This is a genomic window from Streptomyces sp. NPDC005955 (assembly GCF_042871255.1).
In the GTDB taxonomy this organism is placed as follows: domain Bacteria; phylum Actinomycetota; class Actinomycetes; order Streptomycetales; family Streptomycetaceae; genus Streptomyces.
The window spans coordinates 226478-283173 of the sequence record NZ_JBIAIF010000003.1; the positions used below are offsets into that span (position 1 = coordinate 226478).

The 56696-nt window shown below is 72.9% G+C and carries 50 protein-coding genes (1 of these 50 cut by a window edge); 14 read left to right on the forward strand and 36 right to left on the reverse strand.

Going from position 1 to position 56696, the window contains the following annotated elements; translation table 11 throughout:
- Positions 1-482: the 5' portion of a site-2 protease family protein gene (locus ACFYOU_RS09455; RefSeq protein WP_391304436.1), read on the reverse strand. Its footprint begins 316 nt before the window's first position; only the first 482 of its 798 coding nucleotides appear in the window; the start codon lies at positions 480-482; the stop codon falls past the left edge of the window.
- A gap of 181 nt (positions 483-663) precedes the next feature.
- Between ACFYOU_RS09455 and ACFYOU_RS09460 the strand changes: the two genes are divergently transcribed.
- Positions 664-4008: a BTAD domain-containing putative transcriptional regulator gene (locus ACFYOU_RS09460; RefSeq protein ID WP_391304438.1), complete on the forward strand. Its 3345-nt coding sequence runs from the start codon at positions 664-666 to the stop codon at positions 4006-4008.
- Positions 4009-4025: 17 nt separating this feature from the next.
- Here the strand turns inward: ACFYOU_RS09460 and ACFYOU_RS09465 are convergent, their stop codons facing one another.
- The 4 genes from ACFYOU_RS09465 to panB form a co-directional block, all read right to left on the reverse strand.
- Positions 4026-4874: an ABC transporter permease gene (locus ACFYOU_RS09465; RefSeq protein ID WP_391304440.1), complete on the reverse strand. Its 849-nt coding sequence runs from the start codon at positions 4872-4874 to the stop codon at positions 4026-4028.
- A complete protein-coding gene (locus ACFYOU_RS09470; protein ID WP_391304441.1) occupies positions 4871-5893 on the reverse strand; it encodes an ATP-binding cassette domain-containing protein in 1023 nt (340 codons plus the stop codon). Before ACFYOU_RS09470 ends, ACFYOU_RS09465 begins: the two co-directional genes overlap by 4 nt.
- Positions 5894-6001: 108 nt before the next feature.
- Positions 6002-6565: a hypothetical protein gene (locus ACFYOU_RS09475; RefSeq protein WP_391304443.1), complete on the reverse strand. Its 564-nt coding sequence runs from the start codon at positions 6563-6565 to the stop codon at positions 6002-6004.
- A gap of 251 nt (positions 6566-6816) precedes the next feature.
- A complete protein-coding gene (panB, locus tag ACFYOU_RS09480; RefSeq protein WP_391304445.1) occupies positions 6817-7704 on the reverse strand; it encodes a 3-methyl-2-oxobutanoate hydroxymethyltransferase in 888 nt (295 codons plus the stop codon).
- Positions 7705-8220: 516 nt separating this feature from the next.
- Between panB and ACFYOU_RS09485 the strand changes: the two genes are divergently transcribed.
- On the forward strand, positions 8221-9252 hold the full coding sequence (locus tag ACFYOU_RS09485) for an endonuclease/exonuclease/phosphatase family protein (RefSeq protein ID WP_389769514.1): 1032 nt from the start codon (positions 8221-8223) through the stop codon (positions 9250-9252).
- 105 nt (positions 9253-9357) lie between these two features.
- On the opposite strand, the gene ACFYOU_RS09490 is transcribed toward ACFYOU_RS09485, so the two are convergent.
- The 3 genes from ACFYOU_RS09490 to ACFYOU_RS09500 all read right to left on the reverse strand — a co-directional run bounded on the left by ACFYOU_RS09490 (position 9358) and on the right by ACFYOU_RS09500 (position 13343).
- Entirely contained in the window at positions 9358-11124 is a 1767-nt protein-coding gene (locus tag ACFYOU_RS09490; RefSeq protein ID WP_391304447.1) for an NAD+ synthase, read from the reverse strand.
- A 110-nt stretch (positions 11125-11234) separates the two neighbouring features.
- Positions 11235-12596 (reverse strand): type I glutamate--ammonia ligase, encoded by a 1362-nt coding sequence (glnA, locus tag ACFYOU_RS09495; protein WP_385485864.1) that lies wholly within the window; start codon positions 12594-12596, stop codon positions 11235-11237.
- A gap of 234 nt (positions 12597-12830) precedes the next feature.
- Entirely contained in the window at positions 12831-13343 is a 513-nt protein-coding gene (locus tag ACFYOU_RS09500) for a pyridoxamine 5'-phosphate oxidase family protein (protein ID WP_391304449.1), read from the reverse strand.
- 258 nt (positions 13344-13601) lie between these two features.
- Between ACFYOU_RS09500 and ACFYOU_RS09505 the strand changes: the two genes are divergently transcribed.
- Complete coding sequence (locus ACFYOU_RS09505) at positions 13602-16646, forward strand: bifunctional [glutamine synthetase] adenylyltransferase/[glutamine synthetase]-adenylyl-L-tyrosine phosphorylase (RefSeq protein ID WP_391304451.1); 3045 nt, start codon at positions 13602-13604, stop codon at positions 16644-16646.
- 141 nt (positions 16647-16787) lie between these two features.
- Here the strand turns inward: ACFYOU_RS09505 and ACFYOU_RS09510 are convergent, their stop codons facing one another.
- A complete protein-coding gene (locus tag ACFYOU_RS09510; RefSeq protein WP_391304453.1) occupies positions 16788-16949 on the reverse strand; it encodes a hypothetical protein in 162 nt (53 codons plus the stop codon).
- 144 nt (positions 16950-17093) lie between these two features.
- Positions 17094-17714 carry a TetR/AcrR family transcriptional regulator gene (locus tag ACFYOU_RS09515; protein ID WP_389769495.1) on the reverse strand — a complete coding sequence of 207 codons (621 nt, stop codon included), beginning with the start codon at positions 17712-17714 and terminating at the stop codon, positions 17094-17096.
- Between the two features lie 174 nt (positions 17715-17888).
- On the opposite strand from ACFYOU_RS09515, the gene ACFYOU_RS09520 reads away from it, so the two are divergent.
- The gene (locus ACFYOU_RS09520; protein ID WP_391304455.1) at positions 17889-19460 is read left to right on the forward strand and encodes an amidohydrolase family protein; all 1572 of its coding nucleotides are present in this window, start codon (positions 17889-17891) and stop codon (positions 19458-19460) included.
- Between the two features lie 28 nt (positions 19461-19488).
- Here ACFYOU_RS09520 and ACFYOU_RS09525 read toward each other — a convergent pair whose 3' ends face one another.
- Positions 19489-20382, reverse strand: a complete 894-nt coding sequence (locus ACFYOU_RS09525) for a phosphatase PAP2 family protein (RefSeq protein ID WP_391304456.1) — start codon at positions 20380-20382, stop codon at positions 19489-19491.
- Between the two features lie 185 nt (positions 20383-20567).
- Positions 20568-21692 (reverse strand): substrate-binding domain-containing protein, encoded by a 1125-nt coding sequence (locus ACFYOU_RS09530; RefSeq protein WP_391304458.1) that lies wholly within the window; start codon positions 21690-21692, stop codon positions 20568-20570.
- 473 nt (positions 21693-22165) lie between these two features.
- On the opposite strand from ACFYOU_RS09530, the gene ACFYOU_RS09535 reads away from it, so the two are divergent.
- Positions 22166-23845 (forward strand): alpha-amylase family glycosyl hydrolase, encoded by a 1680-nt coding sequence (locus ACFYOU_RS09535; RefSeq protein WP_391304459.1) that lies wholly within the window; start codon positions 22166-22168, stop codon positions 23843-23845.
- Between the two features lie 81 nt (positions 23846-23926).
- On the opposite strand, the gene ACFYOU_RS09540 is transcribed toward ACFYOU_RS09535, so the two are convergent.
- Positions 23927-24655 (reverse strand): TetR family transcriptional regulator, encoded by a 729-nt coding sequence (locus tag ACFYOU_RS09540; RefSeq protein WP_391304460.1) that lies wholly within the window; start codon positions 24653-24655, stop codon positions 23927-23929.
- A 330-nt stretch (positions 24656-24985) separates the two neighbouring features.
- On the opposite strand from ACFYOU_RS09540, the gene ACFYOU_RS09545 reads away from it, so the two are divergent.
- Positions 24986-25531: a hypothetical protein gene (locus ACFYOU_RS09545; RefSeq protein ID WP_391304462.1), complete on the forward strand. Its 546-nt coding sequence runs from the start codon at positions 24986-24988 to the stop codon at positions 25529-25531.
- 94 nt (positions 25532-25625) lie between these two features.
- On the forward strand, positions 25626-26021 hold the full coding sequence (locus ACFYOU_RS09550; RefSeq protein ID WP_391304463.1) for a DUF6281 family protein: 396 nt from the start codon (positions 25626-25628) through the stop codon (positions 26019-26021).
- 59 nt (positions 26022-26080) lie between these two features.
- Here ACFYOU_RS09550 and ACFYOU_RS09555 read toward each other — a convergent pair whose 3' ends face one another.
- A complete protein-coding gene (locus ACFYOU_RS09555; protein ID WP_391304464.1) occupies positions 26081-28027 on the reverse strand; it encodes a hypothetical protein in 1947 nt (648 codons plus the stop codon).
- Between the two features lie 139 nt (positions 28028-28166).
- Complete coding sequence (locus ACFYOU_RS09560) at positions 28167-28766, reverse strand: tetratricopeptide repeat protein (RefSeq protein WP_391304466.1); 600 nt, start codon at positions 28764-28766, stop codon at positions 28167-28169.
- A gap of 220 nt (positions 28767-28986) precedes the next feature.
- Between ACFYOU_RS09560 and ACFYOU_RS09565 the strand changes: the two genes are divergently transcribed.
- Positions 28987-29481, forward strand: a complete 495-nt coding sequence (locus tag ACFYOU_RS09565; protein WP_391304467.1) for a hypothetical protein — start codon at positions 28987-28989, stop codon at positions 29479-29481.
- A gap of 86 nt (positions 29482-29567) precedes the next feature.
- On the opposite strand, the gene ACFYOU_RS09570 is transcribed toward ACFYOU_RS09565, so the two are convergent.
- The 6 genes from ACFYOU_RS09570 to ACFYOU_RS09595 all read right to left on the reverse strand — a co-directional run bounded on the left by ACFYOU_RS09570 (position 29568) and on the right by ACFYOU_RS09595 (position 36190).
- The gene (locus ACFYOU_RS09570) at positions 29568-30974 is read right to left on the reverse strand and encodes a DUF1996 domain-containing protein (RefSeq protein ID WP_391304469.1); all 1407 of its coding nucleotides are present in this window, start codon (positions 30972-30974) and stop codon (positions 29568-29570) included.
- A 157-nt stretch (positions 30975-31131) separates the two neighbouring features.
- Positions 31132-32145, reverse strand: a complete 1014-nt coding sequence (locus tag ACFYOU_RS09575) for an NAD-dependent epimerase/dehydratase family protein (protein ID WP_391304471.1) — start codon at positions 32143-32145, stop codon at positions 31132-31134.
- A 99-nt stretch (positions 32146-32244) separates the two neighbouring features.
- Positions 32245-32922 (reverse strand): winged helix-turn-helix domain-containing protein, encoded by a 678-nt coding sequence (locus tag ACFYOU_RS09580; RefSeq protein WP_391304472.1) that lies wholly within the window; start codon positions 32920-32922, stop codon positions 32245-32247.
- Between the two features lie 335 nt (positions 32923-33257).
- Complete coding sequence (locus ACFYOU_RS09585; protein ID WP_391304474.1) at positions 33258-34283, reverse strand: DUF6891 domain-containing protein; 1026 nt, start codon at positions 34281-34283, stop codon at positions 33258-33260.
- Positions 34284-34511: 228 nt separating this feature from the next.
- Positions 34512-35543: a glutamine synthetase gene (gene glnII, locus ACFYOU_RS09590; protein WP_389767138.1), complete on the reverse strand. Its 1032-nt coding sequence runs from the start codon at positions 35541-35543 to the stop codon at positions 34512-34514.
- Positions 35544-35662: 119 nt separating this feature from the next.
- Positions 35663-36190: a MarR family transcriptional regulator gene (locus ACFYOU_RS09595; protein WP_391304476.1), complete on the reverse strand. Its 528-nt coding sequence runs from the start codon at positions 36188-36190 to the stop codon at positions 35663-35665.
- A 453-nt stretch (positions 36191-36643) separates the two neighbouring features.
- On the opposite strand from ACFYOU_RS09595, the gene ACFYOU_RS09600 reads away from it, so the two are divergent.
- Positions 36644-36934, forward strand: coding sequence for a hypothetical protein (locus tag ACFYOU_RS09600; protein ID WP_389767130.1), 291 nt, complete (start codon positions 36644-36646; stop codon positions 36932-36934).
- Between the two features lie 226 nt (positions 36935-37160).
- Complete coding sequence (locus tag ACFYOU_RS09605) at positions 37161-38525, forward strand: DUF2252 family protein (protein ID WP_391304477.1); 1365 nt, start codon at positions 37161-37163, stop codon at positions 38523-38525.
- Between the two features lie 24 nt (positions 38526-38549).
- On the opposite strand, the gene ACFYOU_RS09610 is transcribed toward ACFYOU_RS09605, so the two are convergent.
- The 3 genes from ACFYOU_RS09610 to ACFYOU_RS09620 all read right to left on the reverse strand — a co-directional run bounded on the left by ACFYOU_RS09610 (position 38550) and on the right by ACFYOU_RS09620 (position 39967).
- Entirely contained in the window at positions 38550-38930 is a 381-nt protein-coding gene (locus ACFYOU_RS09610) for a hypothetical protein (RefSeq protein ID WP_391304479.1), read from the reverse strand.
- Positions 38927-39514: a TetR/AcrR family transcriptional regulator C-terminal ligand-binding domain-containing protein gene (locus ACFYOU_RS09615; RefSeq protein WP_391304481.1), complete on the reverse strand. Its 588-nt coding sequence runs from the start codon at positions 39512-39514 to the stop codon at positions 38927-38929. The genes ACFYOU_RS09610 and ACFYOU_RS09615 overlap by 4 nt, the downstream gene beginning before the upstream one ends.
- A 78-nt stretch (positions 39515-39592) precedes the next feature.
- Complete coding sequence (locus ACFYOU_RS09620; RefSeq protein ID WP_391304483.1) at positions 39593-39967, reverse strand: hypothetical protein; 375 nt, start codon at positions 39965-39967, stop codon at positions 39593-39595.
- Positions 39968-40068: 101 nt separating this feature from the next.
- Here ACFYOU_RS09620 and sigJ point away from each other — a divergent pair, with 101 nt between their 5' ends.
- Entirely contained in the window at positions 40069-41046 is a 978-nt protein-coding gene (gene sigJ / locus ACFYOU_RS09625; RefSeq protein WP_391304485.1) for an RNA polymerase sigma factor SigJ, read from the forward strand.
- A 12-nt stretch (positions 41047-41058) separates the two neighbouring features.
- On the opposite strand, the gene ACFYOU_RS09630 is transcribed toward sigJ, so the two are convergent.
- From ACFYOU_RS09630 to glnA (ACFYOU_RS09655), 6 genes are all read right to left on the reverse strand, one after another.
- Positions 41059-41520, reverse strand: a complete 462-nt coding sequence (locus ACFYOU_RS09630) for a hypothetical protein (RefSeq protein WP_389767118.1) — start codon at positions 41518-41520, stop codon at positions 41059-41061.
- A gap of 316 nt (positions 41521-41836) precedes the next feature.
- A complete protein-coding gene (gene meaB / locus ACFYOU_RS09635; RefSeq protein ID WP_385485812.1) occupies positions 41837-42835 on the reverse strand; it encodes a methylmalonyl Co-A mutase-associated GTPase MeaB in 999 nt (332 codons plus the stop codon).
- A 3-nt stretch (positions 42836-42838) separates the two neighbouring features.
- Positions 42839-45055, reverse strand: a complete 2217-nt coding sequence (gene scpA / locus ACFYOU_RS09640) for a methylmalonyl-CoA mutase (RefSeq protein WP_391304488.1) — start codon at positions 45053-45055, stop codon at positions 42839-42841.
- The gene (locus tag ACFYOU_RS09645; RefSeq protein ID WP_391304490.1) at positions 45055-46908 is read right to left on the reverse strand and encodes a methylmalonyl-CoA mutase family protein; all 1854 of its coding nucleotides are present in this window, start codon (positions 46906-46908) and stop codon (positions 45055-45057) included. Before ACFYOU_RS09645 ends, scpA begins: the two co-directional genes overlap by 1 nt.
- Before the next feature lie 142 nt (positions 46909-47050).
- Positions 47051-47719, reverse strand: coding sequence for a methyltransferase domain-containing protein (locus ACFYOU_RS09650; RefSeq protein WP_391304492.1), 669 nt, complete (start codon positions 47717-47719; stop codon positions 47051-47053).
- Positions 47720-47975: 256 nt separating this feature from the next.
- Positions 47976-49385, reverse strand: a complete 1410-nt coding sequence (gene glnA / locus ACFYOU_RS09655; protein ID WP_389767100.1) for a type I glutamate--ammonia ligase — start codon at positions 49383-49385, stop codon at positions 47976-47978.
- A 284-nt stretch (positions 49386-49669) separates the two neighbouring features.
- Between glnA (ACFYOU_RS09655) and ACFYOU_RS09660 the strand changes: the two genes are divergently transcribed.
- The gene (locus ACFYOU_RS09660) at positions 49670-50137 is read left to right on the forward strand and encodes an RDD family protein (RefSeq protein ID WP_391304495.1); all 468 of its coding nucleotides are present in this window, start codon (positions 49670-49672) and stop codon (positions 50135-50137) included.
- A 102-nt stretch (positions 50138-50239) separates the two neighbouring features.
- Here ACFYOU_RS09660 and ACFYOU_RS09665 read toward each other — a convergent pair whose 3' ends face one another.
- The 4 genes from ACFYOU_RS09665 to ACFYOU_RS09680 form a co-directional block, all read right to left on the reverse strand.
- On the reverse strand, positions 50240-51160 hold the full coding sequence (locus ACFYOU_RS09665; protein WP_391304497.1) for an RNA polymerase sigma-70 factor: 921 nt from the start codon (positions 51158-51160) through the stop codon (positions 50240-50242).
- 122 nt (positions 51161-51282) lie between these two features.
- Positions 51283-51756, reverse strand: coding sequence for a carboxymuconolactone decarboxylase family protein (locus ACFYOU_RS09670; RefSeq protein WP_391304499.1), 474 nt, complete (start codon positions 51754-51756; stop codon positions 51283-51285).
- Positions 51757-52313: 557 nt separating this feature from the next.
- Positions 52314-52502, reverse strand: coding sequence for a DUF397 domain-containing protein (locus tag ACFYOU_RS09675; protein ID WP_391304501.1), 189 nt, complete (start codon positions 52500-52502; stop codon positions 52314-52316).
- Positions 52499-53311, reverse strand: coding sequence for a Scr1 family TA system antitoxin-like transcriptional regulator (locus tag ACFYOU_RS09680; protein ID WP_391304503.1), 813 nt, complete (start codon positions 53309-53311; stop codon positions 52499-52501). The genes ACFYOU_RS09675 and ACFYOU_RS09680 overlap by 4 nt, the downstream gene beginning before the upstream one ends.
- 603 nt (positions 53312-53914) lie before the next feature.
- Between ACFYOU_RS09680 and ACFYOU_RS09685 the strand changes: the two genes are divergently transcribed.
- Entirely contained in the window at positions 53915-54106 is a 192-nt protein-coding gene (locus tag ACFYOU_RS09685) for a hypothetical protein (protein WP_391304505.1), read from the forward strand.
- 236 nt (positions 54107-54342) lie between these two features.
- Positions 54343-54708: a hypothetical protein gene (locus ACFYOU_RS09690; protein ID WP_391304507.1), complete on the forward strand. Its 366-nt coding sequence runs from the start codon at positions 54343-54345 to the stop codon at positions 54706-54708.
- 293 nt (positions 54709-55001) lie between these two features.
- Here ACFYOU_RS09690 and hemC read toward each other — a convergent pair whose 3' ends face one another.
- On the reverse strand, positions 55002-55970 hold the full coding sequence (hemC, locus tag ACFYOU_RS09695; protein ID WP_391304508.1) for a hydroxymethylbilane synthase: 969 nt from the start codon (positions 55968-55970) through the stop codon (positions 55002-55004).
- A gap of 12 nt (positions 55971-55982) precedes the next feature.
- The gene (locus tag ACFYOU_RS09700; RefSeq protein WP_391304510.1) at positions 55983-56441 is read right to left on the reverse strand and encodes an NUDIX domain-containing protein; all 459 of its coding nucleotides are present in this window, start codon (positions 56439-56441) and stop codon (positions 55983-55985) included.
- Positions 56442-56696: the final 255 nt, after the last annotated feature.

Below are 56696 nucleotides of genomic sequence, written 5' to 3' on the forward strand. Positions count from 1 at the left end.
CGGAACGTCGCCGGGACCCCGTCCAGCACGTCCAGCCAGAACGGCGCCGTGCACACGACGGCGAACAGCACGTTCGTCAGCGGCCCGGCCGCCGAGATCAGGCTGTGCTTCCACCGCCCCTGGATGCGGTGGCGCTCGATGAAGACGGCACCGCCCGGCAGACCGATCCCGCCCATGATCACGAACAGCACCGGCAGCACGACGCTCAGCAGGGCGTGCGTGTACTTCAGCGGGTTCAGCGTCAGATAACCCTTGGCCCCGATCGTGAGGTCACCGCCGTGCAGCGCGGTGCGCGCGTGCGCGTACTCGTGCAGGCACAGCGAGACGATCCACGCGCCGGTCACGAACAGGAACACCGCGAGGCCGGGCACCTGGGCGAAGTCCGTCCAGGTCGCCCACCCCGCGACGGCGGTCACGGCGACGATCCCCAGGAACACGGGGCTGATCCGGCGGTCGCCGCGGGGGATCGTAGCGGTGGTCATCTCACACGTCTCCTGGGTACGGACGGGGCGGTACACGGCACCGGGCCGGCATCCGCCGCGGACCGACGGCCGCCCGGAGGCCACCGCCTGCCCGACCGTACCGGTCCACGGGGAGAACGTCCCACCACGGGACGGAGGTTCCGGGCGCGGGCCCGTTCCCGCGACGGGGGACAATGGACCCGTGCACTACCGCATCCTCGGCCCCACCCAGGCACTGAGTGCCGACGGAACCGTCCTCCCCGTCGGTGGCGCTCGGCTGCGTGCCCTGTTGACCTCGCTCGCCCTGCGGCCGGACCGGACCGTCCCGGTGTCGCTCCTGATCGACGACGTCTGGGGCGCCGACCCGCCGGCCGACGCCACCGGCGCGCTCCAGGCCCTCGTGGGACGGCTGCGCCGCGGGCTCGGCGCCGACACCGTCGCCTCCGCGGACGGCGGCTACCGGCTGCGCGTCGACGCCGACCGGGTCGACCTGCACCGGTTCGAACGGCTGGCCTCCGAGGGCGCCCGCGCCCTCACCGAGGGCGACCCAGGCAAGGCGGTCGAGCTCCTGGACCCGGCGCTCGACCTGTGGCGCGGCCCCGCGCTCGCCGACCTCCCCGACCGCACCGCCGACGCCACTCGGCTGTCCGCCCTGCGCCTCGCCGCGCGCCGGGACCGCCTCGCCGCCGTCGTCGCCCTCGGGGACGCGCCCGCCGCGCTGCCCGAACTGACCGCGCTCTGTGCGGAACAGCCCCTGGACGAACCGCTCCAGGCGCTGCGCATCCGCGCCCTGAGGGACTCCGGACGCGCCGCCCAGGCACTCGACGCGTACGGCGCCGTCCGCGCGGAACTCGCCGAACGCCTCGGGAGCGACCCCGGGCCCGAACTGCTCGCGCTGCACCAGGAACTCCTGCGCACCGCCGCCCCGCCGGCCCCCACCGGCCGGCCCCCGGCCACCCCCGCCCCGGCCCCGGTCACTCCGGCCCCGGCCCCGGCCCCGTCCTCCCTTGTGCCCGGCTCCGACCCGGCCGCCCCCCGTCCCGGCAACCTGCCCGCCCGGCTGACCTCCTTCGTCGGGCGGACGCCGGACATCGACGCCATCCGGGACGACCTCCGCCGGGCCCGACTCATCACCCTGCTGGGGCCCGGCGGCGCCGGCAAGACCCGACTGTCGTGGGAAGCCGCCGAGAGCGTCGCCGCCGACTTCCCGGACGGCACCTGGCTGGTGGAACTCGCCCCGGTCGAGGACCCCGACGACGTACCGGAGGCGGTGCTCACCGCCCTCGGCGCCCGGGAGACCGTGCTGCGCGGCGCCGGCGCCGAGGAGATGCGGGCCGTCACCGAGCAACACCACCCCGGGGCCCCGCTGCGCCGGCTCGCCGAGTACTGCCGCTCACGCCGACTGCTGCTGGTGCTCGACAACTGCGAGCACGTCATCGGCGCCGCCGCGCGGCTCGCCGCCCAGGTGCTCGCCCACTGCCCGGCGGTGACCGTCCTCGCCACCAGCCGGGAACCCCTCGCCGTGCCGGGGGAGTTCGTCCGGCCCGTGGAGCCCCTTCCCGAGCCGTTCGCGCTGCGGCTGTTCGCCGACCGGGGCGCCGCGGCCCGCCCCGGCTTCCGCACCGCGGACGATCCGGCCGCCGCCGCCGAGATCTGCCGCAGGCTGGACGGGCTGCCGCTCGCCATCGAACTCGCCGCGGCCCGGCTCCGGATGCTGACGCCCCGGCAGATAGCCGACCGGCTGGACGACCGGTTCCGGCTGCTGACCGGCGGCGCCCGCACCGTGCTGCCCCGCCAGCAGACGCTGCGCGCGGTGGTCGACTGGTCCTGGGAACTGCTCGACGCCGAGGAACGCACCGTGCTGCGGCGGCTCGCCGTCTTCGCCGGCGGCTGGGACCTGGCGGCGGCCGAGGCGGTGGGCGGACCCGCCGCCCTGGACGTCCTGGGCTCCCTGGTCGACAAGTCCCTGGTGGTGGCCGGGACCGGCCCGGACGCGGCCATGCGGTACCGGCTCCTGGAGACCGTCGCCGAGTACGCGGCCGAACGCCTCGACGAGGCGGGCGAGCGGGCCGCCGCCGAACGCGCCCACCTCGTCCACTACCGCGAACTCGCCCGCACCACCGACCCGCTGCTGCGGGGCGCCGGTCAACTCGCGGCGATCCAGCGGCTCACCACCGAGTACGAGAACCTGCGCACCGCCCTGCGGCACGCCGTCGCGGCCCGGGACGAACAGGAGGCCCTGTGCCTGGTGCTGTCCCTCGCCTGGTTCTGGCAGATCCACGACCTGCGCGGCGACGCCCGCACCTGGGCGCGGGAGGCCGGGGCGCTCGGCCCCGACCCCTTCAGCCCGCCCGTCGCCCCGGCACGACCGCTGCACGGTCCGACGATCGCCGCGCCCCCGCCGATGGCGCCGGACGTGCTCGTGGAGGCCCGGCGCGGGGTGCACCTGGTCCACCTCGCCTGCATGGACATGGAGTTCGGCGCCTGGCAGACCGAGGAGGCGATGGCCCGGTTGCGGGGGGTCGTCGCCTCGTACCGGCCGGGCCTGCCGCAGACCTGCCGCTACCCCGGCTACCTGTGGTTCTTCGCGGTGCTCCTCACCCAGGGCGCGGAAGGGACGGCGGCCGTCATGGACGGGACCGTCGAGGCGTGCCGGACCTACGGATACACCTGGGAACTGGCCCACGCCCTCCACCTGCGGGCGAACATGGCGGCCAGCGGGACCGACCGGGGCCACGACCCCCTCCGGGACGCCGACGAAGCCCTCGGGATCTTCCGTGGGTGCGGCGACGCGTGGGGCGCGGCGGAGGCGCTGTCCGCTCGGGCCGAGACCTATGAGCGGCGGGGCGACTTCGCCCGGGCGGCGGCCGACTACCAGGAGGCCATCGCCCTCTCCCGCGGCCTCGGCGCCCACGGGCAGGTGGCCGTGCTCCGGGCCCGGCTCGGGGGCGCCTGGATCGAGAGCGGGGAGCGGGCCGACGAGGGGGAGGCCGTGCTCCGCGAGATCGTCGACGAGCAGCAGGACGGCGTCACCGGCGCCATGCCCGCGGCCCGGCTCTTCCTCGCGGTGCACCTGGGGCGCACCGGTCGGGTGTCCCAGGCGCGGGCCCAGGTGCAGTCGCTGCGGGAGAAGTTCGGCGCCGTCAGGTTCGTGGTCTTCGACTCCTACATCACCGGGATCGAGGGCTGGCTCGACGTACTGGACCGGCGGTACGACTCCGCGACCGCGCTGTTGCGCACCGCGCTGGAGCGCTCCGGCGACCCCATCTGCCTGATGATGGCCCCGCAGTTGGCGGCCACGAACCTGCTGGCCGGGGCCCTCCTGCTCAGCGAGCGGGACGGCGGCGCCCGGATGCGGGACGCCGCCCGGCTCCTCGGGGCGCACGCGGCGCTGCGGCCGGTCGGACACCACTACTCCTTGGTCGAGCGGGAGACGATGGCCCGCACGGACGCCGCCGTCCGTGCCGCCCTGGGCGAGACGGACGGTGCCGCCGCCCGTGCCGAGGGCGCCGCCCTGACCCTGGAGGCGGCCACCGCCCTGCTCTGACGGGTGCCGGCCGCACGTCAGGTCCTGGTCTGGAACTTCCGGATCGCCACCGGCGCCATCACCAGGGTGAGGGCGGCCGTCCAGGCCAGCACGACCACCAGGTCGTGTCCGCTGGCGCCGTCGCCGCTGATCAGGGAACGGGCCGCGTCCGCGAGCGCCGACAGCGGGTTGTAGTCGGTGAACGTCTGGAGCCAGTCGGGCATGGTGTCCGTGGGGGCGAAGATCGACGAGCCGAACTGGAGCGGCATCAACACGAGGAATCCCAAACTCTGAATGGCCTGCGCGTTCTTCATCACGACACCCATGGTGAGGAAGATCCACATCAGGGCGGAGCCGAAGAGCACGGACAGCCCGATCGCGGCCAGCAGACCGCCGACGCTGTCCACCGACAGACCGAGGGCGAAGCCCATGGCCAGCAGGATCGCCGTGGCGAGGAGCATCCGGCCGATCTCCACCACGATCTTGGCGATGAGCACCGAGGAACGGGCGATCGGCAGGGACCGGAAGCGGTCCATGACCCCGGTCTCGAAGTCCTGGTTGAAGCCGGTGCCGACGGCCATGGCGATGTTCAGGCCCATCATCGCCATCAGGCCCGGCACCACGTAGTCGACGTAGGCGTCCCGGCTCGGGAAGATCGCGCCGCCGAACACGAAGACGAACAGCAGCGTCAGGATGATCGGCGCCAGCACCGCGTCGAGGATCGACTGGGGGTCCTGGCGGATCGCCAGCACGTTCCGCTGGGCCAGGGCGCCGGTGTGCCGCAGATGGGCGCGCAGCCCGATCCGGCCGTCGTCCTTCGCCCGCGCGGCGGGCTCGGGGGGCTCGGTGGCCGTGGTGGGAGCGGTGGTCAGGGTCGCGGCGCTCATACGGCGGCCTCCTCAAGGGCGGGGACGGGCTCCGTGGTGGCCGGGCGGTGGCCGGTGAGGGAGAGGAACACCTCGTCCAGACTGGGCATTTCGGTGGAGATGCCGGCCAGCGTGAACCGCCGGGCGGACAGGACGTCGACGATGGCGGTGAGCTGTTCGTCGCTGAGGATCGGCACCAGGACGGTCCCGGTGCCGGAGTCGACGGTGGCCCGGCCGAGTCCGATGAGGCCGGAGCCGTCGAGCGCGGTGGCGATGGGTTCCAACTGGCCGGGGTCCGCGGGGCGCACCCGCAGGGTCCGGCCGCCGACCCGGGCCTTGAGCGCATGGACCTCGCCGTGCGCGATGACCTTGCCGTGGTCGATGACGGTCAACTCGTCGGCGAGCTGTTCCGCCTCCTCCATGTACTGGGTGGTCAGCAGCACGGTGACGCCCTCGTCGACCATCGCCTTGACCTCGTCCCAGACCTCGTTGCGGGTGTGCGGGTCCAGACCGGTCGTCGGTTCGTCCAGGTAGAGGACCGCGGGACGGCCGATCATGGACGCAGCGAGGTCGAGCCTGCGGCGCATGCCGCCGGAGTAGGTCCGGGCGGGGCGCTGGGCGGCGTCGGTGAGGGAGAACCGTTCCAGCAGGGCGTCCGCGCGGGCCTTGGCGTCCCGGCGGGAGAGGTCGAGGAGCCGCCCGATGAGGACCAGGTTGTCGCGGCCCGAGAGCTTCTCGTCGACCGAGGCGTACTGACCGGTGAGGCCGATGCGGCGGCGCAGCGCGTAGGGCTGGCGGACGACGTCCCGGCCGGCGACGACCGCGGTGCCCGCGTCGGGAACGATGAGGGTGGCCAGGCAGCGCACCAGGGTGGTCTTCCCGGCGCCGTTGGGCCCGAGGACCCCCATCACCGTGCCCTCGCGGACGTCGAGGTCGACGCCGTCCAGGGCCTTCACCGGCCCGTAGTGCTTGACCAGCCCCCGTACGGAGACCGCGAGGTCCTCCGCTGAGCTGCCTTGGGATGCGTCGATGCGTGTCATGGCCCCGACGCTGTCACCCGCCACCGACAGATCGCCGACAGATCACCGACAGGTCCGGACCGGGCCCGACGGACGGGTCTCCGGTGGGCGGCCGGGGCCCGCGGAGCGTCAGGTGACGACGTGGACGGGCGTGCCCTCGGGGGCGAACTTCCACAGGGCCGCACCGTCGGCGACCCCCTGGCGCACCGCTCCGGTCTGGACCCCGAGGTCGACCTTCGGCCGGGCGCCGTCCACGGCGTTGGAGAAGGCGATGGTCACCTGGGAGCTACGGGCGAAGTACACGACGTTCGCGACCTTCACGCCGTCGGTCCCAGTGCCGGTCGCCAGCCGGGAGAAGACCTTGTACGGACCCTCCGCCGGGTGGACCGACCCCGGCCACACCTCGAAGGTGCGCAGCGCCTTGTCCTGACCGTCGACGAGCCACACCCGCCGCAGTTCCAGCGAGTACACCACCCGCCGTCCCTGTCCCGACTCCTCGGGCACGGGGTGCGCGACCGCCGGTTTCTTCTTCTCGGCGCCGGCCGTGGCGCTCGGCTTCGCCGTCGCACCCGCGGCCCCGGTCCCGCCCTTGGGCAGGGGCTCGACCCGTACGGCCAGCCCCACCACGACCACCAGGGCCGCACTGAGTAGGCCGGTGACCCAGGCCCACGAGGGCAGTCGACGCGAAGACACCCGGGAATCCTCCTCAAACCACGTGGGAAACGGGCCGGTTGGAACGCGGCCCCGTCACTGTGGGAAACCCGCCGTCCGGGCAGGCAGTAGGAGGATCGTACCGTCAGCGGGCGGGCGCCGAGCAGCCACCCGAGGCGGGAACGGCGACAGCCCGTCGACGGGGGAGGATCGACGGGCTGTCCCGGTGCCGCAGTGGTCCGGTGGGACCGGTCCTCCGGCGCTGCCGCCGCCGGACCGGTCACGGGGTGCTGCTAGTGGACGGAGTGCTCCTCGGCGGGGAACGCCCCGTCGAGGACCTCGTCGGCGAAGGCGCGGGCCGCGTCCCCCATCACGGAGCGCAGTTGCGCGTACTGCTTCACGAAACGGGGCATGCGCCCGCTGGTGAGGCCCAGCATGTCCGTGGTGACGAGCACCTGGGCGTCGGTGTCCGGGCCCGCGCCTATGCCCACCGTGGGGACGTGGAGCGTGCGGGTCACCTCGGCGGCGAGTTCGGCGGGAACGAGTTCCAGGACGACCGCGAAGGCGCCCGCGTCCTGGACGGCCTTGGCGTCCCGCAGCAACTGCTGGGCCGCCTCCTCGCCCCGGCCCTGCACGCGGTAGCCCATGGTGTTGACGGACTGCGGGGTGAGCCCGATGTGCGCCATCACGGGGATGCCGGCCTCCACGATCAACTCGATCTGGCGGTGCGAGCGCTCCCCTCCCTCCAGCTTCACCGCGCCGACGCCCGCGTCCTTGACCAGCCGCATGGCACTGCGCAACGCCTGGGTGGGGCCCTCCTGGTACGAACCGAAGGGCAGGTCGGCGACGATCAGGGGCCGCTTGGTGCCGCGCACGACGGCTGCGGCCAGCACGGTCATCTCGTCCATCGTCACCGGTACGGTCGTCTCGTACCCGAGGTGGACGTTCCCCATGGAGTCGCCCACCAGCAGGACCGGGATGCCGGCCTCGTCGAAGACGGACGCGGTCATCGCGTCGTAGGCGGTGAGCATGGGCCACTTCTCGCCGCGTTCCTTGGCCAGGCCGATGTCCCGGACGGTGATGCGACGGGTGCCCTTGCCCCCGTAGAGCGTCCTGCCGTCGTCGGCGGTAGGTGGTGCGGTGTCCTGACCGGCCGTACGGGCAGCCACGTGTTGCGTCATCGCAACGGCTCCTTCATGTCATCTCGAGGCGCCCTGACGGCGTCCCCGGATCACCTCCATGGTGGCACCTCGGGTCGCCCCGCGGTAGTCGGGTGCCGCCGGTGCGGTGCACCGGCCCGCCGCGCCGCCGCTCCCCCCGACCCGGCCGGGCACTCCCGTCACCCCGGTCCCGCGGCGATCGATCGGGCGGTCGCCCCGGGGCGAGCCGGACCGGGCGCCCCCGGGGCGTCCCCGGGCGGGCGCCTTCCGGAGGGAGCCCACGTCACGGCCCCGCGACACGGATTCCCGTCGGCCTACTGGCGACCCCGGGCCCCGCGCAGTATGGTCGCCGCGCCCGGGCACGTGTGCGCATTTCGTCACAGTGAACGGTGGCGGCCCCCGTACCGGAACCCCCGCGGGGCACATCGCCGTTCTCCTGCCCGTAAGGCCGCCGCGGGAGGGCGGGAACACCAGCGTTCATCGCCTAGGGTCATGACAGGCGGCAACGAAGTGCACAGCAGGCAGTGAGGCGACCCCATGGCGCAGCAGGCGTACGCGACGGACACGGACAGCGGCGAGGGCCACACGCGGACCGGCCGTCCCGCCTCCCGGCTGCGGCGCCTGTTCACCGGCTGGCGCGGCGATCCGGGCATCTGGCGGCGCGGTCTGGTGCTCACCGGGCTCGCCGTGCTGCTCGCGCTGGTGATGATCCTGCACGCGCAGATCCCCAACTCCATCGGCAACCTCGGCAGCCTCAACGAGACGTTCCTGCCGTGGCTCGGCGCGTTCGTGCCGGTGCTGTTCCTGCTGGCCGTGGTCCGCAAGTCCGCCACCGCGCTGATCGCGGTGCTGGTCCCGGCCGTCACCTGGGCGAACCTCTTCGGCGGTCTCGTCACCGACAAGACCGGCAGCGGCGGTGACCTCACCGTCGTCACCCACAACGTCAACGCCGAGAACCCCGACCCCGCCGCCACCGCCCGGGGCGTCGCCGCCTCCGGGGCCGACGTGGTCGCCCTGGAGGAACTGACCCCGCAGGCCGTGCCGGTGTACTCCCGCGTCCTGGAGAGCACCTACCGCTACCACGAGGTCGAGGGCACGGTCGGGGTGTGGAGCAAGTACCCGCTGAGCGGGACCAGGCCCGTCGACATCAAGCTCGGCTGGACCCGGGCGATGCGCACCACGGTGACCGCGCCGCAGGGCCCCGTCGCCGTGTACACCGCGCACCTGCCGTCGGTGCGGGTGAAGCTGAACGCCGGTTTCACCGCCAGCCGTCGGGACCAGAGCGCCGACGCGCTGGGCGAGGCCATCGCCCGGGAACCGCTGGAGCGGGTGGTGCTGCTCGGCGACCTCAACGGCACGATGAACGACCGCGCCCTCAACGGCGTCACCGCGCAGATGCGTTCCACCCAGGGCGCCGCGGGCAGCGGGTTCGGGTTCAGTTGGCCCGCGGCGTTCCCGCTGGCCCGGATCGACCAGATCCTCGTCAAGGGCGTCGAACCGGTGAAGTCCTGGACCCTGCCCCGCACCTCCAGCGACCACCTCCCGGTCGCCGCCCGCATCACGCTCTGACCCCCGCCGAGCGCACCCCTGACCCGCGCACCCCTGACCTGCGCGCTCCCCGGTCCCGGGTGCCTCCCGGCCCGGGCACGCGAACGCCCCCGGGCCGGGCCGGACTCACTCCGCGGGCGCGGCCGACTCCCGCCACCGGCTGGTGATCGGCAGCCGCCGGTCCTTGCCGAAGCCCTTCGCGGAGGTCTTCGTGCCCGGCGGGTACTGGCGCCGCTTGTACTCGGCGGTGTCCACCATCCGCAGCGTCTTCGTCACCAACTCCGCCTCGTAGCCGGCCGCCACGATCGCGTCCGCGCCCTGGTCCCGGTCCACGTACAGGTCGAGGATGCCGTCCAGCACCGGGTAGTCCGGCAGGGAGTCCGTGTCCACCTGGTCCGGACGGAGTTCGGCGCTCGGCGGCTTGCTGATCGAGTTCTCCGGGATCGGCGGGGCCTGGCCGCGCTCGACCGCCGCCCGGTTGCGCCACTCGGCCAGCCGGAACACCGTCGTCTTGTAGACGTCCTTGATCGGCCCGTAGGCGCCCACCGAGTCGCCGTACAGCGTGGAGTACCCCACCGCCAGTTCCGACTTGTTGCCCGGGGCCAGCACGATGTGGCCCTCCTGGTTGGAGATCGCCATCAGCAGGGTGCCGCGCAGCCGGGACTGGAGGTTCTCCTCCGCGAGCCCGGTCAGCTCCACCGCCTCCATGTACGCGTCGAACAGCGGGGCGATCGGCACCGTGCGGAAGTTCAGCCCGGTGCGCCGCGCCAACTCCGCGGCGTCCTCCTTCGAGTGCTCCGAGGAGTACTTCGACGGCATGGACACCCCGTACACGTGCTCCGCGCCGAGCGCGTCGCAGGCGATGGCCGCCACGAGCGCCGAGTCGATCCCGCCGGACAGCCCGACGAGGACCGAGCGGAAACCGTTCTTCGCGACATAGGCGCGCAACCCCACGACCAGCGCCGAGTACACCTCCTCGTCGTCGTCCAGGCGCTCCGCGTACCCGCCGGTCAGCTCCGCCTCGTACGGCGGCAGCGGCTCGGCGGACAGCGTCACGTGGTCGATCCGCAGCCCGTCGTCCACCACCCCGGCCGGCGGCTCCTCGCTCGCCGCGGGCAGCTCCAGGTCCAGCACCACACAGCCCTCGGCGAACTGCGGGGCCCGTGCGACGACCTCGCCGTCCTTGTCGACCACGATGGAGTCACCGTCGAAGACCAACTCGTCCTGGCCGCCGATCATCGCCAGGTAGGCCGTGGTGCAGCCGGCCTCCTGCGCGCGCTTGCGGACCAGTTCGAGCCGGGTGTCGTCCTTGTTCCGCTCGTACGGGGAGGCGTTGATCGACAGCAGCAGGCCCGCCCCCGCGCTCCGGGCGGCCGGCACCCGTCCGCCGTCCTGCCACAGGTCCTCGCAGATCGCCAGGGCCACGTCCACCCCGTGCACCCGCACGACGGGCAGCGTGTCGCCCGGCACGAAGTACCGGAACTCGTCGAAGACCCCGTAGTTCGGCAGGTGGTGCTTGGCGAAGGTGAGCACCACCTCGCCGCCGTGCAGGACGGCCGCCGCGTTCTGCGGGGCGCCCGCGGGCTGGCCGTACTTCGGCTGCGCCGTCTCACAGCGGTCGAGGTAGCCGACGACCACCGGGATCTGTCCGAAGCCCTCGTCGGCGAGGCGTCGGGCGAGGTCCCGCAGGGCGGTGCGGGACGCCTCCACGAAGGAGGAGCGCAGCGCCAGGTCCTCGACGGGGTACCCCGTCAGGACCATCTCGGGGAACGCGATCAGATGGGCCCCCTGCCCGGCGGCGTGCCGGGTCCACCGGAGCACCGCGTCGGCGTTGCTGGCGAGGGCGCCGACCGTGGAGTCGACCTGGTTCAGGGCAAGACGTAGTTGAGGCACCCCACCAGTGTAATCGTCACTCCGACGCAATGTCCCGTCCGGGCCGGCCCCGGCCCGGGGGCGGGCCCACGGGCGGCTGCCGTGGACCCGGACGGGGTCGCGACCCGCGCCTACAGCACCGGCAGGTTCTTGCGCAGCTCGAACGCGGTGACCTCGGAGCGGTACTCCTCCCACTCCGACTTCTTGTTGCGCAGGAAGAAGTCGTAGACGTGCTCGCCGAGCGTCTCGGCGACCAGCTCGCTGCGCTCCATGAGCCGGATCGCCTCGCCCAGGTTCTGGGGCAGCGGCTCGATGCCCATCGCCCGGCGCTCCCCGTCGGACAGCGCCCACACGTCGTCGTCGGCGCCCGGCGGCAGCTCGTAGCCCTCCTCGATGCCCTTGAGGCCCGCGGCCAGCAGCACCGCGTACGAGAGGTACGGGTTCGCCCCCGAGTCCAGGGAACGGACCTCCACCCGCGCCGAGCCGGTCTTGCCGGGCTTGTACATCGGCACCCGGATCAGCGCGGAGCGGTTGTTGTGGCCCCAGCAGATGTACGAGGGCGCCTCGCCGCCCGCACCCGCGGTGCGCTCCGAGCCGCCCCAGATGCGCTTGTACGAGTTGACCCACTGGTTGGTGACCGCGGAGATCTCCGCGGCGTGCCGCAGCAGCCCCGCGATGAAGGAGCGCCCCACCTTGGAGAGCTGGTACTCGGCACCGGACTCGTAGAACGCGTTGCGGTCGCCCTCGAAGAGGGACAGATGGGTGTGCATCCCGGAACCGGGGTGCTCGGAGAACGGCTTCGGCATGAACGTCGCCTGCACGCCCTGCTCCAGCGCGACCTGCTTCATCACCAGCCGGAAGGTCATCACGTTGTCGGCGGTGGACAGCGCGTCCGCGTACCGCAGGTCGATCTCCTGCTGCCCCGGGGCGCCCTCGTGGTGGCTGAACTCCACCGAGATGCCCATCGACTCCAGCATGGTGATGGCCTGGCGGCGGAAGTCCATGCCGACGTTCTGCGGGGTGTGGTCGAAGTAGCCGGAGTTGTCGGCGGGCGTCGGCCGGGAACCGTCCAGCGGCCGGTCCTTCAGCAGGAAGAACTCGATCTCGGGGTGGGTGTAGAAGGTGAAGCCCAGGTCGGACGCCTTGGCGAGGGCCCGCTTGAGGACGTACCGGGGGTCCGCGAAGGACGGCGAACCGTCCGGCATGAGGATGTCGCAGAACATCCGGGCCGTCCCGGGAGCCTCCGCGCGCCACGGCAGCACCTGGAAGGTCCCCGGATCGGGCTTGGCGATCATGTCGGACTCGTACACCCGGGCGAAGCCCTCGATGGCGGAACCGTCGAAGCCGATGCCCTCGTCGAACGCCTGCTCAAGCTCCGCGGGCGCGACCGCGACGGACTTCAGGAAGCCCAGCACGTCCGTGAACCACAGGCGTACGAACCGGATGTCGCGCTCCTCCAGCGTGCGGAGCACGAACTCCTGCTGCTTGTCCATTGTCGACTTCCACCCATCCTTGCTGGTCAGGCCGCGTGCTCCGGTGCCATGGGACAAGGTCCGGTCACGAGCATCCCCTCACACGGTTTCGGGCACGTTTCGGGCGTGGGGCCGACTGTGCGCGACCGGCCGCCCGCCGTGGCTCAGTGCCCATACTGCCTGCTGATCCGGGTTGCCGTAACGGCCGGGCCCGCCGTCGGGGCATGCGGGCCCGGCGTCCGTCGACCGGAGCGATCAGCCCAGCCGCCAGCGGGTCTGGCCGAACGGCTCCCCCTTGGCGAAGGCGAAGACGGTGCGCGGCGGGACCCGGAACACCCAGGCGACCCCGCCGTCCGCCTCGAAGGCGCCCTCGCGCACCTCGAACGCCCAGTCGGGCCCGTAGGCCGACTGCCAGGCGCCGGCCAGCTCCTGAAGCTCCGCCTCGTCCGTGACCCGCTCGGCCCGGCCCTCCACCACCACGTCCGTACCCGCGTCCCAGGCGGGCGTGCCGGTGGTGAGGACCACCTCCGGGTTCTCCGCCAGGTTCAGCGCCTTGCGCTCCCCGGGGCCGGTCGCGAAGTGCAGCGCGCCGTCCCACCACACCGCGATCAACGGGGTGACGTGCGGTCGGCCGTCCGGGCGTACCGTCGACACCCAGAACGTCCCCGCGCCGGACAGCACCTCCTCCACCCGCGACCACTCGGTGGGCTTCGCCCCCGGCGAACTGAAGTCGGCGTCGAGCTCCGCGCTCGGTGTGTCCTGCGACATGGTGCGGCTCCTTCGTCACGGCCCGGCCCCCGCCCCGGCGACGGGGTGCGGCACAGGGTAGACGGTGCTCGCGGGCGGAACTGATCGGTCACGACGTAGGCTCGGCGTGCCGCGTGATCTCCCGGCCGGTTCCGGGACGGTCCGCACCACGGGAAGGACGGGCGGCGAAACGATGGCGGGACGGGACGGACGGAACACGGGACCGGCGGGCGCACCGCCCGGGCGGGCCACCGCGACGGCGGTCGGAGGGACGCGGCGATGACGGTGCCCCAGGGGCGCAGGAGCAGCACGTTCACCCGGCTGCTGCGGCACGGCTTCACCGACCCCTCCGCGGCCGAACGGCTGCTGGACGGCGCGGCGCTCGCCCCGGTGCGCGCCGACCCGGTGCTGCTCGACGCGCTCAGCCGCACCGCCGACCCCGATCTCGCCCTGCTGGGACTCTCCCGGCTGGTGGAGGCCCAGCCGGACGAGGTGGGCGCCCGGGAACTGCTGGACACCCTGATCACCGCGAAGCCCCTGCGCGACCGGCTGCTCGGGGTGCTCGGCTCCTCCGAGGCGCTCGCCGACCACCTGGCCCGGCACCCCCGGGACTGGCTGGCCCTGGCCACCTACGAGGCGCAGGACCTGCACCCGGACGTCGGGGAGTTCACCCGCCAACTGGCCGGGGCCACCGACCCCGTGTCGCTGCGGGTCGCCTACCGGCGCTGTCTGCTGTCGATCGCCGCCCGCGACGTGTGCGGGACCACCGACGTCGCCCAGACGGCCGCCGAACTCGCCGACCTCGCGACGGCGACCCTGCGCGCCGCGCTGCGGCTGGCCTCCGCGGCGGCGCCCGAGGACGCCGCCAAGTGCCGGCTCGCGGTCATCGCGATGGGCAAGACCGGCGGGCACGAGCTGAACTACGTCTCCGACGTGGACGTCATCTTCGTCGCCGAGCCCGCCGCCAACGGAAGTCACGACGGCAGCCATGACGGCAACGACGGCCGTGACGGCAACGGCGGCGGGGAGGCCGAGGCACTGCGCGCCGCGACCCGGCTCGCCTCGCACCTGATGCGGATCTGCTCCGAGACCACGGTCGAGGGCACCATCTGGCCCGTCGACGCCAACCTCCGCCCCGAGGGCCGCAACGGGCCCCTGGTGCGCACCCTCTCCAGCCATCTCGCCTACTACCAGCGCTGGGCGAAGACCTGGGAGTTCCAGGCCCTGCTCAAGGCGCGACCCGTCGCCGGGGACGAGGAACTCGGCGCGCGCTACGCGGCCACGCTCGCGCCCCTGGTGTGGCAGGCGGCCGAGCGGGAGAACTTCGTCGCCGACGTGCAGAAGATGCGGCGGCGGGTGGTCGAGAACATCCCCGCCGGCGAGGTCGACCGGGAACTCAAGCTGGGTCCCGGCGGGCTGCGGGACGTTGAGTTCGCGGTGCAGCTCCTCCAGTTGGTGCACGGCCGCGCCGACACCTCCCTGCGCAGCGGCACCACCCTGGACGCGCTCGACGCGCTGGCCCGCGGCGGCTACGTCGGCCGGGTCGACGCCACCCAACTCGATGACGCCTACCGCTTCCTGCGGACCCTGGAACACCGCATCCAACTGTTCCGGCTGCGCCGCACCCACCTGGTCCCCGAGGACGACGCCGATCTGCGCCGCATCGGCCGTTCGCTCGGCATGCGCACCGAACCCATCACGGAACTCGACCGGGCCTGGCGACGGCACACCTCGATGGTGCGACGGCTCCACGAGAAGCTGTTCTACCGCCCGCTGCTCGACGCCGCCGCCCAACTCGCCCCGGGGGAAGCCCGGTTGAGCACCAAGGCGGCCCGGGAACGGCTGGTGGCCCTCGGGTACGCCGACCCGGCGTCGGCGCTGCGGCACCTGGAGGCGCTGGCCTCGGGGGTCAGCCGCAAGGCCGCCATCCAGCGCACCCTGCTGCCGGTGCTGCTCGGCTGGTTCGCGGACTCGGCCGACCCCGACGCGGGACTGCTGAACTTCCGCAAGGTGTCCGACGCGCTCGGCAAGACCCCCTGGTACCTGCGGCTGCTGCGGGACGAGGGCGCCGCCGCGGAGAACCTGGCCCGGGTGCTGTCCGCCGGGCGACTGGCCCCGGACCTGCTGCTGCGGGCCCCCGAAGCGGTGGCCCTGCTCGGTGACCCCAGCGGACTGCGGCCCCGGGGCCGGGCCGCGCTGGAACAGGAGATCCTGGCCGCCGTCCGCCGCGCGGACGGGGTGGAACAGGCCGTCGGAGCGGCCCGCGGGGTGCGCCGCCGGGAACTCCTGCGCACCGCCGCCGCCGACATCGTCTCCTCCTACGGCACCGAGGAGGAGCCCGCCGTCGCCGATCAGGGCGCGCTCGTGGACCTGGTGGGCGGGGCGGTCTCCGACCTGACGGCCGCCACCCTGGCCGGCACGCTGCGCGCCGTCGTCCGGGCCGGCTGGGGCGACGAACTGCCCGCCCGGTTCGCCGTCATCGGCATGGGGCGCTTCGGCGGGCACGAACTGTCCTACGGTTCCGACGCCGACGTCCTGTTCGTGTACGAGCCGCGCGCCGGCGTGGACGAACAGGTCGCCGCGAAGGCCGCCAACACCGTCGTCGCCGAACTGCGCCGACTCCTCCAGATCCCCAGCGCCGACCCGCCGTTGCTCATCGACGCGGACCTGCGCCCGGAGGGCAAGAGCGGACCGCTGGTACGGACCCTGGGCTCGTACGCGGCGTACTACCGGCGCTGGTCGCTGGTGTGGGAGGCGCAGGCCCTGCTGCGCGCCGAACCGGTCGCCGGTGACGTCGAGTTGGGTCAGCGGTTCATCGAACTGGTCGACCCCCTGCGGTACCCGGCGGAGGGCGTCGGGGTGGACGCGGTCCGGGAGATCCGGCGGCTGAAGGCCCGGATGGAGTCCGAGCGGATGCCCCGGGGCGCGGACCCCACCCTCCACACCAAGCTGGGGCGCGGCGGCCTCTCGGACGTGGAGTGGACGGTGCAACTGCTCCAACTGCGGCACGGCTGGGCGGAACCGGGCCTGCGCACCACCCGGACCCGTGAGGCGTTGGCGGCGGCCCGCGCGGCCGATCTGCTGGGCGGTGAGGAAGCGGCCGTCCTCGACGAGGCGTGGGTGCTCGCCTCCCGGGTGCGCAACGCGGTGATGCTGGTGCGCGGTCGGGCCGGGGACACCTTCCCGTCCGACGGGCGCGAACTCGCCGCCGTGGGGCGTTACCTGGGCTACGGTCCGGGCCAGGTCGGCGAGATGCTGGACGGCTACCGACGGGTCACCCGAAGGGCCCGCGCGGTGGTCGACGAGGTGTTCTACGACTCCTGAACGCGGCGGCGGGACACCCCCCGTGCCGCCGGGCGGTCGACACCCTGACCGGCCGCCTCCGTACGGGAGCCGCGGCGTGTCCCGGCACCGGCCGGAGCGGAGGACCGCAACGGGCCGGGAACCGGGAACCGCCCTCGGACGTCAGCCGAAGAGGCCGCCGACCGAGCCGAAGGCGTCGCTGACCGGGTCGGTCACCGCTTCGGTGGCCGACTCGACGGCCTCGGTCGCGGCGTCGGTGGCCGCCTCGGTCGCCGCGTCGGTGGCGTCGCTGATCGCTCCGGTGATGAAGTCCTCGATGGGCACGGTGAACTCCTGTGAGTCGCAGGGGCGGAACGACCGGTGGCCGCTCCGGGTGGAGCCGAAGATCCACACTTTCGTGATCGTCTCAGAGCGAACTCGTCCGCGCAAAGGTTCGGTTGCCGGTCCGGGCCCCGGCCCCCGGACCGGTCACGACCTGTCGCCCCCCGGTGTGCGCAGGGTCGCGACATGGGCGACGAAACCGGTGAGCGCCAGCTCGAAGGCCCGGTCGGCGCGCCCCGGTCCCCCTGCGGCCAGGGCGTCCGCGAGGTGCGGGGTGGGCGTCCGGTCGGGGAGCTCCCACATCGGGTCGGGGGCGGCGAGGTCCAGCGCCGAGCCCAGCACCAGGTTCTCCAGGGCGATGACCACCGGCATCACGTCGGGGAGCCGGAACCCGGCGTCGAGCAGCCGGACGACCGCCCGTTCGTACTGGGCGAGCACCCGGGGCGCGCGCACCGGTGAGGTGGTCAGCAGGGGGATCGCCCGGGGGTGCGCGGCGAAGGCGGCGCGGTAGGAGCGGGCCCAGTCCGTCAGCGCCCGGTCCCAGGGTCCGGCGTCGAGCGTCCCGGAGTCGATCGCCTCGCAGATCCGCTCCCGCAGGAGTTCCACGATGCCGTCCCGGCCGTCGACGTGGTGGTAGACGGAAGCGGTCCGCGCCCCCAGCCGGGCGGCGATCCGCGGCACGCTGAAGTCGCCCTGCTCGTCCACGAGTTCCAGTGCGGTCGTGGTGATCCGCTCGCGGTCGAGGAGCGGGGTGCGGGGGCGTCCCATGCCGTGGCCTTTCCGTGGTGGCCTTCCGTCGGGGGCGCGGAGGTCGCGCGGACCGGGCCTTCTGGACCTCTCCGGCACAGGTTACCGTGGCAAAACCGAAAGCCTTTAGGTTTCGGGTGGCCGGACGGGAGAGGAACCGCACCCCGCGCCGCCCGCCACGAGAAGGAGCATCCGATGCCGCACCCCGCCGCCGACCTCGTCCTGACCGGAGCCCGGGTCCGCACCCTCGACCCCGCCCGCCCCACGGCCACCGCCGTCGCCGTGCGCGCGGGAGTGATCGCCGCGGTCGGCGACGACGCCGACGTCCGCGACTGGCGCGGTGCGCGCACCGAGGTCGTCGACCTGGCCGGGGCGACCCTCGTCCCCGGGCTCACCGATGCGCACAGCCACCCCGTGTGGGGGCTGGAGATGGCCACCGGAGCCGATCTGACCGGGGTCACCGACCTGGCAGGGCTGCGCGCCGCGCTCGCCGCCGCGGACCGGATCGACGGCTGGGTCCTCGGCTGGGGCCTCGACCACAACGCCTTCGGCGGCGCCGCCCCGCACCGCGCGCTGATCGAGGAGGCGGTGGCCGGCGCCCCCGCCCTGCTCCGCCTCTACGACGGCCACTCCGCACTGGCCAGCGGCGCCGCCCTGCGCGTCGCCGGCGTCACCGGGCCCCGCGCGTTCACCCAGCGCGCCGAGGTCGTGTGCGACGCGGAAGGGCCCACCGGGCATCTGATCGAACACGCCGCGATGGAGCTCCTCACCCCCGTACTGCCCCGACTGCCGCACGCCGAACGGCGCGCCCGACTGCTGGGACTGCTGTCCTCCATGGCGGCCACCGGGCTGACCGGCGCCCATGTGATGGACGCCGGTGACACGGCCCTGCTGGCCGCCGTCGCGGAGGAGGCGGAACTGCCGCTGCGGCTGCGGCTCGCCCCCTGGTGCATGCCCGGCGCGGACCGGGACGCCCTGGACGAGCTGATCGCCCTCCAGGGGAGCGGCGGCCGGGGCTGGCGGATCGGCGGGGTGAAGTTCTTCATGGACGGCACCGTCGAGGGCGGCACCGCCTGGCTGGACCACCCGGACTGCCACGGCCGGGGCACCGAGGCGCTCTGGCCGGACCCCGGGGCGTACGCGGACGCGGTGCGCCACCTGCACGCGGCGGGGGTCCGCACCGCCACCCACGCCATCGGCGACGCGGCGGTGCGGCACGTCCTGGACACCCTCGCCCCGCTCGGTGACGGCGGACGGCTACGGCACCGGATCGAACACATCGAGACCGTGCCCGACGACGTCCTGCCCCGCTTCGCCGCCCTCGGCGCCATCGCCTCGATGCAGCCCCCGCACAGTGCCTACACCCGCGCCGACCACAGCGACGAGTGGTCCCGGCGGCTCGGTGACGAGCGGGCCGGGCGGGCCTGGCGGGTGCGGGACCTGCGGGACGCGGGCGCGGTGGTCGCCCTCGGGTCCGACTGGCCGATCGCCCCCTTCGACGCCCGGTCCGTGCTCGCCACCGCCCGGGCGCCGCGCGGCGCGGCCTCCGCCCGGGCCGGGCTCACCGGGCTGATGGCGCTGGAGGGGCTCACCTCGCACGCCGCGCTCGCGGCCGGGGAGGCGGACGTCGCCGGCCGGATCGCCCCCGGCTACCGCGCCGACCTCACCGCGCTCGGCCTCGACCCGGTCGACGCCCCTGCCGACGAGGTCGCCGAGGCCGAGGTCAGGCTCACCACCGTCGCCGGTCGCGTCACCCACCGCAGCTGACCGGCTCCGGCGGGCGGCGGTTGCGGGGTCAGCCGCTCGCCGGAACCGTCTGCGGCAGCCGCGAGGGCCAGGCGCCGTACCAGAGGCGGGCGACGCCGTAGCCGAAGGCGAGGCAGATCATGCCGCCGACCGCGTCCAGCCAGAAGTGGTTGGCGGTGGCGACGATCACGACGAGCGTGGCGACCGGGTAGAGCAGGGCGAGCACCTTGACCCACGGCACCCGTGCCAGGAAGTAGAGGGTGAGCCCGCACCACAGGGACCACCCGATGTGCATCGACGGCATGGCCGCGTACTGGTTCGACATGTTCTTCAGGTCCCCGGAGGCCATCGACCCCCAGGTCTCGTGCACGAGGACCGTGTCGATGAAACCGCCGCCGGTCATCAGCCGCGGCGGCGCGAGCGGGTACAGGTAGTACCCGACCAGGGCCACCGCTGTCGTCGCGAACAGCACCGTGCGGGTCGCCGCGTACCGTCCGGGGTGGCTGCGGAACAGCCAGACGAGCACGCCGAGCGTCACGATGAAGTGCAACGTGGCGTAGTAGTAGTTCATCCCCACGACCAGCCAGGTGACCGAGTCCACCGCGTGGTTGACCGCCTTCTCGAAGGCCAGCCCCATGCTCTGCTGGAGGTCCCAGATCCAGTGGGCGTTCCGCATCGCCTGCGCTTCCCGCTCGGGCACGGCGTTGCGGATCAACGAGTAGGTCCAGTAGCTGATGGCGATCAGCAGGACCTCGAACCACAGCCGGGGCCGGCGCGGCGCCCGCATCCGGTCGAGCAGCCCGCGCGCAGCGCGTCCCCCGGCCCGTCGCGGGGCACTGACCTGCTCGTCCACGGGTGCGACGCCGCCTCGGGGAGCGGCACCGGGCTCCCCGCTGGCGGCCTGCTGCCGGCCTTCCAGTTGTGTCACGGTCGTCTCACCCATGGGGGAAGAGTCTGCCAGATGATGGTGCTACGTCTGATCATCCCCTGGGAGGGCCGACCCCGCACGCGATCCCCCTCACGTACCGTCGCCCCTCCTCCGCGCGGCGTACGGGACGCCCGGGCGCGGTCCGGGAGACGCCCGGAAACGCCCGGGCCCGGCTCACGGACGGGTCCGGGGGGCTCCGCTCACGGGGCGGGCCGCCCCGGCGCACAGGCCGTGGACCCCCGGACGACCAGCTCGGGCAGGAACACGAACTCACTGGGCGGCGCGGGCGTCCCCCCGATCCCCTCCAGCAGGGCGCGCACCGCGGCCCGCCCCATCGCCGGCACCGGTTTGCGGACCGTCGTGAGCGGTGGATCGGTGAACGCCATCAGCGGGGAGTCGTCGAACCCGACGACGGACACGTCACGCGGCACGTCCAGACCGCGCTGCCGGACCGCGCGCACGGCACCCAACGCCATCATGTCGCTGGCGCACACCACCGCCGTGCACCCCCGGTCGACGAGCATCCCGGCCGCCGCCTGGCCTCCCTCCAGGGAGAACAGCGAGTGCTGGACCAGCCGCCCCGTGATCTCCTCCTCGTCGAGGCCGAGCTGTGCGCGCACCGCCCGGACGAAACCCTCGACCTTCCGCTGGACGGGCACGAACCGCCCCGGCCCGAGCGCCAGACCGATCCGGGTGTGACCGAGGGAGACCAGGTGCGTCACGGCCAACTCCACCGCCGCCCGGTCGTCGGGGGAGATGGCCGGCGCCCGCACCGCCGGGGCGAACCCGTCCACCAGAACGAACGGCACCCCCTGGGCGCGCAACCGTTCGTAGCGCCCCGGGTCGGCGGTGGTGTCGGAGTGCAGCCCGGAGACGTAGATGATCCCGCGCACCCCCCGTTCGACCAGCATCTCGGTCAGCTCGTCCTCGGTGGAGCCGCCCGGGCCCTGGGTGGCGAGCACCGGGGTGTAGCCCTCCCGGGTCAGGGACTGGGCGATCACCTGGGCCAGCGCCGGGAAGATCGGGTTGTCCAGCTCCGGGATGATCAGCCCCACCAGCCCGGCGCTGCGCTGCCGCAGCCGCACGGGCCGTTCGTAGCCGAGGCCGTCGAGCGTGGCGAGCACCGACCGGCGGGTGGCCGCGGAGACCCCCGGCCTCCCGTTGAGGACCCGGCTGACGGTGGCCTCGCTGACCCCCGCCCGCGCCGCGATGTCGGCGAGCCGTGCCGTCCCCGACGGGGGCGCGGGTCGCCCGTCGTCCGCCCACCCCCGGGCCGGAGGCGGCACCGGGTCGGTGGGGTGGTGCGCCGCGGGCTGCTGGCTCATCGGGCTCCCTCGTGGTCGTACCGAACGGGCTTGCGGCTGGGGCGACATGACTGCACGTCGGCTGACCGGGCGACGCAACGGGTGGTGCACGGTCAGCTCGTCGGCCCGTGCCTGCTCAACGTATACGTAGCCCCGGAGCGCGGCGCCCCGCACGTCCGGGTAGCCCCGGAGCGCGGCGCCCCGCATTCCGACCGACACCCGGACCGCAAGACCTTGCGAAGGGCCGTCGACCTTCTTGCGCATTCTTTCTGCAAGGTATTTCGTAGGGGAAGGCACCGCTGTTACGTTCACCTCTTCCGGTGTGCACCGCCGGACCGACCCGGACCCCCTGCGTCCCCGTTCCCGGCCCGTCGCCCCACGCGCCCCCGAAGCCCCTCGTCACCGGCCGCACCGCGCGCGGCTCCCGGCACCCGACCCGCCGGACCCGCGGCAGACCTCCCGAGCGCATCCGCCCCCGACGCAGCGAGGACACCATGAGTCAGCACACCGCCGACCAGCCGCAGTCCGGAACCGCCGCCGCCGCGACCGGCCCCGGCTGGTGGACCGAGGCGATCATCTACCAGGTCTACCCGCGCAGCTTCGCCGACGGCGACGGCGACGGCATGGGCGACCTCGAAGGCGTGCGCTCCCGGCTGCCGTACCTGCGCGACCTCGGGGTCGACGCGCTGTGGCTCAGCCCCTTCTACGCCTCGCCGCAGGCCGACGCGGGCTACGACGTCGCCGACTACCGCGCCGTCGACCCGGTGTTCGGCACCCTGCTCGACGCCGACGCCCTGATCCGCGACGTCCACGCCCATGGACTGCGGATCATCGTGGACCTGGTCCCCAACCACTCCTCCGAGCAGCACGAGTGGTTCCGGCGCGCCCTCGCCGAGGGTCCCGGCTCCGCGCTGCGCGAGCGCTACCACTTCCGCCCCGGCCGGGGGGTCGACGGCGAACTCCCGCCCAACGACTGGGAATCGGTCTTCGGCGGGCCCGCCTGGACCCGCACCACCGACCCCGACGGCACCCCGGGCGACTGGTACCTGCACCTCTTCGCCCCGCAGCAGCCGGACTTCGACTGGGACCACCCGGCCGTCGCCGACGAGTTCCGTTCCATCCTGCGCTTCTGGCTCGACATGGGGGTGGACGGCTTCCGCGTCGACGTCGCCCACGGCCTCGTCAAGGCCCCCGGCCTGCCCGACCTCGGCACCCGGGAACACCTGCGCCTGCTCGACGGCGAGGCGAAGCCCTTCTTCGACCAGGACGGGGTGCACGAGGTCTACCGCTCCTGGCGCACCGTGCTCGACGAGTACCCCGGCGAGCGGATCTTCGTCGCCGAGGCGTGGACCCCCACCATCGAACGGACCGCCCGCTACGTCCGCCCCGACGAGCTGCACCAGGCGTTCAACTTCCCCTACCTCACCACCCCGTGGGACGCCGCCGCACTGCGGACGATCATCGACCGGTCCCTGGACGCCATGCGGGCCGTGGGCGCCCCGACCACCTGGGTGCTCTCCAACCACGACGTCACCCGGCACGCCACCCGCTTCGCCAACCCGCCCGGTCTCGGCACCCAACTGCGCACCGCCGGCGACCGCGAGCTGGGGCTGCGCCGGGCCCGCGCGGCGACCCTGCTGATGCTGGCGCTGCCCGGGTCGGCGTACGTGTACCAGGGGGAGGAACTGGGCCTCCCGGACGTGGTCGACCTGCCGGACGAGGTCCGCGAGGACCCCTCCTTCTTCCGCGCCGCCGGACAGGACGGCTTCCGCGACGGCTGCCGCGTGCCGATCCCGTGGACGGTGGACGGCACCTCGTACGGGTTCGGCTCCGGCGGTTCCTGGCTGCCGCAACCCGCCGGCTGGGGCGAGCTGAGCGTACGCTCGCAGACCGGCGTCGAGGGTTCCACGCTGGAGCTGTACCGGGCGGCCCTCGCGGCCCGTCGGGCCCACCCCGCGCTGGGCGCCGGCGACCGGGTGCAGTGGCTGGACGCCCCGGCCGGGGTGCTCGCCTTCCGGCGCACCGCCGGGGGGCGCGACCTCGTCTGCGCCGCCAACACGACGGGCGCACCGGTGTCGTGGACGGCTGCGGGCACCCTGCTGCTGTCGAGCGCCCCGCTGGGGGCGGACGGCGAACTGCCCGCCGACACGACCGCCTGGTGGACCTCTCCCTGACGCCCGCCCCCTGCGCCCCCGACCGCTGTACGCGGGACGGGGCGCACCGGTGGTGCAGGAACGATTCCTTGGTGCTTCGGCTCAGACGGAGGCCCGGGGCGCCAACGCCATCAGCCGGCCCACGAGATCGCCGAAGGGGCCGTCCACGGGCTCGGCCGCCAGGATGCGGACCAGGATCCGGGCCATCTCCTCGTCGTAGGCGGAGCTGACCGCGAGGAGCGCCGCGAAGTCGTGCACCAGCTGCAACTCCAACTCGTGGCGGGGGATCTGCCGCTTGTCCAGCCACAGCAACGCCGTGGACTCGGCGAGCGAGAGCCAGGACCGCACCACCAGTTCCAGCCGCGGCGGCGTGGCCTCCACCCACAGGTGCGACAGGATGTGCTCGTACGCGGTCTGCCGCACCGAGTCGATCAGGGCGTTGGTCGCGGAGACCGTGTTCACCGGGACCGACTCGCCCAGGGAGATGGCGGGCCCCCCGCGCATCAGGGCCGAGAACCCCGGCCCGTGTTCGTCCACGAAGTCGAAGAACCGGCGCATCACCCGCAGCAGCCGGTCGCCGAGCGGCCCCTCGTGCGGCTCCTCGAAGCGCCCCGCCAGGTCCTCGGCGGCCCGGGTCAGCGCGGCCTCGTACAGACTCAGCTTGCCCGGGAAGTAGTGGTAGACCAGCGGTCGGGATATCCCCGCGGCGGCGGCTATCTCGTCGATGGACACCTCGTCGGGCGAACGGCGGCTGAACAGGTCGAGGGCGACCCCGATCAACTGCCGCCGCCGTTCCTCCACACCCATCCTGCGGCGCACCCCGGTCGTCATGGGGAACACCCTAACGGCACGCGTCCCGCCCGCCCGGCCCTGCCCGGGGACCGTTACCGGAACCTCAGGTACCACGTGCCAACTCCCCCTGGACATAGGGGAGAAGGGTCGATTCCGGTATCGGTCGCGGGGTCCTTCGCCGGGCGGGACCGGGCGGAGTTCGCCGACCTGCGGAGGAAGGCGACCGACCGCGGGCCGGGTTTCTCGACGGACCGCACCGCACGACCGCTCCACCCGTGGTGAAGTACTCCATGGTCCGACGAAGGGCCGCCGGACACCCCCCACCCCGACCGGCCCTTCACCCCCCACCATCCGGAGCACGAAGACGCCATGACCAGGTACCCCCACCACCTGCGCCGGGCCGCTGCCGAGGCCATCGGCCGCTTCCCCCACGCCCTGCGCCCGGAGATCTACGTCGTCTCCTTCCGCATCGGCCGCCTGGGCGACGACCCCCGCCGTCCGTACCTCGCGGTCGGCCCGAACACCGAGAGCCGGTTCCGCGCCGCGTTGGACCGGCACGGGCCGGACGAGGCCCGCTGGAACCCGGCGCACTGGCTCCCCGAGGCCGAACGTGTCGGCGGCGGCCCCGAGGACCCCGACGGCGCCGCGGCGTTCCGGTCGGCGGCCGAACGGCTCGGCTACTGGTACGAGGACGGGGACGACCTCACCGACGACGAGGAGGACGACTGCGCGGAGGCCCTCTACGACCTGTTCGCCGACGCCTGCGAACGGGCCGCCGACGCCCTGACCGCCACCGGGACGGTGACCGCCCTGCTGGGCCGTGCCGTTCCGATCGTGGTCCACGACCCGGCCCTCAGCGGTTGGGAGCCGCCCCGTCCGCCGGACGTGCGCTCCTTCCTCCCGCACCACCCGTAGCGGGTCCGTTCCGCGTGAACGTTTCGGCGGGGTCGCCCGTCGTAGGAGCACGAGCGCGCCGGCCGGAGTCCGGCGCCCGGTGAGGAGGACGCTCATGAAGGGGACCGTGCGGTCCGTCGGCGCATTGACGGCCGTGCTCGTGGCGGTGTCGCTGTCCGCGTGCGCGGCGGACGACGGCGCAACGGGCAGCCAGGCCGCGGCCTGCGCCTACGAGGTGACGTACCAGGGCCGAACGTACGGCGGCGTCGGCGACGTCGGGGCCGGGGACGTGCCCGTCGGTGCCGAGCTGGGCCGGGCCACCTTGCCGCCCTGCAACGACCACAGCGGTTCCGACGAGACGGCCACCACGGAGCGGGCCTACGCCGTCGAGGGCGTGGCCCCGAAGGTCGCCATCGCCGTCGGTGCGACCCCGGACGAGGTCACGCTGGTGGCCGTCCGCGCCGGCGGGGAACTCCCGCAGGAGGTGCGGCGGTTGATCGACGACAAGTGAGCGCCTGACCCTCCGGTGGCCCGCCCGGGCGGGCCACCGGAGGGTCAGGACACGACCGGCTAGTGCAGGGCGTGCAGGACGCTGCCGTCCGCGGCGCGGCCCCGCAACTGCGCCTGGGCGCCCTGCTGGGCGGGCGCGGCCAGGAAACGGCCCCGGGCCTTCTCGGCGACGTCACCGGTGGTGGAGACCTCAGTGACCCCGGCGCTCCCGGCGGCCAACAGGTACCAGGAGCCGGCGTCCGACTTCCACAGGGCCCCGGCCAGCACCCGCGGTTCCCGCGCCCCGCACGCCGGCGAGCCGGACGACTGGGCGGCGACCGCAGCGACGGGCTTCCCGGGGGCGAGCACCTGGGCCAGCACCCTGGCGTCCCCGCCCCGCCAGGTGTCACCGCGGGTGCACAGCCAGGTGGCCTCCCCGTTGCCCTGCGGCAGCGGCTGGCGCGCGTACGCCCACGAGTTGACCGACCGCACCCCCTGCCCCTGCAACATGGCCAGCGAACACGCCGTGCGCGCCCACTCGTCGAGCGCACCCTGGCCCGTGGCGTCCCGCGCACCGTCGGGCGTGCCCGCGGTCAGCCGGGCGGGCGCCAACTCGCCGAGGTCCGTGAGCAGCCGGGCCGCCCCGCCGCGCTCCTCCAACTGGAGGACGTGCCAGGTGGAGCACAGCCCGGTCTTCGGGTCGGGGCGGCCCCCCGCGGCCAACGGATCGGTGACCCCGTCGGTGGACCGGCGCAGCTTCACGGGGGTGCTGCCGGGCTCGCGCAGATCGCGCATGGACGCCTCCGTCACCCAGGGCGCCGTCAGGTACCGGACGTTGCCGTCGGTCCGGCCCAGCACCAGGGCGCCGGCCCCCGCCCGCTGGGCACCGTCCACCCGGGCGAAGTCCAGGGCGGCGTCCCGGGTGCCCTCGACGGGCTCCGCGTACCGGACGACCCGCAGTCCGTCGTAGAACAGGACGACCCGGGCCCCGTCCACCTCGCCCGCGTACAGGAGCTGTGCCGGTCCGGGCGCCGCGCCGGACGCCGTTCCCGGGGTCGCCGACACCCGCACCGAACCGCCGGGCCGCGCCCACACGGCGAGCGCCCGGCGCAGCAGCGCCTTGTCCTTGGTGTGCGAGCCCCGGGCGGGCCAGACCGAGAAGTCGGTACGGGCGGAGGTCTCCCAGGCGGTGGCCTCGGCGCCGGTGAGCTGGTCGGGGTCGAGCGCGGCCTGCCCGGCGGGGTTGCGCGCGTAGGGCGGGGCCGCGGCACCGTCCGGTCCCCAGCCCTCGCCGGGGAGCCCGAGCAGGGTGCCGCACACCACCAACGCGGCCAGGGTGACGCCGGCCGCCCGGAAGTGCTGCCGGCGCCGCACCAGATCGGTGGGCCGCGCCTGGAGCGCGCACGGGTCGAACTCGGGCGACTCCAGCAGCGCGGACGGGGCCTCGACCTCGTCGGCTTCGTCCAGCGCCCCCTCGGGGTCCTTCACGCCGGCCGCCGCGAGGAGGTCCAGCGTCGCGTCCTCGGACAGCCGTTCCAGACCCCGCAGCACGTAGGCGGCACGCCCTTCGACGGAGAGGTCCGCCAACTGCTGGTCGAGGGCGAGTTCGTCGGCACCGCCCGAGCGGGGGAACAGCTTCAGGCCCCACACCTGGGGCAGCGCGGGCCGCCGTCGGACCCGGTCGGCCAGGGCGAACCGTTTGGCGGGCCGTCCCGCCGACAACGCGGCCCGCAGGACCCGCAGTCGGGCGAGAGCGTACTCGGGATCGGCGGACCGGGAGTCGTCGGAGCGGCGGGCCGGCACCACACCGCCGACGCGCTGACCGCTCCGGTCGCGGGGCAGGGACCGCTGGACCACACCGTGCGCGGTGAGCGCCCGTCGCGCCCGGGGCAGGTCCGGCGGCAGCACCAGATAGGCGAGCCGGGCGAGCCGCGGGTAGTGCTCGACGAGAGCGGCCCCGGCCCGCTCCACGTCGGTGGCCGGGCCGGTCGGGTGGTCGGGGCGGGTGGCGACATCCTGTGACTGCACGACCAGCGCAACGAACGAACCGTCCCCGGGTCACCCGGGCGACCCGGACGGGGGACGTCGGCCCGGCCCGGACCGCCCGGCCCGGGCCGGACCGGGTTCGGTCGCGGGTTGGGCCCGGCGGGTCGGGTTCCGGTGCGGGTCAGGGTTCGCTCGGGGCCGTGAGCTGCTTCGCGTAGTGCCCCAACGACCGCTGGTAGCGGGGCAGGTGCGGGGCGAGCGAGCTGAGCGCCAGGGCCAGTGCCTCCCGCTCCCGACCGGTGTCCGCCAGGCACAGGGCGAGGAACGCCCGTACCGCGTCGTCCAAGTCGTCGTGTTCCGCGGTGAGTTCCGGGGTCAGCAGGACGACCCCCTCCTCGGGGCGGCCCAGGTTCCGCAGGGAGCTGGCCAACTGGATCTTCGCCCGCCGCCGGCGTACGCCGACCACCCCGCGCTCCAGGGCGAGCCGGTACAGCGGGACCGCCCGCTCCGGGCGGCCGGTCGAGTCGAAGGCGCCGGCCCGCTCGAACGCGGCCACCGCGCTGTCCGTCGGCAGTTCCCCGGCCAGGGTGTCGATGAGCGCCCGGAACTCGGAAGCGGACAGGGTGTCGTACCGGGACCAGGCGGCCGCGAGCCGCTGTTCCCAGGCGAGTCCGGGCTCCCCGTCGTGCGTCACCGCCACCGTGGTGCCCGCCGTGCCGCCCGCTCCGCCCGCCCTGCGGCCGACCGTGCTCGCGCCGTCACCGCTCCCGTTCCCACGCATGCCTCCCCTTCCCGTTCTCCACAGGCACACCTTCGCACACTTGTACCCCACAAGCAGCCGGGGAAAGGCTGTGATCAGCCATGTTTGCCCTGGCGAACGCGCCCCGCAGAGCATGGTGTTGAAGGGGACCGGGGCTCGGCCGTTGAGCGCGGCGGAGCCCGGGGCCGTATCCAGGAGGGGGCCCGCCCGGGCTCCGGGACACCGGCGGAAGGGCGGCGCCATGCGGCGGACGAGGGGCGGCTCCGAGGAGGGCCCGGAGGGGACGGCGAACGGTGCGCGGTTCCGTGTCGGGCGCCGGGCACGGCTCGCGGGCCCGGTCGTGCTGCTCACCGTGCTCGGCGGGCTCACCGGCTGTGCCGACCGGACCCCGGAGGTCCCTCCGACGGCCACCGGCACCCTGGAGGACCTCGCCGCCCGGGCCGGCTGCGAGCCCGAGCTGCGGACCGGGGCCGAGGAGCTGAGGTTGGCCGACTGCCGGGTGGACGGGGGCCGGTTCGTGCTCGCGACCTTCGCCACCGACCGGGGCCAGCGGGAGTGGTTGAACGGGGCGAAGGACTACGGCGGCACCTATCTGGTGGGGCGGGCGTGGGTGGCGGTGGGGGAGCCGGACGTCGTCGGGGCGCTCCGCCGTGCGCTGGGCGGCCGGGTGGAGGAATCCGCGCACGGCACGGACACCGACCCGGACTCCGGCACCACGGGCCACGGCGGCCACTGACCCGGAGGGCGGGATCGGCTCCCGCCCTCCGGGCCGTCGGGGCGTCCCTCACCGGCCCGTTCGCTCCGGCCGGTGCACGGGCCCGGTCACGAACACCGCTGACCTCGGTTGAGGCACTGCGTCAGCCGCTGCATGAGCCGCCGGTCGAAGACGTTGATGAAGTCACCGTGGTCGGTGACCGGCTTGTGCAACTGCTCGGGGAACGAGTCGACGGCGAAGTTCCGGCGCGGTGCCACGTCGTAGACGATGCGCTGGACGAGCTGCGGGACCGCCCGGAAACCCGAGGGGCAGGCGCCCGTGCGCGGATCGACGAACGCCACGTGCGTACGGTGGTTCGCGCTGTCCGTGTTCCTGCCGTCCCAGCAGCTCTGGAAGCGGAAGGTGCGCACCACCCGGCTGCCGCTCGGACACAGCGGGTACTTGTCCTTCAGCTGCCGGTCCTCGAAGCCGGTGCAGCTCCAGGAGGCGTTCGCGTTGCCGGTGCCGTTGGTCAGGGCCTTGGCGTCCCCCGTGATGATCCGCAGGAACCGCGGCATGGCCACCACCGGGGAACGCGGGTTGCCCACGAACTCCAGGGTCACCGACGAAGGCGTCTGGATCTTGCCCACGTTCCGGTCCCGACCGCCGCCGTCCGCACCGGCGTCCGCCTCGTCCCGCCCGTTCTGCACCCGCAGCACCGGCCAGTAGTACGAGGACCGGTCGCCCTGGTTGCGGCAGGTGGTCGCACCGCGGGCGAGCGTGCGGTCATCGGCGAACGCGTCGTTGGCCTGGTTGCCGACGTAGTCGTGCATGTGGTGGGCGCCGTTGCGGACGCCCGGTGCCACGATCACGTTGTCCGAGTTGAACAGGCCGTTCCGGTTGGTGCCGCACCGGGTGGTGAAGGTGCCGCGGGAGGCGTTGCGCTGGAAGCGGGGGAGCCGGGTGCTGTTGGGGCGGACCGACCTGATGTCCACGTAGTCGGCGGCGACGGGGCCGTTGCCGGCCTGACCACCGCCACCGCCGCTCCCGCTCCCGTTGTCGGGACGGCGGGCGTCGGGGGACCGGCCGGTGCAGGTGGCGAGGGAGTCCAGCCCCGCGGGCGGCCGACCGCCGCTGCGGCTGATCTGGAGCCGGATGCGCTCGATCACCACGGCCCGGTCGTTGCCCAACGGGGTGAGGATGGCGTCCCGCACGAACCGCGGGTCCCGTACGGCGGCGTCCCGGGAGGCCGCGAGCCGCCGGTAGGACTCGGTGATCTGGCCGTCGAGGGTGGCCAGATCACCGTCCACCCCGGCCCGCGCCGCGCCGGGCACCTCCGTCAGTTCGTTGCCCACGTCGGGGCAGTCGATCGTCGCGACCACCGGCCGCGTGGCGTCGCCGTCGGTCGGCACGGACTCCTGCGCCGCGGCGTAGACGTTGGCCACGACCAGCGCGCCCGCGCCCAGGATCAGGGCGGTCGACGCGGCCACGGCGCGTCGGGCGGTGCTCGGTCGGCGTTTTCGTGTGCGTGCCATGGAACTCCTCTGCTCTCCTCGCCGGGCCGGGGGCGCACGGCAGGGGTGAAGCGGTTCCGTTCCATACGGGGTGGTCCGCGCGGGCGTTCAACGCTCCCGCCGATCCGTCGTGGGGCACAGGTGTGCGGTGGCGGTCGACGGGCGACCGCCACCGGAATCAGCCCTGGTCGCCGCCGTCCGCGACCTCGCGCAGGATGCGTGCCTCGGTCTCCGCGGAGAGCCGGACGGCGGGCCGGTCCGTCCGTTGCGGCGCCGCACCGCCCAAGGAGGTGAGCCACGTCCAGGTGTCGGCGACCGTCTCGGCGGCCGGGCGGCAGACCAGGCCCGCTCCGACGGCCCGCGACACGTCCGAGCCGTGCAGGGCCGCATGCACCTCCGAGTCGGGCGGGGCCCAGATCGGCAGCTCCGTCCAGGGTTCCACCCCGGCCTTCAGGATGACCTCCGGGTCGATCCAGCGCAGTCGGGCGCGGGAGCCGGTGACCGCCGCACAGGCGTCCAGGAGCTCGCCGGTGGTGGTGTGCCCCGAGGGACTCACCGTGTCGTAGGGGCCGTTCAGCCCGGCCACCGTCGCATCGAGGGCGAAGACGGCGAGGTCACGGACGTCCACGTACTGGAGGGGCAGGTCCCGGGGGCCCGGGGCGAGGACCTCACCGCCCCGGGCGATCCGGTTCAGCCACCAGGGCAGCCGTCCGACGTTCTCGTAGGGGCCGATGATCAGTCCGGCGCGCAGCAGCAGGCTCCGCTCCGGTCCGAAGGCGGCCTCCACGGCGAGTTCCGCGCCCCGTTTGTCCTCGGCGTACGCCGTCGCCTCCGCATCGGGGTCGCCCGTCACCGTCGGATGGTTCTCGTTCGCCCCGGCGGGCGGTGCCCAGGCGTACACCGACTTGGTGGACACGTACGTGTAGCGGCCGACCCGGTCCGCCAACAGCGCGGCCGTGTCCCGCACCGCGCGGGGGGCCGCCGACCAGGTGTCGACCACCGCGTCCCACGCGCCGTTCGCCAGCGCGGACAGCCCCCCGGGCGCCGTACGGTCCCCGGTCAGCGTGGTGACGCCGTCCGGTGCGGGGTGCCGTCCCCGGTTGAACGCGGTGACCTCCCAGCCGCGTCGCACGGCCTCCTCGGCGACGGCGCGCCCCGCGAACTCGCTTCCTCCCAGAATCAGTAGCTTCATGCACCGACCCTGACACCGCGCCGGTCCGGGTGGGAACGCGGTTCCGCTGTCGGAGAACGCCTTCCTCCGACAGCGGAATCCGCACGGCGCGGGATCACCTCACTGGGCGGACGGCGGCACGTACTTGTAGCCCACCCTGCGCACGGTCTGGATCGCCTGCCGGTGCTCCGCCCCCAACTTGCGGCGCAGTCGGGCCACATGGACGTCGACGGTCCGGCCGTCGCCCACGTGCCCGTACCCCCACACGGTGGTGACCAGCTGGTCCCGGGTGTGCACCCGCCCGGGGTGCGCGACGAGGTGGGCCAGGAGTTCGAACTCCAGGTAGGTCAGGTCGAGTTCCCGCCCGTGCACCCGGGCGGTCCGCCGCACGGTGTCCACCCGCACCAGTTCGTCGCCCTCGACGGACTCCTCCCCGGACGTCGGGGGCACGGGCAGCAGCCGCTGCTGGTCGGCGGGGACCAGGACCAGGTACCCGATCATCGGGGGCTGCCCGGGGATCGAGGGCAGGGTGTGCTGGGGCGCGGGCAGCCAGGTGGCCCCGGGTGGCAGGAAGTCCGTCACGTCGACGACTTCGTCCCGGTCCACGGCGCGCAACCCGCGCCGGGCGGGGGAACCGGTGGCGCCGGAACGGCTGCCCGGCCCGCCGAGCGGCTGGCCGTAGGCCGCGGCGGTGGCCGTCGAGTAGGCCGCGGCGGAGGAGGGGGGATACGAGGTCCCCTGGGGATAGGAAGCGCCCGAGCGGGGGGTGTTCGCCGGGAAGGAACGGGTGTTCGCCATGAGGGGTCAGCTCTTTCGCGCGAGATGCCGTCGATTGAGTCGAGGGCGACGGGCCGGTGGACCCGTCCCGTCGAGGACGTACGTCGTGCGCGCTGGCCGAAGGCCGGGGTGAACGGCTTTAGAGGGCCTGCGCGTTCCTTGCGCGGCGACACACCCGATCGAAGTCGTGGTGCTGTCGGGACGGCCAGAAGGGCTCCAGTGCGTACACGTCGGGGCATCCCGTCGTTGTGTTCTGGTCGCTGGCCATGGCGCCATTGAACCAGAAGGGGGTGCCCGTCAGGAACGCTCTCTCACCTGATGGACGCCTCCCTTGGCGTGTTTCCGGCACCCTCACCTCAACCGACCAGGCGCTTTCGCCAGTTGACAGGGGTCACGAGGATACTGCTGTCCGGTTCACCGTCCCATTCCGTGGACAGCCCGGCGGCCGCCAGTGCCGCGACCACCTCACGCCCCACCGCGACCGCGGTCGGGCCGGTGCCGTCGAACCCACCGTGCACCAGCGACAGCCCCTGCCCGGCGACTGCGGAGGCGGTCGCCCCGCGGTGGAAGAACACGTACCCCCGGGCGCCCGGACCGGCCTCGCCGTCGATGTCGGAGCGCCCGCAGCCGTGGCAACACGTAAAGTCCTCACGGGCCGTGATCCCCGCGCGTTCCAGCGCCGCGAACGCCTCCGTCACCCGCTCGGGGTCCGTGGTCCCCGACCACTCGGCGCTCTGTGCGACCCGCGCCAGCCACAGCCGGTCCACCAACGCCCGCGCCTGCCCCGGGGACACCGGTCGCCGCCCGGGCGGAAACCCGGCGCGCGCCGCCCGGGCCGAGCCGATCAGGTGCTCCTCGGCCACCTCCGCGAGCGCCGCGCGGTCGAGGTACCCGCAGCGGATCAGCGTCCGCACCCGCTCCTCCAGGGGGCCGCGCAGTTCCTCGGGCACCTCCGGCTCGTCGACCGGCGGGTCCGCGTCCACCGGTTCCCACGCGATGCCGTGGTCCCAGCCGTCCGTGCCGAGCGACCAGCCGACGACCGCCGCGACGACCCGGTCGCGCTCGTCGGCCGCGAGGTCCGTCCCCAGGAACACCGCCCGGCTCGACCGGTGTTCCACGCGGTACTCCTCCCCCTCGGCGTGCCAGACCTGGAGGAACACGTCCGGGAGGTCGGGCACCCGTTGCACGACGAGGAAGTGGTCGTCCGCCCCGCCGATCCGCTCCACCAGGTGGCGCAGCCGGGCGGCCGAGGGCCGCAGAAGGCTCGCGTCGTCCTCCGTCCTGACCCGGACGGCGAGCGGGCCGCCGGCGCCCGACCGCGCCCCGTCCCCCGGCGCACTCCGGTCGAGCGCCTCCGCTCCCGCCCCGCTCGCGTCCGTCATGGTGCTCCCCTTCGGCCTGCGGATTCCGCGGGCCGCCGTACCGGACGGCCCCGGGCGGGGGGAGGATTGTCGGACCCGACGGACCGCCCCCACCCGGGACCCAAGGTGCCACGGCCCACTGACACCGCTCCGGGGAAGCCGCACCCACGCCGGAGCGCCGCCCTACGCCGACGGGGCGCCCACCGGTCGCGGCGGGCGCCCCACGGGAGCGTGACGGGTGGCGCGGGATCAGACCTGACCGGCCTTCTCCAGCGCGGTGCAGCAGGTGTCGACCAGCAGGCGGGTGACGACGTACGGGTCCACGTTCGCGTTGGGGCGCCGGTCCTCGATGTAGCCCTTGCCCTCGTCCTTGACCTGCCACGGGATGCGGACGGACGCGCCGCGGTCGGAGACCCCGTACGAGTACTCGTTCCAGGGGGCCGTCTCGTGCAGGCCGGTCAGCCGGTCGTCGATGCCCGCCCCGTAGTTCTTGACGTGGTCCAGCGGCTTGGACCCCTCACCCAGCGACTCGCAGGCGGTGATGATCGGGTCGTAGCCCTCGCGCATCGCCCGGGTCGAGAAGTTGGTGTGCGCACCCGCGCCGTTCCAGTCGCCCTTGACCGGCTTCGGGTCGAGGGTGGCCGACACGTCGAAGTCCTCCGCCGTGCGGTAGAGCAGCCAGCGGGCCACCCACAGCTGGTCCGAGACCTCCAGCGGGGCCAGCGGCCCGACCTGGAACTCCCACTGGCCGGGCATCACCTCGGCGTTGATGCCGGAGATCCCGAGTCCCGCCTTGAGGCAGTTCTCCAGGTGCGCCTCCACGACGGGGCGGCCGTGGATCTCGTCCGCGCCGACACCGCAGTAGTAGCCGCCCTGCGGCGCGGGGAAGCCGCCCACGGGGAAGCCGAGCGGGCGCTCCCCCTCGAAGAAGGTGTACTCCTGCTCGATGCCGAAGATCGGCTCCTGCGCCGCGAACCGCTCGGCGACCTCGGCCAGCTCCGCCCGGGTGTTGGACGGGTGGGCGGTCAGATCGGTGTTGAGGACCTCGCACAGCACCAGGACGTCGTCACCGCCGCGGATCGGGTCCGGGCAGACGAACACGGGCCGTAGCACGCAGTCCGAGGAGCGGCCCTCGGCCTGGTTGGTGCTCGATCCGTCGAAGCCCCACAGCGGCAGCTCGGCGAGGCCCGCGGCGGAGCCCGGCATGATCTTCGTCTTCGAACGGAGCTTGGCCGTCGGCTCGGTGCCGTCGATCCAGATGTACTCGGCCTTGAACGTCACGGGACACATCCTTGGGGCGTCAGGACTGCGCGGTCGGTGCGGGTGCCGCGGGGGTGCGGTGCGTGACCGACAGTGTCAAGACGCGATTACCCGACGGTTGCCCGTACGTGAACCCCGTGTTACCCGGCCGTTCGCCGCCCGGGCACGGAACCCGCCTTCGGTGCTGTCGGCGCGGGCGCCGGCGCCGCTTCCGTCGTTCCCCGTGCCGCGGCCAGCACTCCGGTGAGGAACTGCCGCACGGCGTCGAGCTGGTGGTCGTCGTACTCCTCGGCCAGCTCCGCGGACCGGTCGAGCAGCGGGGCGTGCACGGTGGCGGCGAGGGTGGCGGCCCGCTGTTCCAGGTCGATGAGCACGCGTCGGCGGTCCAGCCGGTCCGGGACCCGTCTGACGTGCCCGAGCTGTTCCAGCCGGTCGATGAGGGCGGTGGTCCCCGCGGAGTTCAGCCCGAGCCGGGACCCGAGCAACCCGGCCGTCACGGGCGTACCGGCCCGTCGGGCGTCCAGGAGCCAGGCGAGGGCCCGTACGTCGGTGGGGTGCATGCCGTGCCGGGCGGCGAACCGCGCGTGCAGCGCGGTCAGCGCGGCCGACGCCTCCCGCAGGAGCCGTACGGCGTCCCTTCCGGTGTCCTGTGGGCTCTGTCCGTCCATGCCGTCCTCCGCTGCTGTCGTGGACCCGCGCGGTGCTCCGGCTCCCGGTCCGGCGCGGTGTCCCGGGAGCCGGGCGGCCGTGCGGCTTGCGGTGTCAGGTACGAATCACGTGGGGTGGTTGCTCAATGGGGGCGGCGAAACCCCGGGGTAACGAACGCCACACGTCGCGGGGGCCGGTTTCTGCGTCCTGCCGGCCGAAGTGCTTCCCGGGCGTGGTAATCGAACCCGGCTGGCGCCCCCCCCGGATCGTCCGCGACGGCTCCTCCGCGGCGCGCGCCCCCGCACGTCGCCGCCTGACCCCGAAGAGGCGCCACGGGGTGCGCGACGGGGGGTCCCGGGCCCTGCTCGACAGAGCATCACATCCCGTCTGAGCAGGGGCTTTTGTCAGTGGTGGGCGGTAAAATGGAAGCAGTTCACGGGGGTTCGCGAGGAGCCTCCGACGGCGACAGGAGGATGTCCGTGCCCACTGCCGCACTCACGCACCAGACCCTGCCGATCGACCTCCCCCCGACCGCGCTGCGCAAGCGGGCGCTGCCCGCCGGACGCCCGCGCGAGTGGTACGTCACCCACAACCGACGGCTCAAGGCCATGCGTCTGGCCATCGCCCTGCTCGACGCGGGCGTGTACGTGCCGAGCCAGGCGCCCAACCGCACGATCCGGTCCACCGCCGAGCGCGTCGGCATCCACCCGCCGTCGGACACCACGTGCCACATGGTGCGGGCGTTCATGCGCTACAGCCGCTGACCGAGGGCGGGGGAGCCGGTTGCGGCGGTTCCCCCGCCCCGTCCGTACAGCCGCCCCGGCTGCCGCTGCCGCCCCGCAGGGGCTCACCCGGATGCCGTACCGGCGGTGCGGCCCGCCGCGGGGTCCCGTTCACTGGGGACACCACGCGGCGTACCCCCGGGAGGCTGCCCATGCCGAGGACCCCCAGGACCCCCAGGACGCCCACCGCCCGCGCGCGGCGGGCGCCGTGAGCACCCCCGCCGGACCCCCGGCCGACCGGACCCCCCGGGCACGGGCGACCCGGGGCCGCCGCGCCCGCAAACGGGTCCCGCGCAGCGCCCACGGCATGTGGATCCCGGCCGTCGGCCGCCCCGACCCGGTGGCCGTACTGGAACGCCAGGGCGCCGACCGGGTACCGGAACTGCTCCCCGTCCGCTACGGCAGGATGGTCCTGTCCCCCTTCGCGTTCCTCCGGGGCAGCGCCGCGATCATGGCGGCGGACCTCGCCGCGACGGACAACACCGGGCTCACCGTCCAACTCTGCGGCGACGCCCACCTGATGAACTTCGGGCTGTACGCCTCACCGGAACGCATCCAGCTCTTCGACGTGAACGACTTCGACGAGACGTTCCCCGGCCCCTTCGAGTGGGACGTCAAGCGCCTCGCCGTCAGCGCCGCCGTCGCCGCCCGGGACAACGGCCTCGGCAAGGGGCCCGCCCACCGCGCCGCGCGGGAGAGCGTCACCCAGTACCGCCTGATGATCCGCAGGCTCGCGGACCTCGGCGAACTGGACGTCTGGTACACGCACGTCGACGCCGCCGGCATCGTCCGGCTGATCCGCCCCGGCGGCCGGGGACGGGCCCGGGCGACCTTCGCCCGGGCCCGCCGCCGCACCAGCCTCCAGGCCCTCGGCAAGCTCACCGAGGTGGTCGACGGACGCCGGCGGATCGTCGACGATCCGCCGCTGGTCGAGCGGCTGGGCGGGCCGGACCTGACCGAGCTGCGCAAGGCCTTCAGTGACTACCGCTCCACCCTCACCGAGGAACGCCGCGCCCTCCTGGACCGGTACCGCTTCGTGGACGCCGCCCGCAAGGTGGTCGGCGTCGGCAGCGTCGGCACCCGCTGCTTCATCGTGCTGCTCATCGGGCGCGACGACGGCGACCCGCTGTTCCTCCAGATCAAGGAGGCGGCGCCGTCCGTCCTGGAGGAGCACCTGCCGAACGGCGTCTACGACCACCCCGGTCGCCGGGTGGTCGCCGGTCAGCGGTTGACGCAGGCCGCGAGCGACATCTTCCTGGGCTGGATGACCGGTTCGCACGGCCGGGCCTACTACTGGCGCCAACTCCGGGACATGAAGGGTGCGGTCGACCTCGCCGCGCTGTCCTCCGGCCAACTCGTGCGCTACGCCGGTCTGTGCGGTGTCGCCCTGGCCCGTGCCCACGCCCGGTCCGGCGACCGCATCGCCCTCGCAGCCTACCTGGGCGCGGGCGACACCTTCGACCGGGCCGTCGCCGACTTCGCGCTGCGGTACGCGGACCAGAACGCAGCCGACCACTCGGCGTTGGAGGCGTCGATCGCGGCCGGCGTCATCGCGGCGGAGCCCGGCGTCTAGCCCACCGGACCCGGTGGGCCGTCGTCAGACGGCGCCCGCCGCCGTCAGGGCGCCGACCGGGAGGAGCAGCATCCACTGCGGCAGCCTGAGCAGCGGCCTGGGCCAGCCGGCCGACAGCGTGACGACCAGGAAGGCGATCGCGTACGCGAGGAAGTGCGCAGCCACGAACCAGGCCGCCAGACGGGTCGTCGACGTGTCGTCCGCCAGGGCGAGGTGGACCAGGGCGGCCACCGAGAGCACCAGGTCGACGCTCACCATGTGCCACACGGCGTGCAGGACGCCCTTGGGCTCGTCGGCGAGTCCGCTGGACGACAGGGGGCGCACCACGTCCCGGTGTCCCAGGACGACGTGCGTGGCGGCCACCCCGGCCGCGGTGATGCCCGCGGTGAGGAACCAGCCGTTCACCGGACCTCGATCCCGCTGGCCGCGACGGCTGCCAGCCGGCCGGCCAACCCCGGGTCGGGTTCCTGTCCGACCAGGCCGACGTGGAAGAACACGGTCCCGGCCAGCAGGTCCAGGACCAGGTCCGCGGGGGTGTCGTCCGCGATCTCCCCGCGGGCCGCGGCCCGCGCGAAGACGATTCCCAGCCGCTCCTTCGCCGGGGCGAGGAAGTCGCCGCGGATGCGCGCCTTGAGCTCCGGGTCGGCGGCGAAGTCGGCGAGCAGCCCCGGGAGCGCCGCCGCGGCGCCGGGTGCGCGGAACTCGTCGACCAGGGCCTGCACCAGCGCGGTCAGGTCTCCGGTCAGCGTTCCGGTGTCGGGGGCCGGAGCGCGGTCGGTGGTCGTGAACACGGCCTCGTAGACCAGGTCCGGCTTGCCCCGCCACCGCCGGTAGACCGTGTCCTTGCCGACGCCGGCACGGGCGGCCACCGCCCCGATCGAGGTCGCGGCGTAACCGACCTCGACCACCAACTCGGCGGCCGCGCGGACGATCGCCGCGTGCGAACGGGGATCCCTGGGGCGCCCCCGGGAGGACGGAGAGGAACTCATACTGTTTACGATACGGGTCGACCCGTATCGTAAACAACCCCGGGGGCGCCCCGGAACCTCGGGGGCGTCCCCGGAGCGTCACCGCTGCGGACGGGCCAGCGCCAGCAGGCTCAGGCCGAACATCAGGACGCCCAGGGGGAAGTGGACCGACGGGACGTGCGCGATGCCGACCGCGACCTGGACCGAGGCGAGCACCAGGAACCCGGACGCCTGCCAGACGGCCCGGGGCGAGCCGCCGCCCCGCTTCCACGCCAGCACCGCGGCGAGCACGTACAGCATCGACGCCCCGTACATCACCCGGGCTCCGACGTCGTGCAGCACCTCCCCGTAGGACGAGGTCAGCAGCAGTCCCGCGGAGACCGCCTGGAGGAAGACGGTCACGGTCTGCACGGCGATCGCGACCCGGAGGAACGAGGGCCTGCGCCGTGCGTGCGCCGTCAGTTGGGTCGCCATGTCGAAGTCCCCTTGTCCGCCCTCGGGCAGTAGGTCGATAAGGTCTCACCAGTCCGACGACGCGGGCCTGCGAAAGGTAAGGCGAGGGGGCGACCGGGAGCATGGGGAGGGTCGGGGACGGCGGGCACGGGACGGTCGACGAGCGGGGCCGACTGATCAACGTCGCTTACCGGCTGCTCGGTTCGTTGACCGAGGCCGAGGACGCCGTGCAGGACGCCTACGCACGCTGGTACGCGCTGCCGCCCGGCCGGCGGGAGGAGATCCGTTCCCCCGGCGCCTGGTTGACGACGGTGACCAGCCGCATCTGCCTGGACCTGCTCGGCTCGGCGCGGGCCCGCCGGGAACGCTACGTCGGCGCCTGGCTGCCCGAGCCGCTGCCCGACCGCACCACCGGGTCGGACCGGGCGGGCGCTGCCGCCCCCGCCGGCCCCGAGGACCCCGCCGACCGGATCGTCCTGGACGAGTCGGTGACCATGGCCTTCCTCGTCGTCCTGGAGTCGATGACGCCCGCCGAGCGGGTCGCGTTCGTCCTGCACGACGTCTTCCGGTACCCGTTCGCCGAGATCGCCGACGTCCTCGACCGGACCCCCGCGGCCTGCAAGCAGCTGGCGGCCTCCGCCCGACGACGGGTGGGCGCGGTGCGCGCTCCGGTACCGCCGGCCGGCCGGGCCGCTGTGGTGAGACACGTCAAGGAGGCGTGGCAGGCCAAGGACATCGCGGCCCTCGTCGGCCTCCTCGACCCGGCCGCCGTCATGACCGCCGACGGCGGCGGCCTGGTCGGCACCGTGCTGCGCCCGGTCGAAGGCGGGGCGCGCATCGCCGCGTACCTGGTGGCCATCGCCGACCGGGCGCCGGGGCTCGAACTCCTGGAGCGGTCGGTCAACGGGGTGCCCGGCCTGGTCGCCCGACGGGCCGGCGTCGTGGTGACCGTCGCCGCGTTCGACGTCCGTGACGGGCGCGTCGACCGCATCTGGGCGGTCCGCAACCCGCAGAAGCTGCGGCCCTGGGGGCGGGAGGACCGAGCCCCCGCACGGCAGGGGTCCGTGCGGGGCGACCGACCCCGCACGGACCCCTGCTGAGCCCGGGACCCCTCAGAGGAAGGGGTCCTCCTGCCGCGGAGTGCTGCACAGCGCCCAGATCACGAAGACGCCGATGGCGATGCTGATCAGCGCCCACAACGGCTGGTAGGGCAGCCAGATGAAGTTGAGGACGATGCTCAGCGCGGCCAGCCCGACGCCCACCGCGCGGGCCCAGTCGGCGCCCTTGAGGATGCCGTAGCCCACCACCGCCACGAGCACGCCGAGGACGATGTGGATCCAGCCCCAGGTGGTCAGGCTGAACTCGAACACGTAGTCGCCGACGCGGGCGTACACATCGTCCTCGGCGACCGCCGCGATGCCGTTCAGGACCGCCAGCACACCGGAGACCAGCATCAGGACCCCGGCGAAGACGGTCCCTCCGGTGACCCAGTCGGCACCGGAGGACTTCCGGTGCTGCGGGGGTGTCCCGCCGGTCCCCGGGGTGCCCGCCGGCGGAGGTGTGGTGCTGCTCATGGGGTTCTCCCCTCGAAGCGCGGCCCTCTGCGCTGAGCAGTGGTCCCCGACCGGGGGACCACCGAGGACCCGGTGCCCCGAGCATGTGACGCCCGGCCGCCGGTGGCGAACGGAGTACCGCCGAACGGGTGAAAGGTCGACCGGGTCGCCGCGCACAGGAGTAAGACCCTGCCAGCGGGGTAACGGGCCCGCACCGGCCCCGCACCAGCTCCGTACCGCACGGGGAGTGACCGCCCGGGCGCGGCAGCCCGCCAGCAGCCCGGTCGGCTCCCCACCCGCAGTGCCCAGCCGGTGGGCTCCCCGCCCCGCACAGCGCCTACCCGGTGGGCTCCCCGCCCCGCAGCGCCTCCAGGATGCGTTCCGCGGCCAGCGTCGCGGTCAGCTCCCCACGGCGCACCTCCTGCTCCAGGCCCGGTGCCAGCGCCCGTACCGCGGGGTCGGTGCGCAACCTCCCCAACACCTCGTCGTGGACCATCGACCAGGTCCAGTCGACCTGCTGGTCCCGACGCTTGGCGGCCAGCGCCCCCGTGGAGTCGAGCAGCGCGCGGTGCGCCTCCACCCGCTCCCACACGGTGTCCAGACCGGTGCCCTCCCGGGCGCTGCAACTCAGCACCGGGGCGGACCACGCCGCGTCCGGCGACTGCAACAGCCGCAGCGCACCAGCCAGTTCACGGGCCGCGGCCCGTGCGTCCCGCTCGTGCGGGCCGTCCGCCTTGTTCACCGCGATCACGTCCGCCAGCTCCAGGACGCCCTTCTTGATGCCCTGCAACTGGTCCCCGGTGCGCGCCAGCGACAACAGCAGGAACGTGTCCACCATGTTCGCGACGGCCGTCTCCGACTGCCCCACGCCCACCGTCTCCACCAACACCACGTCGTACCCGGCGGCCTCCATCACCACGATGGACTCCCGGGTGGCCTTGGCCACCCCGCCGAGCGTGCCCGCGGTGGGGGAGGGGCGCACGAACGCCGCCGGGTCCACCGACAGCCGTTCCATCCGCGTCTTGTCCCCGAGGATCGAGCCGCCCGTCCGGGTGGACGAAGGGTCGACCGCGAGCACCGCGACCCGGTGCCCCAGCCCCGTCAGCATCGTCCCCAGCGCATCGATGAACGTGGACTTGCCGACGCCCGGGACCCCGCTGATGCCGACCCGCCGTGCCCGCCCCGCGTACGGCAGCAGCGCGGTCAGCAACTCCTGGGCGCGTGCCCGGTGGTCGGCCCGGGTCGACTCCACCAACGTGATCGCCCGTGCCACGGACGCCCGCCGGCCCTCGCGCACGCCCCGTACGTAGTCGTCGAGATCGATCGTCCTCACCATGGACTACCGACTCACCGCTTCCCCGGACTCGTGCCCGAGCTGCTGCGACAGCCGGTCCACCAGGTCGTAGGCCGCGTCCGGGATGACCGTGCCGGGCGGGAACACCGCCGTCGCACCCGCCTCGTGGAGCGCCTGGACGTCCTGCGGCGGGATCACCCCACCGACCACGATCATGATGTCCTCGCGGCCCTCGCGCGCCAGCTCCTCCCGCAGCGCCGGGACGAGCGTGAGGTGTCCCGCGGCCAGCGACGACACCCCGACGATGTGCACGTCCGCCTCGACGGCCTGCCGGGCGACCTCCGCCGGGGTCTGGAACAGCGGGCCCACGTCGACGTCGAAACCGAGGTCCGCGAACGCCGTCGCGATCACCTTCTGTCCCCGGTCGTGCCCGTCCTGGCCCATCTTGGCGACCAGGATGCGCGGCCGGCGCCCCTCGGCCTCCTCGAAGGAACCCACCAGGGCCCGGGTGCGTTCCACGGACGGCGACTTGCCTGCTTCGGTGCGGTACACACCGGAAATCGTACGGATCTGACCCGCGTGGCGCCCGTACACCTTCTCCAGCGCGTCCGAGATCTCCCCGACCGTCGCCTTCGCCCGGGCCGCGTCCACCGCCAGGGCCAGCAGATTGCCCTCCAGGTCCGGGCCGGGGGTCCGTCCGGCGGCGTGGGTGAGGGCGCGCAGCGCGTCCTGGCACACCGCCTCGTCCCGCTCCGCGCGCAGCCGCCGCAACTGGTCGATCTGCCGTTCCCGCACCGAGGAGTTGTCGACCTTCAACACCTCGATCTGCTCGTCGGTCTCCACCCGGTACTTGTTGACGCCGATCACCGGCTGCCGTCCCGAGTCGATCCGCGCCTGGGTGCGGGCCGCCGCCTCCTCGACCCGCAGCTTCGGGATGCCCGCGTCGATGGCCTGGGCCATGCCGCCCGCCGCCTCGACCTCCTGGATGTGCGCCCAGGCCCGACGCGCCAGGTCGTACGTCAACTTCTCCACGTACGCACTGCCGCCCCACGGGTCGATGACCCGGGTCGTGCCCGACTCCTGCTGGATCAGCAACTGCGTGTTGCGGGCGATCCGCGCGGAGAAGTCCGTCGGCAGCGCCAACGCCTCGTCCAGCGCGTTGGTGTGCAGCGACTGGGTGTGCCCCTGGGTCGCCGCCATCGCCTCCACACAGGTGCGCGTCACGTTGTTGAACACGTCCTGCGCGGTCAGCGACCACCCGGAGGTCTGCGAATGGGTGCGCAGCGACAGCGACTTGGGGTTCTCGGGACCGAACTCCCGCACCAGTCGGGCCCACAGCAGCCGGGCCGCCCGCAGCTTGGCGATCTCCATGAAGAAGTTCATGCCGATCGCCCAGAAGAACGACAACCGGGGCGCGAACGCGTCCACGTCCAGGCCCGCCCCGCGGCCCGCCCGCAGGTACTCGACCCCGTCCGCCAGGGTGTACGCCAACTCCAGGTCGGCCGTCGCGCCGGCCTCCTGGATGTGGTACCCGGAGATGGAGATCGAGTTGTAGCGGGGCATCCGCCGCGAGGTGAACGCGAAGATGTCGGAGATGATCCGCATCGACGGCTTCGGCGGATAGATGTACGTGTTGCGGACCATGAACTCCTTGAGGATGTCGTTCTGAATGGTCCCGGCCAACTTCTCGGGCGGTACGCCCTGCTCCTCGGCGGCCACGATGTACAGCGCCAGCACCGGCAGCACCGCGCCGTTCATCGTCATCGACACGGTCATCCGGTCCAACGGGATGCCGTCGAACAACTGCCGCATGTCGTAGATCGAGTCGATGGCGACCCCGGCCATGCCCACGTCACCCGTGACCCGGGGGTGGTCGCTGTCGTACCCCCGGTGCGTCGGCAGGTCGAACGCGACCGACAGGCCCTTCTGCCCGGCGGCGAGGTTGCGCCGGTAGAACGCGTTGGACTCCTCCGCCGTCGAGAACCCCGCGTACTGCCGGATCGTCCACGGCTGGTTGACGTACATCGTCGGGTACGGGCCCCGCAGGTACGGGGCGACGCCCGGGTAGGTGCCCAGGAAGTCCAGGCCCTCCAGGTCCCGCCCGGTGTACAGCGGCTGCACCGGGATGCCCTCCGGCGTCTCCCAGCGCAGCTCGCCCTCGTCCTTGCCGGTGGACTCCTTCACCGCCGTCCGCCACTGCTCCTCGGAGCCCGTGCCGGGCCCGCCGGACAGGTCGATGCCGGTGAAGTCGGGGATCGTCATCACGACACTCCCAGGAAGTCGAGGACGGAGGTCAAGGTGGCCACCGCGTCACAGCCGGCGAAGACGTGACCGTCCACGCCCGGGTGCTCGCCCGGGCGACCCGCGAGGAGCACCCGCCCGGCCCCCGCGGTCCGGAGGGCGGCGGCCACCGCCGGCGCCTCCTCCTCGTAGCGCGCGTCACTGGAACACAGACAGGCGAGCGAGGCCCCGCTCGCGGCGAACGCTGCGGCGACCGACTCCGCGTCCACCGTCACCGGATCGTGCACCGGCTCGATCCCGCCGGCCTGGAAGAGGTTCGCCGCGAAGGTGACCCGCGCGGTGTGCGCGGCGGCCGGACCCAGCGCCGCGAGGAACACCTTCGGCCGGGCGCCCGTCGCCGCCAGATGCGCGTCCGAACGGGCCCGCAGCACCTCGTACGCCTCGTCCCTGCGCACCCGGGGCAACCCCCCGGACAGCGGCGCGGGATGCGCCGGTCGCTCCACGGTCCGCTCCGCCAACAGCGGGAACTCGCTCACGCCCGTCACCGGCTCCCGCCGGGTGGCGAGCCGCCGGGAGCGCACCGCCCAGGTCCCGGCCAGCCGCTCGGCGACGAACCCGGACCGCAGCGCGGCGCCCAGCCCACCCGCGCGCTCCACCGTCCGGAAGAACTCCCAGCCCAGATGGGCGAGTTCATCGGTCAACCGCTCCACGTACCAGGAGCCGCCCGCCGGGTCGATCACCCGCGCCAGATGCGACTCCTCCAACAGGATCGTCGACGTGTTCCGGGCGATGCGCCGCGCGAACGCGTCCGGCAGCCCGATCGCCTCGTCGAACGGCGACACCGTCACGGCGTCCGCCCCGCCGACCCCGGCCCCCAGACAGGCGAGCGTCGTCCGCAGCATGTTCACCCACGGGTCGCGCCGGGTCATCATCACCGACGACGTCACCGCGTGCTGCCGCTGCGCCCCGGCGGCGCCCGCCACGCCCGACACCTCGGCGACCCGGGCCCACAGCCGCCGCGCCGCCCGGAACTTGGCGATCGTCAGGAACTGGTCGGCGCTCGCCGCGTACCGGAACTCCAGCTGCCCGCACGCCTGTTCCGCGGTCAGCCCGGCGTCCGTGAGCAGCCGCAGATACGCGACCCCGGTCGCCAGCGAGAGGCCCAGCTCCTCGGCGGCCGAGCCACCGGCCTCGTGGTACGGCAGCGCGTCGACGGTCATGGCCCGCACGCCCGGCCAGTGCGCGACCGCGGCCCGGGCCAGCTCGGCCGCCTCGCCGCCGGCGAGCTCCCGACCGGTGCGGGCCTCGTGCCCCAGCGGGTCGGCGCCCAACACCGCCCGGGCCTCGGCAGGCCGCACCCCGCGCTCGCCGTACAGCTCCCACAGCGCCCGCCCGGCCGCCCCGTACGCGTCACCGGCGTCGAGGACGATCGGCGCGAGGTCCAGGTACACCCCGTCCAGCGCCCGCCCGAGCCCGTCGACGGGGACGCCGCCCCGGCCCACGGTGAGCCACAGCGAGGTGACCCCGTTCTCCAGGTCGGCGAGCACCGCCTCGTTGACCCGTGCCGGGTCGCTCCCGGCGTGCCGCTGCCGCACGTCCCATCCGTCGGGTGCCACGCCCTCGGCGCGCCCGCCCCGCACGAAGGGCGCGAAGCCGGGGAACCCGGTGTCGGCCACCGCGTCCCTCGGGGTGTAGAGGGGCCGGGTGCTGAGCCCGTTCTCCAACGTCGTGGACAGTGCTTTCTCAGCGTCGTCGCCCGAAGCTTCCTTGCCCGACTTGCGCAGTACGCCCTCCACGAGGCGTTGCCACTGCTCATGGGTCGCGTCAGGGAACTCGGCGGCCAGCGAAAGCCCGTCGTCAGGCAGGACCGTCATGCCCAGATGCTAGGGCCTCACGCTAAAGGCACGCAGCGGCACGGGTTGTGATGTTTTCCTCAGGAAGATGGTGTATCTGGGAGTATTTGTCCCCCGGGAGGGTGAAGGGTCTTCCTGCCCCGTCACCGCCCGACGGGACGCGTCAGACGGCCCTCGCGGTGACGAGGAGGGTGCCGATGTGGCCGGGCTGCGGAGCGTCGAGCACCCGGGCGTGCACGTCCCGGAACCCGGCGCCGCGGAGGAAACGCTCCCAGGTCCCGGGGGTGTAGCTGTAGCGGTACGTGTACATGGCCGGCCCCGCGAAACCCCCCTTGTACATGCCCTGGGGTCCGTAGGTGCCGGGGATGGCCGGCGGTTGGGAGAAGGCGAAGGTGCCACCCGGGTTGAGGGCGCCCGCGACGAGGGGGAAGAGCCGTTCGGGGTCGGTGAACCAGGCGGCCCCGAAGATCGAGTACACCGCGTCGTAGGTGCGCCGCCCGCCGGCCAGGTGGGCGAGGACCTCGGCGCAGACGAACTCGGCGCCCGAATGCCCGTACCGCTCGTCGCACCGGGCCACGGCGACCGGCGACAGGTCCACCCCGGTCGCCTTCACCCCGCGCCCGACGAGGTGGGCCACGGCCCGACCCGTGCCGGAGCCGATCTCCAGCGCGGTGCTCGGGGCGCCGAGCAGCTCCGGACCGGGGTCGGCGGGGTGCTCCCGGTACTGCGTCCACCGGAACACCGGTTCGTCGTCGGACGGGTCCTTCCCCGCCCGCTCGGCGAAGGCGTCCCACAGGGCGCGTTCGTGCGCGTAGTCGTGCGGTGCGGTCATGGCGGTGCCCTTCGGGGAACGGGGCCCACCGCCGCGGTGCCGGTGGGCCCCACACCCTAGGGCGGCCGGCCGCTGCGGCGGCGGAGGGCCGGCCCCGGTCATCCGACCGTGTGGTGGCGTTCGGGTTCCGCACGACCCGGACGACGAAGCCCCCGCCCCGGCTCGGGAGCCGGGGCGGGGGCTTCATCGCGATCTGGGCGCGTGTGCGCAGTGCCGGTCGGGTCACCGGGAGGGTGCTCCCGGGTCCCCCCGCTGCCTAGAGGTCGAAGTACAGCTCGAACTCGTGCGGGTGCGGGCGGAGCTGGATCGGCGCGATCTCGTGCGTGCGCTTGTAGTCGATCCAGGTCTCGATCAGGTCGGAGGTGAAGACCCCGCCGGCCTGGAGGTACTCGTTGTCGTTCTCCAGGGCATCGAGGACGGCCGGGAGGGACGTCGGGACCTGGGCCACGCCCGCGTGCTCCTCGGGGGCGAGCTCGTACAGGTCCTTGTCGATCGGCTCGGCGGGCTCGATCTTGTTCTTGACGCCGTCGAGACCCGCGAGCAGCAGCGCCGAGAAGGCGAGGTACGGGTTCGAGGACGGGTCCGGCGCACGGAACTCGACGCGCTTGGCCTTCGGGTTCGAGCCGGTGATCGGGATGCGCATCGCGGCGGAGCGGTTGCGCTGCGAGTACACCAGGTTGATCGGCGCCTCGAAGCCGGGCACCAGACGGTGGTACGAGTTCACCGTCGGGTTGGTGAACGCCAGCAGCGACGGGGCGTGCTTGAGGATGCCGCCGATGTAGTAGCGGGCCATGTCGGACAGGCCCGCGTAGCCCTGCTCGTCGTAGAAGAGGGGCTCGCCGCCGGCCCACAGGGACTGGTGGACGTGCATGCCCGAGCCGTTGTCGCCGAAGATCGGCTTCGGCATGAAGGTCGCGGTCTTGCCGTTGCGCCAGGCGACGTTCTTCACGATGTACTTGAAGAGCATCAGGTCGTCGGCCGCGGCCAGCAGCGTGTTGAACTTGTAGTTGATCTCGGCCTGGCCGGCGGTGCCCACCTCGTGGTGCTGGCGCTCGACCTGGAGACCCTGTCGGTCCAGCTCCAGGGAGATCTCGGCGCGCAGGTCGGCGAAGTGGTCGACCGGCGGGGCCGGGAAGTAACCGCCCTTGTAGCGGACCTTGTACCCGCGGTTGTTCTCGACCGCACCGGTGTTCCAGGCGCCGGCCTCGGAGTCGATGTGGTAGAAGCCCTCGTTCGCGGAGGTGTTGAAGCGCACCGAGTCGAAGACGTAGAACTCGGCCTCGGGACCGAAGAACGCGGTGTCCGCGATGCCGGTCGAGGCGAGGTACGCCTCCGCCTTCTTCGCGATGTTGCGCGGGTCACGGCTGTACTGCTCGCCCGTGATCGGGTCGTGGATGAAGAAGTTGATGTTGACCGTCTTGTCACGGCGGAACGGGTCGACCCGCGCCGTCGACAGGTCGGCACGCAGCGCCATGTCGGACTCGTGGATCGCCTGGAAGCCGCGGATCGACGAACCGTCGAACGCCAGCTCCTCGTCCGGGTCGAACGCCGCGGCCGGAATCGTGAAGTGCTGCATCACTCCCGGCAGGTCGCAGAAGCGTACGTCGATGAACTTGACGTCATTGTCGGCAATGTACTTCTTGGCCTCGTCGGCGTTGCGGAACATCCAACTCCTCCTACTCCCGACCCGGGAGGGGCGGGGTTGCAACTCGTTCGTGCGCCAGTGCGGTGGCGCACGCTCGCCCCGACCTTAGGGACGGGGGATTTCCCGAGCGTGACCCATTTGTTTCGCCGAAGTTAACCGGGGCCGGTGCGGCCCCGCGCCCCGCGGGCCCCGTACGCTCCGGCCGGCCCCGTCCGTCCCGGGCCGTGCGACCCCCGCGTCAACCCGACGCCGCCGGGTCGCACCCCCGGCGCGGGGCCGGCCGTCCACCCGGTTACCGTGGACGGGTGGACAAGAGGCAAGCAATCGGATCGTGGCTCTCCGGCCCCCGCGAGGCCGCGGAGAACGCGGGCGCCGACTTCGGCTACCGGGGCCAGCAACTGGGCCTGCCCGAGACGGGACCCGGCTCGATCGCCCGCCCGGGCCGCCGGCTGGGCGCCCTCCTCGTCGACTGGGGGCTGTGCGTGCTGATCGCATACGGACTGCTCACCGACGGCTACAACCAGGCCACCGGCAACTGGGCCCTGCTCTTCTTCTTCGTGATGAGCGTGCTCACCGTGGGAACGGTCGGTTCCACCCCCGGCAAGCGGATCTTCGGGCTGCGGGTGATCTCCGCGGACGGCGGCCACATCCGTCCGCTGCGGGCGCTGACGCGCGGCGTGCTGCTGTGCCTGGGCGTCCCGGCCCTCGTCTGGGACCGTGACGGCCGCGGCCTCCACGACCAGCTGGCCCGGACCGTCGAGGTCCGCATCTGAGCGTCCGCCGGTGCGCGGCGTACACCGCGTGCGACACGACCACGGGGTCGGTACCGTCCCGGGACGTGCGGACGGTACCGACCCTGATGGACTCCGCCGAGGTCACTCCGGTTGCCGGCGGGCCCGTCGCACTTCGCGGGCGAACGCCCAGGCGTCCGCCACCGGGCCCACGTGCCCCAGCTTGTCGGGGTTGAGCACCGAGCGGACCGCCTGGACCTGCCCGTCGAGCACGTCGAGCGCCAGCGTCTGGAGCACCCGCCCGTCCCGATCGCGGACGATCCCGCCCGGCAGGCCGTTGACCTCGTGGGGTTCCAACGTGACGTCGAGCCGGACCATCTGGCGGAAGAAGGACGTGAGCAGTCGCGCCACGTGGTCGGCCCCGTGGGCGCCCCGGCCCTGCGGCGCCTTGCCGCCACCGTCCCCGATCAGGTGCACGTCCGCGGCGAGCAGGTCCCGCAGCTCGTCCACGTCACCGTTGCGCAGGGCGTCGAAGAACCGCGCGGCCAACTCCCGCCGCTCCTGCCGGTCCGCGGCGAAGCGGGGCCGCCCGGCCTCCATGTGCCGCCGGGCCCGCACCAGCAGCTGTCGGCAGGCCGCCTCCGACCGTCCGACCGCCGTGGCGACCTCGTCGAAGCCGAAGCCGAACACCTCCCGCAGCACGAACACCGCCCGTTCCAACGGGCTGAGCCGCTCCAGCAGCAGGAGCGCCGCCATCGACACCGAGTCGGCCAGCTCCGACGACCGCGCCGGGTCCTGGTACGGATCGCTGAGCAGCGGCTCCGGGAACCACGGACCCACGTACGCCTCGCGCCGCACCCGGGCGGAACGCAGCACGTCGACCGAGAGCCGCGTCACCGTGGCCGACAGGAACGCCTTGGTCGAGGCGGGCCGGGTGGTCGAGCCGTCGTAGCGGAGCCAGGTCTCCTGCACCGCGTCCTCGGCTTCGCCGACGCTGCCCAGGATGCGATAGGCGATCGAGAACAGCAGCGGACGCAGTTCCTCGAACTCCTCGACCTTGCTCACGACCGGCTCCCTTCCGCCGCACGCCCGTCCCGTCCGCCCGGACGCCCCCTGTGCCGTCCGGGCGGACGCCTCGCGTCCCGCCCGGCCGGGTGCCCGGCGCGGGACACCCGGGCCGGTACCGCTCAGTGGTACTGCCCGACCTTGTAGTCGCCGGCCGGCTGCTGGCCGATGGCGTTCAGCCGGTTCGCCAGGTTCATGAACGAGATCAAGAACACCAGGGCGGTCAGCTGGTCCTCGTCGTAGTGTTCGGCGGCCTTCGCCCACACCTCGTCGCTGACCGCACCGGCCGCATCCGCGATCCTGGTGCCCTCCTCCGCCACCTCCAGCGCGGCCCGCTCCGCGCCGGTGAAGACGGTGGCCTCCCGCCACGCCGCCACCAGGTGCAGCCGCACCTGGGTCTCGCCGGCGGCGGCGGCCTCCTTGGTGTGGATGTCGATGCAGACGGCGCAGCCGTTGATCTGGCTCACGCGCAGCGACACCAGTTCCTGCGTCGCGGCGGGAAGCGTCGACTTCTTGATGACCTTGCCGGCCGCCATGACGTGCTTGAAGACCTCGCCGGCGATCGGGCTCGCGAAGTAGTTCAGTCGTGCGTCCACGGGATGCTCCTCGGTTGTCGTTCGTGGCTACACACCCGAGACGAGACGGCGCACCCTCCTGTGACACGGCCCCGTGTGACCTGCGTCTCTCCGTGCCGTGCGTCAGCGGAACGGGCGGCGTACCCGAGGTGCGGGCCGGAACGCGCGAAGGGCGCCGGAACCAGGTGGGTTCCGGCGCCCTTCGGAGGCATCGAGGGTCGGGCTAACGCATCTTGGGCCCGCCCTTGGGCATCCGCATGCCCTTCGGCATCGGGCCCTTCGGTCCAGTTCTCCCGCGTGGCTTATCCGTTCACTCTGTCAGCAACGCTCTGACCTGCATAGACAGGAGCCCGAAGGCGCAGCCGACCAAGGCCCCTTGCGGAGAGTGGCGGACCTGTTGCGCAGCGGAACTTCGAGGCGGTCAGGGCTCTGGGGCTGGAGGCACACACGAGAACCCCGGTCAGGGACACCGACCGGGGTTCTCAAGCGCTCATCCTAGGGGTTCGGGCAGGTAGCACGATGTGCCGAGACTCTTCGCCAGACCGCTTCTAGCGCCCCCAAGAGTCGACGGACTGCCCTTACCCGAGGCCCACGTGTTGAACGAAGCAGCGCCAGGCCGAGGACGACATCTGAACCTCGGGGACGTCTCGGTCCTTGCTGTCCCGAACCCGTATGACGCCCGGCAGGGCGACGTCATAGACCGCGACCTCCACACAGTTGTCGTTGTCGCCGCTGTAGCTACTGATGTGCCAAGTGACCTGCGTCATTGGTGCTTCCTTCGTGCGTCCCTGATGACCTGAGCTGACGCCTGGATGTCCAACGCGCCAGCCTGCAACTGATCGTAGATCCTCTGGAACCTGTCAACGTCGTCAGGCTCCTGGTAGTACGTACCAGAGCTGAACCCTTCGGCATATGCAGAGCGTTCCCCGCGAGGGGCCGTCAGAAGACTGATAGACCCCGGAATCGATGGCCTGTCTGACGGAAGGATCTGGATGTTGATGTTGGGCCGCGACGTCATGTCTAAGAGGTGGTCGAGCTGCCTGATCATGACCTCGGGGCTTCCCTGTGCCTGCGTCAACGCACTCTCGGAGAGGATCACCCACAGCCATGGCGGATTGAGCCGGTCAAACACGGCCTGCCGCTCCATTCGGCGTGCGACGGCGTCTTCGAGGTCCGCTGAGTTCTCGGGATAGGCGATGCCCATGAGAGCCCTGGAGTAGCCATCCACCTGGAGCAAACCGGGCACGGCCAACGAGAACTCGTGGATCAGCCGGGCCGTTGCCTGTGCCCGCAGGAAGAGGCGGGCATAGTCCTTGAAGCTCTCGGTCTTGATCAGAGGCCACAGCTCGGCCAGAGTGCCGCCCGCGTTGAGGACGCCGTCAAGTTGCTCCGTCAGCCTCTTTCCAGGCGGATCGTTCGCGGTCTCCACTTGGGTGATCCGGCCGGGGCTGACGAACACCCTCTCCGCCAACTGTTCCACGGACCAGCCCAGCTCGGTCCGTAGTCGGCGGATTCGCCAACCAAGCAGATCCTCAACGCTCTTGTCCGGCGTCAGCTCCTTGGGCGGCCTAGCCATCGGTCTCCGTTTGTTCGGTTTCGGGAACCGAAGATATTACACCTGGTGAGCGAGGCGCTACGCCGGCCACAGTGGATGTAGGCAAGGCACGCGGATGCCGCCCATTCGTACCTGCCAGGGCACCCCGCTCCGCGTGAACGAGCAGTTCGGCAGCGAGGGCGGACGAAGTGATCAACAAGGAAGCGAAGGGTCTGCGCCCCCGTCAGAGGGACTGCAAGCAGTCGAGCGGCGCCGAGCCCTATGCCGGGCCGGACGACCGTTCGCACAGCCCGACCATGGAGCGTATCCGCCCTCTCGTCCAGGAGGAGACCCGGCGTGCCCGCTGGGGGGTGTGTCAGTGAAGGACCAACATCGCTGGGCGCCGATCGCCGTTCCTCCGCCGTTCGATGATCTGACACAGATCGACCGGGGGGCAGTCGTGTTCGACAGGGATACCGAGTTGGTCGGCCGAGTGTGGGACGTCGGGACCCTTGTGCTGCTGGAGCGCCCCACGGGGAAGCGCTGGCAGGCGAGATGGGAGCGGATTCGGCCGGCCACGCCTTACGAGCACCGACAACTTGAGGCGATCGGAATGCTGAGGAAGTGGCCCGGAAGGGTGGGCCGGTGACTACGAAGAAGCCTGCGTCCTCGGCCGGGACGGTGGGCGACGACATCCTGACCGTGCATGCCTTGGTGAAGCGACACCAGCCCGACCTAGCGTCGCGCTACTGGCCGGCCTGTGGTGCAGGGAAGGACGACGACCGAGTCTTTGAGTGGCTGCGCCGGGTCAACTGCCCCGACTGCTTGGACATCTGAACATCCCCATCTTCGCCGGTGAGCTGAGGACTGTTTCCAGCAAGCCTTCGGAATCCCGGCGACGACGGGGGCACCACCACCGGTCCGCCGCACTGAGGGTTGCGGTTGAACCGGTTCCCGCCCCGCCCGGCGCCCTCCCCCTAGCGTCGGGCGGGGCACCAAACACACTGCTTGAAGGACAGCCAGCCATGCGAGTTTGTGCCGCCGAGGCCCCTGTGCCCAAAGGACTGGTCCTCATGGCGATCCTGCGGGGTCAGCCGAGGGTCAATAGCCGGGAACTGGACCTGTTGGTGCCCCCGCGCCTGCGGTGCGAACTGGCCCTCTGGCACGAGGGCGAACACGCCGACCACGTGTGGGACTGCGAAGGGCAGGTCACCCACGGAATCTGGGTGCGCTGGGGCGCCGATGACACGAGCAGGACTGAATCGTTGCTCTGGTGTGACGTGAGCCGCGTGGCGGACGACGAGGTGTGCACCTTGTACAAGGGCCACGATCGCGGCCACTCATGGAGTCTCCGCGACCCGGTGATGGAAAAGCACTTTCGGCAACTGCTTGCCGAGAACCCGGCCTGGGCCGCCGTGCTTACGTGGCCGGTGAACTGATGCCGTCGCAGCATGATCACCGCCCGACCTCCGATGACTGGTTGCTCGGGCGGTGCTGGCTGTACTGCGGTCGGCTCGACGCCCCCGTTCAGTGGATCGGGGTCATCAGCGTCCCCCAAGGCGACGCGCCGATGTTCGCTTGCGCCGGGTGTAAGGGCCGGTTGGCTGACGTGGCTGACGAGGAGATCAGGGCCGCGGATTGGGCTTCCCTGAATGCCCGGTAGAACCTGACGACAACGGCGCCCCGTCTCCGGCAGGAAGGCGGGGCGCCGTTGTCGTGAGGAGCTGTGCGATCAGTGAGGGATGCCTGTGATGATGTCCCGGGCACCCTGGCGAAGCAGCTCGGCAGCTACACGTGAACCGAGCACGGCTGGGTCGTTCAAGGACTCGCCCCAAAACTGGGCATGAACGAACTTGGACCCGTCGCGGGAGAACACCATCCCTCGCAGACTCAGTTGGCCATCGGGGTCAGTGACACAGTGCCCGGCAATCGGGGAGTTGCAGTGCCCTCGCAGGCCGTGCAGCATGACGCGCTCGGCCGTCACCTCAGTCATGGTCCGATCATGGTTAAGCTGGGACAAGAGGTGCACAACCGGGTCGTCCTCCTTCCGGCACTCAACGCCGAGGACCCCGGCGCCCACCGCAGGCAACATGTCAAGCACCTCGAAGACCTGTCGGGCCCTCTCTGAAACCCCAAGGCGCTCTAGGCCGGCGCGAGCGAGGATCATTGCGTCGATCTTCGTGTCCATCTTGCGCTTACCGTCGAGCTTTTCGATTCGGGTACCCACCGCACCGCGTACGCGTACGACGTTCAGGTCAGGGCGAATGCGGTTCACCTGCGCCTTGCGGCGGACTGCCGAGGTCGCCACCTGGGCGCCGGAAGGGAGGTCCGCCAAAGTCCGGTACTTGGAACCTTCAGGGAACAGGAGAACATCGCGAACATCGTCACGCTGAAGGTACGCGGCGAAGATCAGCCCCTTCGGCATCGGCTGGTCGCCGGGTACGTCCTTGAGGCAGTGGACGGCGCAGTCGACACTTCCCCGCTGAAGCATCGTGTCGATCTCTTTTACGTACAGACCCTTGCCGCCGAGCTGGGCAAGGTCCCCTTGCCACTTGTCGGCCTCCGTTGTGACCGGAACCACTTCGATGTCAATCTTCGGTTCGACCTTGCGTAGAAGGGCGGACACCTGATCGACCTGCGCCAAGGCCATGGGGGAACTACGGGTTCCGATACGGAGCTTGCGGGCCGGGAACTCGTTCATGTCACAACACCTTCACTTCTGATTTCTGATCTCACGGTACGTGGCACTACTGGGCACCTGGAGGGGGCCCATGATCCGAGCAGCTACGGCGGGGTGCAGTATCGACCTCGACTCCTCGCGCGTCGCCCATCGCCACGCATCGACCTCGCTAGGTTGTAAGACGATGTCGGGGGCCTCCGCAGCGAGAATGGGGCCAGCGAAGAGGAATGCCAATCGATCACGCCGGCCCGGCCGGGTTGCTTGCAGCCACTCGACTGCGAACAGGTCTTGTTCCCGGATGTCGAGGCTAAGCCCTAGTTCCTCGCGCGCCTCGCGGCGGGCGGCTTCAAGTGGCGACTCCCCTTGCTCGACAATCCCGCCCGGAAGATGCCAACTCCCGCCGCTGGTCGGGTGGACGATAAGCAGGCGGTCGAGCGGGTCCGTCACGAGTGTCGCGGCCGTCAACGGGTGGCCGGGGGCAGTCTGCTTCATGTGTTCGTCCTTCTCCAGGGGGGGGGCGCCGTCGCCCCCCACCTGGGCGTCATGGAGGAGACTTGCTCGGGCGGGTGCTACTCACAGGCGAAACAGGAGGAACGTGGCGGCCAGGACCGCCCCGACGGATGAGGCGATCAACAGCGCGAGGCCGGGCCCTGCGTAGCGTTCAACCATGCCGGCCCTCCTTCGGGGCCTCACGAATCCATCCAGGTCCGCCAAGGACGGGTGATGACTTCCTCGTAGCTGAGGTGG

Bases quoted from the DNA above. Each gene is read 5' to 3' on its own strand.
- ACFYOU_RS09465 (WP_391304440.1), bottom strand. From the start codon at position 4,874: ATGAGCGCCGCGACCCTGACCACCGCTCCCACCACGGCCACCGAGCCC.
- ACFYOU_RS09470 (WP_391304441.1), bottom strand. From the start codon at position 5,893: ATGACACGCATCGACGCATCCCAAGGCAGCTCAGCGGAGGACCTCGCG.
- panB (WP_391304445.1), bottom strand. From the start codon at position 7,704: ATGACGCAACACGTGGCTGCCCGTACGGCCGGTCAGGACACCGCACCA.
- ACFYOU_RS09485 (WP_389769514.1), top strand. From the start codon at position 8,221: ATGGCGCAGCAGGCGTACGCGACGGACACGGACAGCGGCGAGGGCCAC.
- glnA (WP_385485864.1), bottom strand. From the start codon at position 12,596: ATGGACAAGCAGCAGGAGTTCGTGCTCCGCACGCTGGAGGAGCGCGAC.
- ACFYOU_RS09500 (WP_391304449.1), bottom strand. From the start codon at position 13,343: ATGTCGCAGGACACACCGAGCGCGGAGCTCGACGCCGACTTCAGTTCG.
- ACFYOU_RS09505 (WP_391304451.1), top strand. From the start codon at position 13,602: ATGACGGTGCCCCAGGGGCGCAGGAGCAGCACGTTCACCCGGCTGCTG.
- ACFYOU_RS09515 (WP_389769495.1), bottom strand. From the start codon at position 17,714: ATGGGACGCCCCCGCACCCCGCTCCTCGACCGCGAGCGGATCACCACG.
- ACFYOU_RS09520 (WP_391304455.1), top strand. From the start codon at position 17,889: ATGCCGCACCCCGCCGCCGACCTCGTCCTGACCGGAGCCCGGGTCCGC.
- ACFYOU_RS09525 (WP_391304456.1), bottom strand. From the start codon at position 20,382: ATGGGTGAGACGACCGTGACACAACTGGAAGGCCGGCAGCAGGCCGCC.
- ACFYOU_RS09530 (WP_391304458.1), bottom strand. From the start codon at position 21,692: ATGAGCCAGCAGCCCGCGGCGCACCACCCCACCGACCCGGTGCCGCCT.
- ACFYOU_RS09535 (WP_391304459.1), top strand. From the start codon at position 22,166: ATGAGTCAGCACACCGCCGACCAGCCGCAGTCCGGAACCGCCGCCGCC.
- ACFYOU_RS09540 (WP_391304460.1), bottom strand. From the start codon at position 24,655: ATGACGACCGGGGTGCGCCGCAGGATGGGTGTGGAGGAACGGCGGCGG.
- ACFYOU_RS09545 (WP_391304462.1), top strand. From the start codon at position 24,986: ATGACCAGGTACCCCCACCACCTGCGCCGGGCCGCTGCCGAGGCCATC.
- ACFYOU_RS09550 (WP_391304463.1), top strand. From the start codon at position 25,626: ATGAAGGGGACCGTGCGGTCCGTCGGCGCATTGACGGCCGTGCTCGTG.
- ACFYOU_RS09560 (WP_391304466.1), bottom strand. From the start codon at position 28,766: ATGCGTGGGAACGGGAGCGGTGACGGCGCGAGCACGGTCGGCCGCAGG.
- ACFYOU_RS09565 (WP_391304467.1), top strand. From the start codon at position 28,987: ATGCGGCGGACGAGGGGCGGCTCCGAGGAGGGCCCGGAGGGGACGGCG.
- ACFYOU_RS09570 (WP_391304469.1), bottom strand. From the start codon at position 30,974: ATGGCACGCACACGAAAACGCCGACCGAGCACCGCCCGACGCGCCGTG.
- ACFYOU_RS09575 (WP_391304471.1), bottom strand. From the start codon at position 32,145: ATGAAGCTACTGATTCTGGGAGGAAGCGAGTTCGCGGGGCGCGCCGTC.
- ACFYOU_RS09580 (WP_391304472.1), bottom strand. From the start codon at position 32,922: ATGGCGAACACCCGTTCCTTCCCGGCGAACACCCCCCGCTCGGGCGCT.
- ACFYOU_RS09585 (WP_391304474.1), bottom strand. From the start codon at position 34,283: ATGACGGACGCGAGCGGGGCGGGAGCGGAGGCGCTCGACCGGAGTGCG.
- ACFYOU_RS09595 (WP_391304476.1), bottom strand. From the start codon at position 36,190: ATGGACGGACAGAGCCCACAGGACACCGGAAGGGACGCCGTACGGCTC.
- ACFYOU_RS09600 (WP_389767130.1), top strand. From the start codon at position 36,644: ATGTCCGTGCCCACTGCCGCACTCACGCACCAGACCCTGCCGATCGAC.
- ACFYOU_RS09615 (WP_391304481.1), bottom strand. From the start codon at position 39,514: ATGAGTTCCTCTCCGTCCTCCCGGGGGCGCCCCAGGGATCCCCGTTCG.
- ACFYOU_RS09620 (WP_391304483.1), bottom strand. From the start codon at position 39,967: ATGGCGACCCAACTGACGGCGCACGCACGGCGCAGGCCCTCGTTCCTC.
- sigJ (WP_391304485.1), top strand. From the start codon at position 40,069: ATGGGGAGGGTCGGGGACGGCGGGCACGGGACGGTCGACGAGCGGGGC.
- ACFYOU_RS09630 (WP_389767118.1), bottom strand. From the start codon at position 41,520: ATGAGCAGCACCACACCTCCGCCGGCGGGCACCCCGGGGACCGGCGGG.
- meaB (WP_385485812.1), bottom strand. From the start codon at position 42,835: ATGGTGAGGACGATCGATCTCGACGACTACGTACGGGGCGTGCGCGAG.
- scpA (WP_391304488.1), bottom strand. From the start codon at position 45,055: ATGACGATCCCCGACTTCACCGGCATCGACCTGTCCGGCGGGCCCGGC.
- ACFYOU_RS09645 (WP_391304490.1), bottom strand. From the start codon at position 46,908: ATGACGGTCCTGCCTGACGACGGGCTTTCGCTGGCCGCCGAGTTCCCT.
- ACFYOU_RS09650 (WP_391304492.1), bottom strand. From the start codon at position 47,719: ATGACCGCACCGCACGACTACGCGCACGAACGCGCCCTGTGGGACGCC.
- glnA (WP_389767100.1), bottom strand. From the start codon at position 49,385: ATGTTCCGCAACGCCGACGAGGCCAAGAAGTACATTGCCGACAATGAC.
- ACFYOU_RS09675 (WP_391304501.1), bottom strand. From the start codon at position 52,502: ATGACGCAGGTCACTTGGCACATCAGTAGCTACAGCGGCGACAACGAC.
- ACFYOU_RS09680 (WP_391304503.1), bottom strand. From the start codon at position 53,311: ATGGCTAGGCCGCCCAAGGAGCTGACGCCGGACAAGAGCGTTGAGGAT.
- ACFYOU_RS09690 (WP_391304507.1), top strand. From the start codon at position 54,343: ATGGCGATCCTGCGGGGTCAGCCGAGGGTCAATAGCCGGGAACTGGAC.
- hemC (WP_391304508.1), bottom strand. From the start codon at position 55,970: ATGAACGAGTTCCCGGCCCGCAAGCTCCGTATCGGAACCCGTAGTTCC.
- ACFYOU_RS09700 (WP_391304510.1), bottom strand. From the start codon at position 56,441: ATGAAGCAGACTGCCCCCGGCCACCCGTTGACGGCCGCGACACTCGTG.